The organism is Ruegeria sp. AH7, assembly GCF_056541325.1.
On the sequence record NZ_JBQFYF010000001.1, the window covers coordinates 392,647 to 446,967 of the forward strand.

60 protein-coding genes and 3 tRNA genes (2 of these 63 cut by a window edge) are annotated in these 54,321 nt (G+C 57.4%); 28 read left to right on the top strand and 35 right to left on the bottom strand.

Features of this window, described 5'->3' with window-relative positions:
- The 4 genes from ACR0JX_RS01985 to ACR0JX_RS02000 all read right to left on the bottom strand — a co-directional run.
- On the bottom strand, positions 1-171 hold the 5' end (the start) of the coding sequence (locus ACR0JX_RS01985) for a carbohydrate ABC transporter permease (protein WP_480540937.1). The gene continues 693 nt to the left of window position 1, outside the view; 171 of the gene's 864 nt are visible here — the first part of the coding sequence; its start codon is at positions 169-171; the stop codon falls past the left edge of the window.
- A complete protein-coding gene (locus tag ACR0JX_RS01990) occupies positions 171-1,244 on the bottom strand; it encodes an ABC transporter ATP-binding protein (RefSeq protein WP_480540939.1) in 1,074 nt (357 codons plus the stop codon). Before ACR0JX_RS01990 ends, ACR0JX_RS01985 begins: the two co-directional genes overlap by 1 nt.
- A gap of 1 nt (position 1,245) precedes the next feature.
- The gene (locus ACR0JX_RS01995) at positions 1,246-2,295 is read right to left on the bottom strand and encodes an ABC transporter ATP-binding protein (protein ID WP_480540941.1); all 1,050 of its coding nucleotides are present in this window, start codon (positions 2,293-2,295) and stop codon (positions 1,246-1,248) included.
- Between the two features lie 81 nt (positions 2,296-2,376).
- Complete coding sequence (locus ACR0JX_RS02000) at positions 2,377-4,116, bottom strand: ABC transporter substrate-binding protein (RefSeq protein ID WP_480540943.1); 1,740 nt, start codon at positions 4,114-4,116, stop codon at positions 2,377-2,379.
- A gap of 401 nt (positions 4,117-4,517) precedes the next feature.
- Between ACR0JX_RS02000 and ACR0JX_RS02005 the strand changes: the two genes are divergently transcribed.
- On the top strand, positions 4,518-5,300 hold the full coding sequence (locus ACR0JX_RS02005) for a DeoR/GlpR family DNA-binding transcription regulator (protein WP_480540945.1): 783 nt from the start codon (positions 4,518-4,520) through the stop codon (positions 5,298-5,300).
- 46 nt (positions 5,301-5,346) lie between these two features.
- On the opposite strand, the gene ACR0JX_RS02010 is transcribed toward ACR0JX_RS02005, so the two are convergent.
- The 6 genes from ACR0JX_RS02010 to ACR0JX_RS02035 all read right to left on the bottom strand — a co-directional run bounded on the left by ACR0JX_RS02010 (position 5,347) and on the right by ACR0JX_RS02035 (position 10,179).
- Positions 5,347-5,421 (bottom strand) — tRNA-Glu (locus ACR0JX_RS02010).
- Between the two features lie 25 nt (positions 5,422-5,446).
- Positions 5,447-5,521: transfer RNA gene (locus ACR0JX_RS02015), tRNA-Glu, on the bottom strand.
- A gap of 108 nt (positions 5,522-5,629) precedes the next feature.
- Positions 5,630-7,372: a single-stranded-DNA-specific exonuclease RecJ gene (gene recJ / locus ACR0JX_RS02020; protein ID WP_480540947.1), complete on the bottom strand. Its 1,743-nt coding sequence runs from the start codon at positions 7,370-7,372 to the stop codon at positions 5,630-5,632.
- Between the two features lie 92 nt (positions 7,373-7,464).
- Entirely contained in the window at positions 7,465-8,448 is a 984-nt protein-coding gene (glpX, locus tag ACR0JX_RS02025) for a class II fructose-bisphosphatase (RefSeq protein ID WP_480540949.1), read from the bottom strand.
- 71 nt (positions 8,449-8,519) lie between these two features.
- Positions 8,520-9,806, bottom strand: a complete 1,287-nt coding sequence (locus ACR0JX_RS02030; protein WP_480540951.1) for a homoserine dehydrogenase — start codon at positions 9,804-9,806, stop codon at positions 8,520-8,522.
- A gap of 118 nt (positions 9,807-9,924) precedes the next feature.
- On the bottom strand, positions 9,925-10,179 hold the full coding sequence (locus tag ACR0JX_RS02035) for a hypothetical protein (RefSeq protein WP_480540953.1): 255 nt from the start codon (positions 10,177-10,179) through the stop codon (positions 9,925-9,927).
- A 100-nt stretch (positions 10,180-10,279) separates the two neighbouring features.
- Between ACR0JX_RS02035 and ACR0JX_RS02040 the strand changes: the two genes are divergently transcribed.
- Positions 10,280-10,867: a TetR/AcrR family transcriptional regulator gene (locus ACR0JX_RS02040; protein ID WP_480540955.1), complete on the top strand. Its 588-nt coding sequence runs from the start codon at positions 10,280-10,282 to the stop codon at positions 10,865-10,867.
- A 23-nt stretch (positions 10,868-10,890) separates the two neighbouring features.
- On the opposite strand, the gene ACR0JX_RS02045 is transcribed toward ACR0JX_RS02040, so the two are convergent.
- Positions 10,891-11,802, bottom strand: coding sequence for a pirin family protein (locus ACR0JX_RS02045; protein WP_480540957.1), 912 nt, complete (start codon positions 11,800-11,802; stop codon positions 10,891-10,893).
- A 159-nt stretch (positions 11,803-11,961) separates the two neighbouring features.
- On the opposite strand from ACR0JX_RS02045, the gene ACR0JX_RS02050 reads away from it, so the two are divergent.
- On the top strand, positions 11,962-12,438 hold the full coding sequence (locus ACR0JX_RS02050) for a hypothetical protein (RefSeq protein WP_480540958.1): 477 nt from the start codon (positions 11,962-11,964) through the stop codon (positions 12,436-12,438).
- Here ACR0JX_RS02050 and ACR0JX_RS02055 read toward each other — a convergent pair.
- Genes ACR0JX_RS02055 through ACR0JX_RS02065 form a run of 3 tightly spaced genes read right to left on the bottom strand, consistent with a single transcriptional unit; the run spans position 12,435 to position 15,494 of the window.
- Positions 12,435-13,028, bottom strand: a complete 594-nt coding sequence (locus ACR0JX_RS02055; protein WP_170532461.1) for a hypothetical protein — start codon at positions 13,026-13,028, stop codon at positions 12,435-12,437. The genes ACR0JX_RS02050 and ACR0JX_RS02055 overlap by 4 nt on opposite strands.
- Positions 13,015-13,602: a TadE/TadG family type IV pilus assembly protein gene (locus tag ACR0JX_RS02060; RefSeq protein ID WP_480540960.1), complete on the bottom strand. Its 588-nt coding sequence runs from the start codon at positions 13,600-13,602 to the stop codon at positions 13,015-13,017. Before ACR0JX_RS02060 ends, ACR0JX_RS02055 begins: the two co-directional genes overlap by 14 nt.
- Positions 13,599-15,494: a Tad domain-containing protein gene (locus tag ACR0JX_RS02065; protein ID WP_480540962.1), complete on the bottom strand. Its 1,896-nt coding sequence runs from the start codon at positions 15,492-15,494 to the stop codon at positions 13,599-13,601. Before ACR0JX_RS02065 ends, ACR0JX_RS02060 begins: the two co-directional genes overlap by 4 nt.
- A gap of 327 nt (positions 15,495-15,821) precedes the next feature.
- Here ACR0JX_RS02065 and ACR0JX_RS02070 point away from each other — a divergent pair, with 327 nt between their 5' ends.
- The 10 genes from ACR0JX_RS02070 (at position 15,822) to ribD (ending at position 25,534) form a co-directional block, all read left to right on the top strand.
- A complete protein-coding gene (locus tag ACR0JX_RS02070; protein WP_170532467.1) occupies positions 15,822-17,252 on the top strand; it encodes a Glu/Leu/Phe/Val family dehydrogenase in 1,431 nt (476 codons plus the stop codon).
- A 121-nt stretch (positions 17,253-17,373) separates the two neighbouring features.
- The gene (locus ACR0JX_RS02075) at positions 17,374-17,670 is read left to right on the top strand and encodes a hypothetical protein (protein ID WP_170532469.1); all 297 of its coding nucleotides are present in this window, start codon (positions 17,374-17,376) and stop codon (positions 17,668-17,670) included.
- A 78-nt stretch (positions 17,671-17,748) separates the two neighbouring features.
- Complete coding sequence (gene dnaG, locus ACR0JX_RS02080; protein WP_480540964.1) at positions 17,749-19,698, top strand: DNA primase; 1,950 nt, start codon at positions 17,749-17,751, stop codon at positions 19,696-19,698.
- 114 nt (positions 19,699-19,812) lie between these two features.
- Positions 19,813-21,801 carry an RNA polymerase sigma factor RpoD gene (gene rpoD / locus ACR0JX_RS02085; RefSeq protein ID WP_170532473.1) on the top strand — a complete coding sequence of 663 codons (1,989 nt, stop codon included), beginning with the start codon at positions 19,813-19,815 and terminating at the stop codon, positions 21,799-21,801.
- A gap of 150 nt (positions 21,802-21,951) precedes the next feature.
- Positions 21,952-22,389, top strand: coding sequence for a thiol-disulfide oxidoreductase DCC family protein (locus ACR0JX_RS02090; RefSeq protein ID WP_480540966.1), 438 nt, complete (start codon positions 21,952-21,954; stop codon positions 22,387-22,389).
- Positions 22,390-22,394: 5 nt separating this feature from the next.
- A complete protein-coding gene (locus ACR0JX_RS02095) occupies positions 22,395-22,937 on the top strand; it encodes a DUF4166 domain-containing protein (protein ID WP_480540968.1) in 543 nt (180 codons plus the stop codon).
- A 77-nt stretch (positions 22,938-23,014) separates the two neighbouring features.
- A complete protein-coding gene (locus ACR0JX_RS02100; protein ID WP_480540969.1) occupies positions 23,015-23,413 on the top strand; it encodes a hypothetical protein in 399 nt (132 codons plus the stop codon).
- Positions 23,414-23,433: 20 nt separating this feature from the next.
- Positions 23,434-23,847 (top strand): secondary thiamine-phosphate synthase enzyme YjbQ, encoded by a 414-nt coding sequence (locus ACR0JX_RS02105; protein ID WP_480540971.1) that lies wholly within the window; start codon positions 23,434-23,436, stop codon positions 23,845-23,847.
- Positions 23,848-23,966: 119 nt separating this feature from the next.
- A complete protein-coding gene (gene nrdR / locus ACR0JX_RS02110; RefSeq protein WP_050602693.1) occupies positions 23,967-24,437 on the top strand; it encodes a transcriptional regulator NrdR in 471 nt (156 codons plus the stop codon).
- Complete coding sequence (gene ribD / locus ACR0JX_RS02115; protein ID WP_480540973.1) at positions 24,434-25,534, top strand: bifunctional diaminohydroxyphosphoribosylaminopyrimidine deaminase/5-amino-6-(5-phosphoribosylamino)uracil reductase RibD; 1,101 nt, start codon at positions 24,434-24,436, stop codon at positions 25,532-25,534. Before nrdR ends, ribD begins: the two co-directional genes overlap by 4 nt.
- A 1-nt stretch (position 25,535) precedes the next feature.
- Here the strand turns inward: ribD and ACR0JX_RS02120 are convergent, their stop codons facing one another.
- The 3 genes from ACR0JX_RS02120 to ACR0JX_RS02130 form a co-directional block, all read right to left on the bottom strand.
- Positions 25,536-27,536 carry a capsular polysaccharide biosynthesis protein gene (locus tag ACR0JX_RS02120; RefSeq protein ID WP_480540975.1) on the bottom strand — a complete coding sequence of 667 codons (2,001 nt, stop codon included), beginning with the start codon at positions 27,534-27,536 and terminating at the stop codon, positions 25,536-25,538.
- A gap of 3 nt (positions 27,537-27,539) precedes the next feature.
- On the bottom strand, positions 27,540-28,673 hold the full coding sequence (locus tag ACR0JX_RS02125; RefSeq protein ID WP_480540977.1) for a polysaccharide biosynthesis/export family protein: 1,134 nt from the start codon (positions 28,671-28,673) through the stop codon (positions 27,540-27,542).
- A gap of 82 nt (positions 28,674-28,755) precedes the next feature.
- Positions 28,756-30,054 carry a capsule biosynthesis protein gene (locus ACR0JX_RS02130; protein WP_480541740.1) on the bottom strand — a complete coding sequence of 433 codons (1,299 nt, stop codon included), beginning with the start codon at positions 30,052-30,054 and terminating at the stop codon, positions 28,756-28,758.
- A gap of 162 nt (positions 30,055-30,216) precedes the next feature.
- On the opposite strand from ACR0JX_RS02130, the gene ACR0JX_RS02135 reads away from it, so the two are divergent.
- The 6 genes from ACR0JX_RS02135 (at position 30,217) to ACR0JX_RS02160 (ending at position 34,871) form a co-directional block, all read left to right on the top strand.
- Complete coding sequence (locus ACR0JX_RS02135) at positions 30,217-30,804, top strand: riboflavin synthase (protein WP_480540979.1); 588 nt, start codon at positions 30,217-30,219, stop codon at positions 30,802-30,804.
- Positions 30,805-30,912: 108 nt separating this feature from the next.
- On the top strand, positions 30,913-32,034 hold the full coding sequence (gene ribB, locus ACR0JX_RS02140; protein ID WP_480540981.1) for a 3,4-dihydroxy-2-butanone-4-phosphate synthase: 1,122 nt from the start codon (positions 30,913-30,915) through the stop codon (positions 32,032-32,034).
- 2 nt (positions 32,035-32,036) lie between these two features.
- Positions 32,037-32,588, top strand: a complete 552-nt coding sequence (locus ACR0JX_RS02145; protein ID WP_480540983.1) for a 6,7-dimethyl-8-ribityllumazine synthase — start codon at positions 32,037-32,039, stop codon at positions 32,586-32,588.
- Positions 32,585-33,067, top strand: a complete 483-nt coding sequence (gene nusB, locus ACR0JX_RS02150) for a transcription antitermination factor NusB (RefSeq protein WP_480540985.1) — start codon at positions 32,585-32,587, stop codon at positions 33,065-33,067. The genes ACR0JX_RS02145 and nusB overlap by 4 nt, the downstream gene beginning before the upstream one ends.
- A 66-nt stretch (positions 33,068-33,133) precedes the next feature.
- Positions 33,134-33,439, top strand: coding sequence for a hypothetical protein (locus tag ACR0JX_RS02155; protein ID WP_480540987.1), 306 nt, complete (start codon positions 33,134-33,136; stop codon positions 33,437-33,439).
- 265 nt (positions 33,440-33,704) lie between these two features.
- Positions 33,705-34,871, top strand: a complete 1,167-nt coding sequence (locus tag ACR0JX_RS02160; protein ID WP_480540989.1) for an adenylate/guanylate cyclase domain-containing protein — start codon at positions 33,705-33,707, stop codon at positions 34,869-34,871.
- A 399-nt stretch (positions 34,872-35,270) separates the two neighbouring features.
- Here ACR0JX_RS02160 and ACR0JX_RS02165 read toward each other — a convergent pair whose 3' ends face one another.
- Together ACR0JX_RS02165 and ACR0JX_RS02170 are read right to left on the bottom strand one after the other, a co-directional pair.
- A complete protein-coding gene (locus tag ACR0JX_RS02165) occupies positions 35,271-35,696 on the bottom strand; it encodes an SRPBCC family protein (RefSeq protein WP_480540991.1) in 426 nt (141 codons plus the stop codon).
- Complete coding sequence (locus ACR0JX_RS02170; RefSeq protein WP_480540993.1) at positions 35,693-36,013, bottom strand: ArsR/SmtB family transcription factor; 321 nt, start codon at positions 36,011-36,013, stop codon at positions 35,693-35,695. The genes ACR0JX_RS02165 and ACR0JX_RS02170 overlap by 4 nt, the downstream gene beginning before the upstream one ends.
- A gap of 113 nt (positions 36,014-36,126) precedes the next feature.
- Between ACR0JX_RS02170 and ACR0JX_RS02175 the strand changes: the two genes are divergently transcribed.
- Positions 36,127-36,558 carry an MmcB family DNA repair protein gene (locus tag ACR0JX_RS02175; RefSeq protein WP_480540995.1) on the top strand — a complete coding sequence of 144 codons (432 nt, stop codon included), beginning with the start codon at positions 36,127-36,129 and terminating at the stop codon, positions 36,556-36,558.
- 6 nt (positions 36,559-36,564) lie between these two features.
- On the opposite strand, the gene ACR0JX_RS02180 is transcribed toward ACR0JX_RS02175, so the two are convergent.
- Positions 36,565-36,753 (bottom strand): DUF6324 family protein, encoded by a 189-nt coding sequence (locus tag ACR0JX_RS02180; protein ID WP_480540997.1) that lies wholly within the window; start codon positions 36,751-36,753, stop codon positions 36,565-36,567.
- 77 nt (positions 36,754-36,830) lie between these two features.
- Here ACR0JX_RS02180 and ACR0JX_RS02185 point away from each other — a divergent pair, with 77 nt between their 5' ends.
- Complete coding sequence (locus tag ACR0JX_RS02185) at positions 36,831-37,313, top strand: N-acetyltransferase family protein (RefSeq protein ID WP_480540999.1); 483 nt, start codon at positions 36,831-36,833, stop codon at positions 37,311-37,313.
- A 47-nt stretch (positions 37,314-37,360) separates the two neighbouring features.
- A tRNA-His gene (locus tag ACR0JX_RS02190) sits at positions 37,361-37,437 on the top strand.
- Between the two features lie 80 nt (positions 37,438-37,517).
- Here the strand turns inward: ACR0JX_RS02190 and ACR0JX_RS02195 are convergent.
- The 11 genes from ACR0JX_RS02195 to secG form a co-directional block, all read right to left on the bottom strand.
- Positions 37,518-38,324: an ABC transporter permease gene (locus tag ACR0JX_RS02195; RefSeq protein WP_480541001.1), complete on the bottom strand. Its 807-nt coding sequence runs from the start codon at positions 38,322-38,324 to the stop codon at positions 37,518-37,520.
- Complete coding sequence (locus tag ACR0JX_RS02200) at positions 38,321-39,208, bottom strand: ABC transporter permease subunit (protein ID WP_170532514.1); 888 nt, start codon at positions 39,206-39,208, stop codon at positions 38,321-38,323. The genes ACR0JX_RS02195 and ACR0JX_RS02200 overlap by 4 nt, the downstream gene beginning before the upstream one ends.
- 78 nt (positions 39,209-39,286) lie before the next feature.
- Positions 39,287-40,036, bottom strand: coding sequence for a transporter substrate-binding domain-containing protein (locus ACR0JX_RS02205; RefSeq protein WP_170532516.1), 750 nt, complete (start codon positions 40,034-40,036; stop codon positions 39,287-39,289).
- A 34-nt stretch (positions 40,037-40,070) separates the two neighbouring features.
- Entirely contained in the window at positions 40,071-40,847 is a 777-nt protein-coding gene (locus ACR0JX_RS02210) for an ABC transporter ATP-binding protein (protein ID WP_480541003.1), read from the bottom strand.
- A gap of 140 nt (positions 40,848-40,987) precedes the next feature.
- Positions 40,988-41,716, bottom strand: coding sequence for a phosphate/phosphite/phosphonate ABC transporter substrate-binding protein (locus ACR0JX_RS02215; RefSeq protein WP_480541742.1), 729 nt, complete (start codon positions 41,714-41,716; stop codon positions 40,988-40,990).
- A gap of 5 nt (positions 41,717-41,721) precedes the next feature.
- Positions 41,722-42,159: a tellurite resistance TerB family protein gene (locus ACR0JX_RS02220; protein ID WP_480541005.1), complete on the bottom strand. Its 438-nt coding sequence runs from the start codon at positions 42,157-42,159 to the stop codon at positions 41,722-41,724.
- A 20-nt stretch (positions 42,160-42,179) separates the two neighbouring features.
- Positions 42,180-42,629: a tellurite resistance TerB family protein gene (locus ACR0JX_RS02225; RefSeq protein ID WP_480541007.1), complete on the bottom strand. Its 450-nt coding sequence runs from the start codon at positions 42,627-42,629 to the stop codon at positions 42,180-42,182.
- A gap of 42 nt (positions 42,630-42,671) precedes the next feature.
- A complete protein-coding gene (locus ACR0JX_RS02230; protein ID WP_353007966.1) occupies positions 42,672-42,965 on the bottom strand; it encodes a DUF1330 domain-containing protein in 294 nt (97 codons plus the stop codon).
- Positions 42,966-43,039: 74 nt separating this feature from the next.
- A complete protein-coding gene (locus tag ACR0JX_RS02235; protein WP_480541009.1) occupies positions 43,040-43,813 on the bottom strand; it encodes an isocitrate lyase/PEP mutase family protein in 774 nt (257 codons plus the stop codon).
- 97 nt (positions 43,814-43,910) lie between these two features.
- Complete coding sequence (locus tag ACR0JX_RS02240; RefSeq protein ID WP_480541011.1) at positions 43,911-45,554, bottom strand: CTP synthase; 1,644 nt, start codon at positions 45,552-45,554, stop codon at positions 43,911-43,913.
- Positions 45,555-45,713: 159 nt separating this feature from the next.
- On the bottom strand, positions 45,714-46,079 hold the full coding sequence (gene secG / locus ACR0JX_RS02245) for a preprotein translocase subunit SecG (RefSeq protein WP_170533101.1): 366 nt from the start codon (positions 46,077-46,079) through the stop codon (positions 45,714-45,716).
- A gap of 151 nt (positions 46,080-46,230) precedes the next feature.
- On the opposite strand from secG, the gene nthA reads away from it, so the two are divergent.
- The 5 genes from nthA to ACR0JX_RS02270 all read left to right on the top strand — a co-directional run bounded on the left by nthA (position 46,231) and on the right by ACR0JX_RS02270 (position 49,601).
- Positions 46,231-46,845, top strand: coding sequence for a nitrile hydratase subunit alpha (nthA, locus tag ACR0JX_RS02250; RefSeq protein ID WP_480541013.1), 615 nt, complete (start codon positions 46,231-46,233; stop codon positions 46,843-46,845).
- On the top strand, positions 46,842-47,519 hold the full coding sequence (gene nthB, locus ACR0JX_RS02255) for a nitrile hydratase subunit beta (RefSeq protein WP_480541015.1): 678 nt from the start codon (positions 46,842-46,844) through the stop codon (positions 47,517-47,519). Before nthA ends, nthB begins: the two co-directional genes overlap by 4 nt.
- Positions 47,516-47,854: a nitrile hydratase accessory protein gene (locus ACR0JX_RS02260; protein WP_480541017.1), complete on the top strand. Its 339-nt coding sequence runs from the start codon at positions 47,516-47,518 to the stop codon at positions 47,852-47,854. The genes nthB and ACR0JX_RS02260 overlap by 4 nt, the downstream gene beginning before the upstream one ends.
- Positions 47,855-48,069: 215 nt before the next feature.
- Entirely contained in the window at positions 48,070-49,365 is a 1,296-nt protein-coding gene (locus ACR0JX_RS02265; protein ID WP_480541019.1) for an adenylosuccinate synthase, read from the top strand.
- A complete protein-coding gene (locus ACR0JX_RS02270) occupies positions 49,365-49,601 on the top strand; it encodes a DUF2842 domain-containing protein (protein WP_480541021.1) in 237 nt (78 codons plus the stop codon). The genes ACR0JX_RS02265 and ACR0JX_RS02270 overlap by 1 nt, the downstream gene beginning before the upstream one ends.
- Before the next feature lie 51 nt (positions 49,602-49,652).
- Here ACR0JX_RS02270 and ACR0JX_RS02275 read toward each other — a convergent pair whose 3' ends face one another.
- A complete protein-coding gene (locus ACR0JX_RS02275; RefSeq protein WP_480541023.1) occupies positions 49,653-51,176 on the bottom strand; it encodes a hypothetical protein in 1,524 nt (507 codons plus the stop codon).
- Positions 51,177-51,327: 151 nt separating this feature from the next.
- Between ACR0JX_RS02275 and ACR0JX_RS02280 the strand changes: the two genes are divergently transcribed.
- Positions 51,328-52,005, top strand: coding sequence for a thiamine diphosphokinase (locus ACR0JX_RS02280; RefSeq protein WP_480541025.1), 678 nt, complete (start codon positions 51,328-51,330; stop codon positions 52,003-52,005).
- On the opposite strand, the gene ACR0JX_RS02285 is transcribed toward ACR0JX_RS02280, so the two are convergent.
- The 3 genes in view from ACR0JX_RS02285 to ACR0JX_RS02295 are tightly spaced (at most 45 nt apart) and all read right to left on the bottom strand, a layout consistent with a single transcriptional unit that may run on beyond the window.
- A complete protein-coding gene (locus ACR0JX_RS02285) occupies positions 51,950-52,864 on the bottom strand; it encodes a DMT family transporter (RefSeq protein ID WP_480541027.1) in 915 nt (304 codons plus the stop codon). The two genes, ACR0JX_RS02280 and ACR0JX_RS02285, sit on opposite strands and share 56 nt — an antisense overlap.
- A 45-nt stretch (positions 52,865-52,909) precedes the next feature.
- Positions 52,910-53,326, bottom strand: coding sequence for a GFA family protein (locus tag ACR0JX_RS02290; RefSeq protein WP_480541029.1), 417 nt, complete (start codon positions 53,324-53,326; stop codon positions 52,910-52,912).
- A 21-nt stretch (positions 53,327-53,347) separates the two neighbouring features.
- Positions 53,348-54,321 carry the 3' portion of an L-serine ammonia-lyase gene (locus ACR0JX_RS02295; RefSeq protein ID WP_480541031.1) on the bottom strand. The gene runs 403 nt beyond the window's last position, so 974 of the gene's 1,377 nt are visible here — the last part of the coding sequence; its start codon lies off the right edge, out of view; its stop codon occupies positions 53,348-53,350.

Sequence of the window (54,321 nt, forward strand, 5' to 3'; positions counted from 1 at the left end):
TCGCAGGATCTGTTCGAACCAGCCGAGACCTTCCCAGAAGAACTGGTTGTTGCCGAAGGTTTCCTGCACCGAGTAGTTGACCACCGTCATCATCGGCACCAGCGCGTTGAACGCAACCAGTGCCAACACCGGCAGGACAAAGAACCAGGCTTTTTGGTTTTCTGTTCTCATCAGCTGCGCTCCTCGGTTGCGATCCAGCCGTCGCGGTAAACGCGGGATTGTTCTGGTTTGAATTGCAGGAAGACCTGTGAGCCCGGATTGGGTGCATTATGTTCGGTCACGGCTTTAAGGGCGGTGTTACCGACCATGGCGCTGACGACGTAGTGGCGACCGATGTCGGACACTTTGGTCACCTGCGCCGGGATGCCAGTGTCGCCAAAGCCCACATATTCGGGGCGGATACCCAGATCAGTGCGACCACCGTCGCCATGGGTAGGGCCTTCCAGCATCACCTCATGGCCCTCAAACACGGCCCGGTCGCCCTTGGTCTCGCAGGGCAGAACATTCATGCCGGGAGAGCCGATAAAGTGGCCAACGAAGGTGTGCTGAGGGCGCTCGAACAGCTCGACCGGCGTGCCAATCTGCACCACTTCACCCTCCTGCATCACCACAACTTCATCGGCGAAGGTCAGGGCTTCCGTCTGGTCGTGGGTCACGTAGATCATCGTCGCTTTGACGCGCTGGTGCAGCTCTTTGAGCTTCGAGCGCAGCTTCCATTTCAGATGCGGGTCAATGACGGTAAGCGGTTCGTCGAACATCACCGCGTTCACGTCATCACGGACCAGACCGCGCCCCATCGAAATCTTCTGCTTATTGTCCGGGCTGAGGCCGCTGGCGCGGGTGTTCAGCATATCCTTGACGTCCAGCATCTCGGCAATCTCATCGACGCGGCGCTTGATCGTCGCGGCATCGACGCCTCGGTTCTTCAGCGGAAAAGCCAGGTTTTCGCCCACGGTCATCGTGTCGTAGATCACCGGGAACTGGAACACCTGCGCGATGTTGCGCTGATCGGGTGGCAGGGCTGTAACATCCTGACCGTCAAACAGAATCTGCCCCTCAGACGGCGTCAGCAGCCCCGAGATGATATTGAGCAGAGTGGACTTGCCGCAGCCCGAGGGGCCCAGTAGCGCATAGGCTCCGCCATCACGCCAAGTCACGTCGATCTCTTTCAGCGCATAATCCTCGGGGCCTTTCGGCGATGGCATATAGCTGTGTCGCAGGTTGGAAAGCTTGATCTGTGCCATGTCAGGCCACCCTTTGGCCGTCTTGGCCGAAATACCGGCAATGGGCCGGGTTCATGTAGAAACTGTGATCTTCGCCAACTTCATAGGGATGCACACCTGCCGCGAGCGAAACCCAGTCATCCGAGCCATGCTGGAAATGCGCGCTGGAGTCGGAACCCGACAGTTCTGTCACGATCACGCGACCCGTCAGTTCCACATCAGCATCCGATGTGCGGAACGGTGTCACTCGATGTGGGCGCACGGCGACCATGTAGTCTCCGTCGGCCATGTCCGAGACCGTCCAGCCTCCGCCGCCTGCCAATTGTGCCTGCGCACCTGATACGGTGATGTGGGCAACATTGATCGGCGGGTCCGAGAAAACGCGGGCGGCCGCGATGTTTTCGGGATTGCGATAGATGTCTGCGGTCGGACCGAATTGCGTGACGCGACCGTCTTCCATCAAAGCCGTGTAACCGCCCAAAAGCAGGGCTTCCTCGGGTTCCGAGGTCGCGTAAACGACTACGGCACCGCGTCCTGCAAACAGGTCAGGAAGCTGTTCACGCAATTCCTCACGCAGCTTGTAGTCCAGATTTGCCAGCGGTTCATCCAGGAACACAGCCCGGCTCTCTTTCGCAATCGCACGCGCCAGGGCGGTCCGTTGTTGTTGGCCACCCGACAGCTCATGCGGGCGGCGGTGCAGCATCGGGCGCAGTTGTAAGAGGTCAGCAGCCTCTTCCACGCGGCCTTCGATTTCGGATTTCGCCATGCTAGCCACGCGCAAAGGCGAGGCGATGTTTTCAAAAACGGTCATATGCGGGTAGTTCACAAAGAACTGATGAACCAAGCTGATCTGCCGCTTTTGCGTGTTCAGCTTAGTGACGTCCTGCCCATCCATAAAGACCTTGCCCGAGGCAATTGGGTCCAGCCCCGCCATCATCTTGATCAGAGAGGTCTTGCCCGATCCGGTCGCCCCCAAAAGCACATTGAAATGGCCGGTGCGCAACGTCAGGGTGGTGGGCTTGATATGGATGTTGTTGCCAACCCGTTTGGTGGCGTCTTGTAGTTCGATCATGTCCGTGGATTCCGGTCCTTCAGTGCACGCACTGGTCTTGGGAAGGAGGTGCCGAAAACGGCACCCCCAGTTCTTTCGAGCTTACTGAGACTGCCAGCGCTGAACCAGTTCGTCATAGTTGACGGTCTGGCCTTGCGGCTTTTCGTTCTCAAGCTTGGCCTTGGGCGAGCCCGGCTTTTCCAGCCAGAAGGCAGCATCCTGCGGCTCGTTCAGGCGTGGACCACAACCGCCATAGACGTTGGCGGCCTCATCTGCGGCCTGCATGCGGGACATGGTGATGTCCATCTCTTCGGCCAGACGATCCATCGCCTCTTGCGGCGTAAACGCGCCCGAGTTCACGTCACCGATCTGCTGCCACCAGATTTGGGCCAGCTTCGGATAATCCGGAACGTTGATGCCGGTCGGCGACCATGCCACACGGTCAGGCGAGCGATAGAACTCGACCAGACCACCCAGCTTGGGTGCGCGTTCTGTGAACGACTCGTGATTGACCGAACTGTCGCGGATGAAGGTCAGACCCACATGGGACTTCTTCACGTCAACAGTCTTGGAGGTCACGAACTGAGCATAGAGCCACGCGGCCTGAGCACGATCCTCGGGGGTTGATTTCAGGAAGGTCCACGAACCCACGTCCTGATAGCCAACCTTCTGACCGTCTTCCCAATACGGGCCATGCGGGCTGGGCGCCATGCGCCACAGCGGCGTGCCTTCGTCGTCGACAGTGTTATTGCCTTCGGATTTCGGCTTCACCATGTCTGCGGTAAAGGCGGTGTACCAGAAGATCTGCTGGGCCACGTTGCCTTGGCTAAGTGCCGGCAGCGACTGGTAGAAGTCATAAGACGCCGCACCCGGAGGCGCGTAGGCCCGCAGCCATTCATCCCACTTGCGGATCGCATAGACCGCAGCCGGACCGTTGGCCGCACCACCGCGCGAGACGGAGGCCCCGACAGGGTTACAGGTGCCCGCTTCCATGCGGATGCCCCATTCATCAACGGGTACGCCATTCGGTTCACCCACGTCACCAGCACCGGCCATTGACAGCCAGGCGTCGGTCATACGCCAACCCAAGTCAGGCGCACGCTTGCCGTAATCCATGTGACCATAGATTGTCACACCATCGACTTCCTTGACGTCATTCGTGAAGAATTCGGCGATGTCCTCGTAAGCGGACCAGTTGACAGGAACACCCAGATCATAGCCGTATTTCTCTTTGAACGCGGCCTTGTTGGCTTCGTCATCGAACCAGTCCTTGCGGAACCAATAGAGGTTCGCGAACTGCTGGTCGGGCAGCTGATACAGCTTGCCATCCGGACCGGTGGTGAACTGAATGCCCATGAAGTCATCCAGATCCAGCGTCGGCGAGGTTGTCGCCGCCCAGTCGCCGCCCATCATGTCGGTCAGCGGGTAGGCCAGCTGCAGGCGCGAATGCGTGCCGATCAGGTCGCTGTCGTTGACATATCCGTCATACAGGTTCCGACCGGTTTGCATTTGGGTCTGAACGGCCTGCACCACTTCACCTTCACCCAGGATCTGGTGGTTGACCTTGATACCGGTGATTTCCTCGAACGCCTTGGTCAGAACCTCGGATTCATACGAGTGGGTGGGGATGCCTTCGGATAGGACGTTAATCTCCATGCCCGCATAAGGTTGTGCAGCTTCGATGAACCACTGCATCTCGGCCATCTGTTCGTCTTTCGACAAGGTCGATGGCTGGAATTCGTCGTCAATCCAACGTTGTGCTGCGGCTTCGTCGGCCCAAGCAGGACCGTGCCCCGCAATGACGGCAGCCGCCGCCACTGCGGAAAGTAGATGTCTCCGCATCTGTCTCCTCCCAAAGATTTTGGTTGCGTCCGGCGCAAACCGGATGAGGGGAAGCATCAGCGATTTCTTGCGTATGTGTCAAACTAAATTTTTAGTAATTGACCTTCGGGCATTCCGAGATGTGAAGATTGATGATGTTGAAACGGTTAAGGTTCGTCGATAATATATTGATTATAAAGTGTAAAAATTGGCGTTTGGCTTCCGGTGAGTTGGGAGTGGAGGCGCATTCCTACGATACTACCCAGCAAGGTCGGTGCACGCTATCAACCACGACCCTCGTTGATCCTGCTGTTGCCAAAACAACCAAGGCTTGAGCCTAGAATGCTCAAAAAAGCCAAAACGCTGGATTTACCAACCCTGATTTGTAGTTTGTGCGCCAGTTCGATTCTTCGGAGCGGAATGTGAAAAAACACGCACTCAACACCCATCGGGAACTTGAATTGCTTGAGGCGTTGAAGCGTCTTGGTGGCACTGCCCGAAACACTGAACTGGCCACAATGCTGGACGTCTCGGAAGAGACCGTGCGCCGTACGATCAAAGCCCTGTCAAAGGCTGGTACTGTCGAGCGGGTCCATGGCGGCGTATTTTTGGCCGGAGCGCAGGGCGATCCGGGTTTCTTTCGTCGTATTTCGCAGCACGCCGATGAAAAACGCGCGATTGCCCGACATGTTGCGACTGGGATCAAGGATCAAATGACTGTCTTCCTGGATGTCGGATCAACGACCGCCTTTGTCGCGGAAGAGTTGCGCCAGGCCCAGAACCTGACCATTGTCACCAATTCAATCGTCGTGGCGCTGACATTGGTTGGGGTCAACGGCAACCGGGTGCATCTGTTAGGCGGTGAGATGCAAAGCGATGAACGCGGCACGTTCGGGCATGTCGCGCACAAGCAGGTGCAGCGTTACGCATTCGATTTGGCGGTCCTCAGCACCGATGCGATCTCGGACAGTAAAGGGTTTTTATACCAAAGCGCTGCTGAGGCGGATTTAGCGTCCACAGTTGCCAATCATACCGATCACGTTGTGATGGCAGCGGATCAGCACAAATTCGATGCGTCCGCGCCTTATGTTGGGCCAGACCCACGGATGGTTCACGTATTGGTCACGGACAGCGCGCCGAAGCAGGCATTTGCTGACCAGATCGCGAAATGGGGGATCAAGCTACAGGTTGCATCGTCGGGATAGCCTGCGTGGCAAGGTGCCTAAACTAGGTCGAAGAAGTTTCACCGATTGGTAGCCCGTAGGGGAATCGAACCCCTCTTTCCAGGTTGAAAACCTGGCGTCCTAACCGATAGACGAACGGGCCATTTGGTATCTGGCGCAAGCACAAGTGGTAGCCCGTAGGGGAATCGAACCCCTCTTTCCAGGTTGAAAACCTGGCGTCCTAACCGATAGACGAACGGGCCACGCTGGCTTGTGGAGGGCCTTTTACGGTTTCACCCCGACCCCCGCAAGCCGAAAAATGCAGGGATGTGAAAGTTTTTGAACGGCTGAAAGGGCAGACAAAATCCTTATCAGTTGGCTTCGGCTGCGTCCTCCAGCCGAAGCTGCACATTTTGCCGTCCGCCCCAAGTGTTCACCTCGAGCCGACCGGCAAAGTGAAACCGTGCACCGCCATGATTTGACAGCCGTTCCCCAAGCGGTCCGTCGAAGGCGCCAAAGGCGATGGCATCCAGCCCGCCGCCCATTCCATCCGACAGGGATAGTTTCAGATGCGTCTCGCCTACACGCTTGGCAAAGCGCACCTGCAGATCAGGCAGAGCATAGCGTGGGGCAGGAGCGCTGGCCCCGAAAGGCCCTGCCTTTTCAATCTGTTCAATCAACTCCACCGTTGCTGCGCCGGGCATCAGGGCACCATCTAGCCTGACATCAGCTAGTCCACCTTGCCCTGCACCCTGCTTTTCAAGCAACTCCGAGAGGCGCGTCATTGCAGGCTCCAACTGATCCCGCATCACCGTCAGGCCTGCCGCCATCTTGTGCCCGCCGCCTTTGATCAATAGCCCTTCGGCTACCAGACGCTGGATGGAAGCCCCTAGATCAACGCCCGAGACTGACCGGCCTGAACCCTTGCCCTCGTCACCGTCAAATCCGATCACAATCGCTGGCCGGTTTGCCGCCTCTTTCAGCCGAGAGGCGACGATACCGACCACGCCGGGATGCCAGCCTTCGCCAGCCGCCCAGACCAAAGGCGCATCCAGACCACGATCCTCGGCCTGTTCCAAGGCGGCGGTACGCACGGCGTTTTCGATGTCGCGCCGCTCGGTGTTCAGTGCGTCCAACCGTTCGGCCAGTGCTTCGGCCTCGGACGTCGAGTCGGTGCTGAGCAGCCGGGCGCCCAGATCGGCCTGACCGATGCGCCCTCCGGCATTGACCCGAGGGCCCAGCAGAAACCCAAGATGATAGCTGTTTGGGGCGGCATCCATTCGGGCGACATCGGACAAGGCCACCAAGCCGGGCCGCTGCCGCCCGGCCATAACCTTCAGCCCCTGACGCACCAGCGCGCGGTTGGCCTCGATCAACGGGGCAACGTCGGCCACGGTGGCCAGCGCGACCAGATCGAGCAGAGAGATCAAATCCGGCCCCTTGAGGCCCGTCTCGCGCATTTGGCGCCCGGCCTCGACCAGCATCAAAAAGACTACCCCAGCCGCACAGAGATAGCCCAGATCACCGCTTTCATCCTGCCGGTTCGGGTTCACGACGGCGACGCAATCCGGCAGCGTTTCCGCGCCCAGATGGTGATCCAGCACGATCACATCCGCACCCTTGGCTGCTGCGATGGGTTCGTGGCTGAGGGTGCCGCAGTCGACGCAGATGATCAGGTCATGTGCTGCCGCCAGTTCCTGCATGGCAGGCACATTCGGTCCGTATCCTTCGTCGATCCGGTCCGGCACATATAGCGTCGCTTGCAATCCCATCTGACGCAGCCAGACCAAAAGCAAAGCCGCCGAACTGCCACCGTCTACGTCATAATCTGCGAAAACCGCGATCCGCTGTCGTTCGCGCACCGCGGTCAGAAAGCGCGCCGCCGCGATCTCCATGTCTTTCAGGCTACGTGGGTCGGGCAACAGTTCCTTGAGCTTTGGTTCCAGAAACCCTGCTGCTTCCATCGGAGGCACGCCGCGTCGTGCCAGAAGCTGGCAGACTGCGCGCGGCAAGTCGGCCTGCTGCACCAGCATTTCAGTCGCGCGCTCAACCTCGGGCGAGGGGCCGACCCATCGGCGACCTGTCAATGACTGCTCAACCCCTAGAAAGCTCATCCTGCCCCTCATATGCCAAGGCCGGATCCGCTTGGATCCGGCCTCTTAGGCTCTTTACAGTTACTCTTGTCGAATGTCGCGGCGCAAGCCGCTTAGGCGTCGGCGTGTGACCACATTGGTGTGCGGTATGACATGCGGCGCACTGATCCGGTTTTGGATCGCATCAGCAAGGTTGTTGTCTCAAGCCAGCCTGGCTCGCGCTTGATACGCGGCAGAAGCGATCCGCCGGTCACGCCAGTCGCGGCAAAGATCACATCCGCTGTCACCATCTCATCGCGGGTGTAGATGCGGTCTAGGTCAGAGATGCCTGCCTTGGCGGCGCGACCGCGTTCGTCGTCATTGCGGAACAACAAACGACCAAAGATCTGACCGCCCATACATTTCAGTGCAGCCGCGGCCAAGACACCTTCGGGTGCACCGCCTTGACCCATATACATGTCGATGCCTGTGGTTTCGCTTTCGGCGCAATGCATCACGCCGGCCACATCGCCATCAGTGATCAGGCGGATCGAAGCGCCGGTTTCACGGACTTCGGCAATCATCGCCTCATGGCGCGGACGTTCCAGAATACAGACTGTGATGTCAGCTGGCTCACAGCTTTTGGCTTTGGCCAGGGCTTCCACACGCTCACGCGGGGACATATCCAGCGAGACGACGCCTTCGTCATAGCCCGGACCAACGGCCAGCTTGTCCATATAGACGTCGGGTGCGTGCAGCATCGAGCCGCGCGGGCCCATGGCGATGACCGTCAGCGCGTTGGGCATGTCTTTGGCGGTCAGTGTGGTGCCTTCCAGCGGGTCCAGTGCGATATCAACGCCGGGGCCGTTTCCGGTGCCAACTTCTTCACCGATATACAGCATCGGAGCTTCATCACGCTCACCTTCACCGATGACGACGACGCCTGCGATGTCCAGTAGGTTCAGCTGTTCACGCATTGCATTGACGGCGGCCTGATCTGCGGCTTTCTCATCACCGCGCCCCACCAGCGAAGCCGAGGCAAGCGCTGCCTGTTCTGCGACACGCGCAAGCCCCAATGACAGCAGGCGGTCGTTAAAATCGGTTTTGGCAGCGTTCATGCGATGTATTCCTTTGGTCGGCAATGACGTTACGTCTGGCATAGCCTGCACGAGGCGCAGGCTGCAAGGGGTCAGACCTGTTCGATCCGCAGCGCGACGGGCTCGCCCGCAACAACATCGGTTGCCCGGAACCCATCCAGGGCCACGTCCAGTGTCGCCCGCGTTGTCTTGTGCGTTACAATCAGAACTGGTGCGGTGCTTTCACTGTGCCCATACTGGCGCATCCGATCGATCGAGACACCCGCGTCGCCCAGAATGGCGGCAATCTTGGCCAGCGCACCGGGTTTGTCCAGCAGGGCCAGGCGTAGGTAATAGGGCGCAGGCAGGCCGGTGACGGCGGGGGTTGCGGCTTCAAGCGAGCTTGCCGGTCGGCCAAAGGTCGAAATCTGAAGGCCGCGTGCCAGATCGCAGACATCGCCCATCACCGCGCTGGCAGTTGGGCCTTCACCGGCGCCGGGGCCGCGCAGGACAACCTGATCCACTGCGTCGCCTTCGATCACCACCATATTGGTGCCACCTTCCAGCTGCCCTAGCGGCGAGTCGCTGGGCACTAGGCAAGGCTGCATCCGCTGTTCAAGGCCGCGCGCGGTGCGTTGCGCCACACCCAGCAGTTTGATGCGGAAGCCCATGTCATGTGCCTGATCTATGTCATCCAGGCTGATCTGTTGAATACCTTCAATCTCGATCCCGTCGAAATTCGGTTTGGTGCCAAACGCAATTGACGACAGTAGCGCCAGTTTATGCGCCGCATCGATGCCACCTACATCCAGGTTCGGGTCGGCCTCAAGATATCCCAGTTCGGCACATTCATCGAACAGTGCGTTATAGCCCTGACGCTGAGACTGCATCCGGGTTAGGATATAGTTGCAGGTGCCGTTCATGACGCCCATAACGCGTGTAATCTCATTGCCCGCCAGACCCTCGGTCAGGGATTTGATAACGGGAATACCACCTGCAACAGCCGCTTCAAAACGGATCACACGGCCTGCAGTTTCGGCCTGTTCGGCAAGCGCCTGACCATGGATGGCCAGAAGGGCTTTGTTTGCGGTGACGACGTCTTTGCCACTGGCCAAAGCTGCCTCGACTGACGCTTTTGCGGGGCCGTTTTCGCCGCCCATCAGCTCGACATAGACATCGATATCATCGCGCTGGGCCAAGGCGACCGGATCGGTCTCCCATGCATAGTCGGACAGGTTCACACCACGGTCTTTGTTCGGGTCGCGTGCGGCCACTGTCACGATTTCGATCCGACGTCCCGTACGTGCCTCCAGCAGATCGGCATGACGACGGATGATCTTGACGACACCCACGCCAACTGTTCCCAAGCCCGCAATTCCAAGCCGCAGCGCCTGTGTCATTCCGTGGGTTCCTTTCCGCTCGATCTATTCTGAAACCGGACTGTCATCCGGTCAGCGCTGCCTTAGCGGGTTCGGGCCGAGGGTGCAATCCGTCACGGCGGCGCCACGGCCCCGGGTGTCAGTTGACTGGTGCGCTTTGAAGCGCTTCGGCCTTTTTCCTGAGCGCTTCGGCGCGCGCGTTCAGGTCTTCCTCGACCTCAGTGGCTTCGCTGGCCGGATCAATTGGCGCACCAAGTGAGTCCTGCAGCGGGATCAGGGGCGGATAAGCGGCCTTTTGCACCGAACGCGACTCAGAGCCGTCCAACTCAGGAATATCCGCGCAACCCATCAAGGTCAGCGTCAGGATCAGCAAGGGCAGGGCTTTGGTCGGCATGGGCTCTCACGCGGTGACAGTGTGATCCTGTGATGCACGTTTTAACGCATTGGTTCAAGCGGGCTTCTATCTGAACATTTGTTCAGATACGGTATCTGTCATGGCACGTACCCAGGGTTCTCACTCCGACATCACAGGCCCGCGTATTCGCAGCGCGGCGCTGAGGCTTTTTGCCCGCCACGGCTATGCGGCGGTGTCGATGCGGCAGATTGCAAAAGAGGTCGGTGTGCAGGCCGGGGCGCTGTACAACTATACGCCGGATAAGCAGAGCCTGCTGTTTCGTCTGATGCGCGAGCATATGCACGACCTGTTGCAGGCCTATGCCGCGTTGAATACGTCCTCTGATCCGCAAGAGGCATTGCGCGGCTTTGTCGGCTTCCATATCCGTTTCCATCTGGAACGCCCGGATGAGGTTTTCATCGCCTATATGGAGTTGCGCAACCTGACCCCTGAGAATTTTACAGAGATCGAGGATTTGCGCCGAAGCTATGAGAACGCGGTGGAAAAGATCCTGCGTGATGGGCAGCGGTCCGGGCTTTTTGCCATTGCGGACACCAAGATCGCCACACTCGCTGTTATCGCCATGCTGAACGGTGTGATGACGTGGTATCGCGCTGGAGGGCGCTTGTCGCTTGATGAGGTCGAGCAGGTCTATTGGGACATGGTGCGACGTGCGGTGACGGCCTGACAGGGATCAGGCCGCCCAAGTGATCAATGCGTCGGACGAATGAAGGTTCCGTTTCGCAGCTCCTTGAACGCCTGTTCCAGCTCGGCGCGCGTATTCATCACAATCGGCCCATGCCAAGCGACAGGCTCATCAATAGGCGCGCCTGAGATCAGCAGAAAACGTACACCTTCAGGCCCGGCCTGAACTGTGACTTCGTCACCTGTGCCAAAGCGCACCAGCGTACGATCCCCGGACATGTCGCGGATGTTTACTTCTTCCCCGGCGACCTCTTTCTCTAGCAACACGCCAGTTGGCTGTGAGGCATCGGCAAAGGCAGCTTGTCCTTGAAACACATAGGCAAAAGCGCGGCGATAGGTGTCTATGCGAAAGGTCTTTTTGACGCCGGCCGGTATCTGGATGTCCAGATACTGAGGGTCCGCCGCGATGCCATCCACCGGCCCGGTTTTGCCCCAGAACTCTCCGACAATCACCCGCACGATTGTGCCGTCATCATCGATGACCTCGGGGATATCCTTGCTTTGCACATCCTGATAGCGGGGCGCGGTCATTTTCTGGGCCGAGGGCAGGTTCCCCCAAAGCTGGAAACCGTGCATCTGGCCTGTGCTGTTTCCGTGTGGCATCTCCTGATGCAGAATACCGGACCCGGCAGTCATCCACTGCACATCGCCTGCGCCTAGCGTACCGCTATTGCCCAACGAGTCCGAATGCTCGACCGTTCCGGCCAGCACATAGGTGATGGTTTCGATCCCGCGATGGGGATGCCAGGGAAATCCGGCTTGGTAATCCTGTGGGCGTTCGTTGCGGAAGTCATCAAACAACAGAAACGGGTCCAGCTCGGACGGGTCCTGAAAGCCGAACGCGCGGTGTAGTTTCACGCCAGCGCCCTCCATTGTGGGCATGGCTTTGCGGGTTTCCAAGGTGGGTCTCAGGGACATGGGTGCCTCCTATTCCTTTTCCCAGCATGTAACCTCTGCTTGGTTGCGGTCAATTCGCACGGATTCACTGGCTTTGTGCGATTTTGTTTAGAGGTTTCAGCCCCTGTTGTTCAGCGAAGAAAGCGGATAAACGAAGGCCCGGGCTGACAGGAGACAAGAATGCAGGACGAAGTACTGGCCACAATTGAGGCTTCAGCGCCAAGACGTTGGATCGGGGTTCTTATGCTTGGCACAGTTGGCGTTTTGGTGCTGTATGTCGCGCTGTCCACGCCGCCTGAGCTGGTCTGGCAGGTGTTTTTGATCGTTGTCGGTGGGGCGGCGCTGTGGCTGGCCTATAGTGTGTGGCAGGCGACCCAGGACCGGATCGAGCTGACGCGCACGGAACTGCGCACCGGGGCAGGGTGTCTGATTGCGCTTGTCGAGGAGATTGAGGCTGTCGACCGGGGCGTGTTTGCCTTCAAACCCTCGAACGGGTTTCTGGTGCGTACGCGGGCAAAAAATTCGAACAGCTGGGCGCCAGGACTTTGGTGGCGCCTCGGACGCCGAGTCGGCGTAGGCGGCATGACCGCCGCCTCTGAGGCCAAGTTTATGTCAGAGATACTCTCGGCCCTGTTGCTTGAAAGGGATGAGGCTTAGCAGTCGTCTGGGTCGGCCACTGTGATATTGGTCAGCCCACGCGGCTGAGTGAACATGAATTTGTTAATCGCAAAGGAATGGTCTCCGTAGCCGATCTTGAACGGACGAGTGTACCAGTCTTTTGTTTCAACAAGGATCATCACCGCTCTGTCGGCCATGACAGGTATTCTGTCTTTGTATTCGTTCAGCAGTGTCGCATTGTCGAGTTTCTCAAAGCTCTCGCCGCGCGGGCAAGTCCAAAGCACAAAGTGGCGATCTTGGTCCTGATCATACCGTACGAATGAGATACGCATCGATACTGCCGAGCGGTCAGAGATCATGAACTTTTGAAGTTCGTACAGGTTTGTAATGTACTGCTTCGTGATCTGCTGATCTTCACGAGAGATAATATCCGCAACAGCAAATGCCGCCTTGAGATTGCTGGCGCTTTGCCGATAGCTGTCGAAATAGGTGTAAGATGTCCACATCGACCAGAACAGAAGCGGGAAAACCATGACCGCTTCAATACTGACGACGCCATCTTCCTTACGCCAAAAGCGACCAAGCCAACTGGCGGCGGTACGGGGCAGGGATAAGTTAAAACGGTTCATGGACAAACACCGTTGCTACATGCAGTTCATACTGGTCATCAATCGGATCAAACCGGGTCAAACGGCCCAAAGTCGTTCCAAAGAACAAAGGATCGATTTCAGCACAGGCCCGGATGATCATCAGCTGGTTTGAGGTCCCGGGATCAAAAAATGGCTCATCATCATCACCACCACGAATTTCTTCGGGCGTATCGACGCAATAGGGCTGCTGAAAGCTGCCGTTTAGAACCGTGCTGGCGGCGAATGGATTGATCGAGGTCATCTCGATTGCCAAATTGTCAAAGCACTTCGGGATCGCGCCGGCCTTATCACAAACGACCTGCTTCAACAGAGTATGAGTCCACTGCGCGCCGGGCGTTTGATCATAGACTTCGATCCGATTCATGCGGACATCTTGGATGGTTTCATCCAACGCACGCTCAAGGTTTGCGTGGTTGTAGGCCACGATGCCGATTTCGACGCCTGAATAGGTGGTGATCATGAAGATCGGGAACCAGAACACGAACTCGATCGTGGCCATACCATCTTCGTTACGGCGAAACCGGCGCAGTTTTTGGGTCAGGCGTCTGATCATTGCGTCAACCTCAGATTCCGGATGCTCGACGTAATCGAAGCAAAGACATCAGGCAAATCGTCTGGGCTGGCCTCGTAGTAGGTCGCGTCGGTTGTTTTGCAGTGTTGCATGATAGCGCGGCCAGCGGATGGCGCTTCCAGCGAGATCGTAAAGATCACGACACCCATCTGCTGTTTTGCATAGTCGCACATCGACCTTACGCGCGGGTCCTTGATGCTACGACCGGCTGACTCAACGGCATCATAGTAGAAGTCATACGCCCAGCTTGAACCGTAGCGGTCATAGAACTGCTGATAAAGCTCGTAGCGCGTGGTCCGCTCCCAAAGATCCGCCCATGTCAGGTGTTCAGAGGGTTCTACGTCCAGCTCCAGATAGGTTTTGACGCGTTTGGTATCCCGATCAACGTTGTAGCAGGTACCAGAAGAGAACGACAGGCAACGATATTGAATGTACCCGCGCACATAGTCACCTGTCGGGTCGCCAACCAATGCCTCGTCGACGCTGGCGACGTTTTCGTAGGTGACGGTGGCGTTGTTGACAATCGTGTTGCCATACCCGCTAGGTTGGAATTGGTCTCTGACCCAGTAGTTCCCGCCATCCGACGAGTCCCACTCGATCATGTCCACATCTGGCCAGATGTAGTCGGTACCAAACTCGATTGTGATTTCATCATTGGAATCAAGCTCGGCGTAAGACACATAGTCGTTGATGCGCTCATTCCACCAAACCCCAGACTTACCGTCGCGATACGGGTCATTGGTCCAATACTGAGTCGTATTCGCACCATCAGTCATCAGGATCATGACTTTCAGTGTGTCGCCGCTGTGCGGGTTGTCCGGGCGCGTGGCGAACTCGGCTGGTACGTCACCCGCGGCTGCCATCTGGGCGATCACAGGCTGCATACTGTCATCAAGCAACGCCATGCCCCACTTAACGCCCAGGTCAATCGACGTGTTGCCCGCCGCTTGGAACGACGCGATTTTGTCTTTCAGAAGATCGGCGTCCTTCTGAAACACCATTGCTTCGCGGTTCTCGTCAGACTCACAGATTTCGCTATAGACGAGGTTGTCGTTTACCGGACGCTGGTCGTAGTCGCCCCAAGCGGTGAAGTGAAGCGTGCGATCATAGACAAGGTTCAGATCAAATTCGCCGTCCTGGAACTGGCTGCTAGTAAAGTTGATGCAGTTGGCATGCGGGTTCACACCGGACGTGTTGATATAGTCCATCATCGAGTCGGGCAGGGCGACCTGTGTCGCGTAAGGGACGATCGAGATCGACATTTTGCCGTCTTCGGATTTGTCGACCATTTCTTGCACGAATTCCTGCGCGGCAAGCTTCAGTGTGGTCAGTCGGCTGTTGCTGTTCATCGAGCCCGAAACGTCAAGAACCATCGAGATCTCGACATTGCCCAAGGCTTCTTCTGCTGCGCTGAATACCGAGGTCGTGATGAAGTCTACATCCCACCACTGCATGAAGTGCATCGCCACGTCCATTTCCGCACGCGCCTGCACACGGCGGAAGCCTTCGATGGTCACGGCACTCGAACCACACAGATTGGCAGGTTCGATAACAATTTCGTCCTCGATCAGATATTGAGCAAGGTTCTCTTTCTCGAGATAATCTTTGATAACGACTGTCGGACAAAGATCTTGCCGAAGATCGGTGGCCGCAAGCACCGCACGGTCTAGGGAATATTGCAGTCGTGCGCGTTCATGATCAAAGCGCTGGATATCTACCGCGAAACCACCGACCGCAAAAACGACCATAATCAAGCCTAAGGTAAAGATGGTCATCGTGCCATCCTCGGACCGGACGAAACTGTGTGACGGCAAACGACACGCGTCTGCTCGCTTTGATTTTCCCAGAATCGACTTCGCTTTAAATATCTTCATACCGCGTTCCTCTACCGGTCAGGCACACTGATTCCAGTCGTTCCCAACTTTAATTTTTTAGACGTGGAACGTGGCGAGATTTGGGCACCTTCGTCACTATGATGCTATTATTGAATGAAAATCGGCCTCAGTTTTGGGGTGTCGTGAGGCTTTGTTTCGCCCGTGTGGACAATTTGGCCAAAAGTCTTAACGGGCCGACTCAGGGGCGGGCTCGGTAATCCTGCGTTCATAAAGTGGTGAAAAAAAGTGCACTTGAAGATTGCAGCCCGCTGCAAGTGGTGCGACAAAACGTCATGACGTTTGTCAGTTCCCGGTATGGAGGATTTTATGACCGGTATCAAAGAACCCAGCTTTCGTGAAAGTGTTGATCTGATGTTCAACAGGGCGGCGTCCCTGATGGATTTGCCCCCGGGGCTGGAAGAGAAGATACGGGTCTGTAACGCAACCTACACAGTTCGCTTTGGTGTGCGCCTACGGGGCGACATCCATACCTTCACCGGCTATCGCTCGGTCCATTCCGAGCATATGGAGCCGGTGAAAGGCGGAATTCGCTATGCTTTGGCGGTGAACCAGGACGAGGTCGAAGCGCTGGCGGCGCTGATGACGTATAAATGCGCGCTGGTCGAAACGCCGTTTGGTGGTTCGAAAGGTGGGCTTTGCATCGATCCGAGAAAATACGAAGAGCATGAGTTGGAACAGATCACCCGTCGTTTCGCCTATGAACTGGCTAAGCGTGACCTGATCAACCCATCCCAAAACGTACCCGCGCCTGACATGGGCACGGGCGAGCGTGAGATGGCTTGGATGGCCGACCAATATGCGCGGATGAATACGACTGACATCAACGCGCGGGCCTGTGTGACAGGCAAGCCCTTGAACGCTGGTGGGATCGCCGGGCGTGTCGAAGCCACTGGGCGCGGTATCCAATATGCGCTGCGCGAATTCTTCCGTCACCCCGAAGACGTAGCCAAGGCGGGGCTGACCGGTAAGCTGGACGGTAAGCGTGTTGTGGTACAGGGGCTGGGCAATGTGGGTTATCACGCCGCGAAATTCCTGAGCGAGGAAGACGGTTCGACCATCGTAGGCATCATCGAGTGGGACGGCGCGCTCTATAATCCCGATGGCATTGATGTCGAGGCGGTGCGCCAGTGGATCATCAAGCACGGCGGTGTGAAAGACTATCCTGATGCGACGCACTCGGCCGAGGGTGGTGACGTACTGGAAGCGGAATGTGACATCCTCGTCCCGGCGGCTTTGGAAGGCGTGATCAATCTTGAGAATGCTGAACGTATCAAGGCCCCGCTGATCATTGAGGCCGCGAATGGCCCCGTGACCGCTGGTGCAGATGAGATCCTGCGCAAAAAGGGTACGGTAATCATCCCCGATATGTATGCCAACGCCGGTGGTGTGACAGTGTCGTATTTTGAGTGGGTCAAGAACCTCAGCCATATTCGCTTTGGCCGGATGCAGCGGCGCCAGGAAGAAGCGCGGCATGAGCTGATCGTCAGTGAATTGGAGCGGCTGGACCGCTATCTTGGTGATGCCTGGACGATGTCTCCGGACTTCAAAACAAAATATCTCAAAGGGGCGGATGAACTGGAGCTGGTCCGGTCTGGCCTAGATGACACCATGCGGATTGCCTACCAGTCGATGCGCGAAGTCTGGCATAGCCGCGATGATGTCGAGGATCTGCGGACTGCGGCCTATATCGTTGCGATTGACCGCGTTGCGAACAGTTATAGGGCCAAAGGTCTTTGAATGTATTTGGATGGGGCGGGCTTCTCGCCCCATCCTGTCGGACCGGCCCGAAATGGGCAATGGCAGGTCCGGAGCAGGGCGGGTAAGCTACCGCCAGTTCAACGATTCCCCGGAGACTTCAATGTTGCGTATCGCCATCGCTGCCGCCGTTCTTGCCACACCTCTGGCTGCGGCAGAAACCAAGGAACAAAGCTGCCAGTATCAGGCGGACGTGGTGGCCGCGATCCAGCAAGCGCGCCTTGATCGGGTGAAAGAGCGAGACGTTCCACAGGCGGTTGCCGATAGCAGCCCCACCTGGCCCGAAAACTACAATGCAGCGGTCCCATTGATCACGCCGTGGGTATATGAACAGAAGATGCGCGATGTCCGCAAAAAGGACCTTGGTGCGGCTTGGCTGGAGCTGTGCCTGCAGCAATAATCCACAGCCGGATCATTTCGCTGTGGAAAAGCGCGCCATCCCCTTGGCGCGCGTTTTCATTTCTGGCAGGTTTGGTGAATGTCTTTGCCCCCCGGATTTCTGGATGAATTACGCACCCGGCTCAGCCTGTCTCAGGTCGTCGGGCGCAAGGTCATGTGGGATCAGCGCAAGTCCAATCAGGGCAAAGGGGATATGTGGGCGCCATGCCCGTTCCATCATGAAAAAACGGCCTCATTCCATGTGGATGATCAGAAGGGGTACTACTACTGCTTTGGTTGTCATGCCAAAGGTGACGCCATCACCTTTGTAAGGGAGACTGAAAACGTATCCTTCATCGAAGCGGTTGAAATACTGGCGCAAGAGGCCGGGATGCCCATGCCCGAGCGCGATCCAAAAGCGCAGGAAAAGCAGGATCGCCGCGCAGAACTGGCCGAGGTGATGGAACAGGCGGTGCAGTTCTTCCGTTTACAGCTGAAGACCGGAGCAGGTGGCGCGGCACGCGATTACTTGTCCGGTCGCGGGCTGGATCCGCAAGCGTTGGACCGGTGGGAGATTGGGTTTGCCCCTGACGGCTGGCAAGCGCTGTGGGATCACCTGCGGGGAAAGAACGTAGCCGAGGACTTGATCCTGGACTCCGGGCTCGCCAAGCCGTCGAACAAGGGCAAAAAACCCTATGATACATTCCGAAATCGTATCATGTACCCGATCCGCGATCCGCGAGGGCGGTGTATCGCTTTTGGCGGGCGGGCGATGGATCCGAATGACAATGCGAAGTATTTGAACTCACCCGAGACTGCGTTGTTCGACAAAGGTCGCAGCCTCTACAACCACGGCTCTGCGCGGCAGGCAGCGGGCAAGGGGCAGTCTTTGATTGTGGCCGAAGGCTACATGGATGTGATTGCGCTGGCTGAGGTCGGGTTCGGCGCGTCTGTGGCTCCGCTGGGAACCGCGATAACCGAATATCAATTGCAGCTTCTCTGGCGCATTTCCGACGAACCGATCATCGCGTTGGATGGGGATACGGCGGGCCTGCGTGCCGCGATGCGGGCAATTGATTTGGCCCTTCCTTTGTTGGAGGCCGGGAAATCCCTGCGCTTTGCGCTGATGCCCGAGGGCAAAGATCCCGACGATTTGCTGCGCGCCGAGGGGGCAGGGGCCGTGCAAAAGGTGCTGGACGGGGCCATCCCGATGGTCAAGCTGCTGTGGCAACGTGAGACCGAAGGCAAAGTGTTCGACAGTCCTGAGCGTAAGGCGGCACTGGACAAGGTGCTGCGCGACAAGATCAAGCTGATCCGCGACCCTTCGATCCGCTCTCACTACGGGCAGGAAATCAAGGACCTCCGCTGGCAATTGTTCCGCCCACAGCGTCAGACGCAAAGCCGGACCTGGCAACCGCGCGGCAAATGGCAACCGCCGAAACAGCCTGCGTCAGCGGGTGCAAGATCATCATTCCTTGCGTCCTCTGACAATGCCGATATACACCTGCGCGAAGCGGCGATACTAGCGATCGCTGTTCTAAATCCACAGGTCGTGGTTCAGTTTGAAACGCAGCTGGAAGACATGGAGTGCCATGACCCGGATCACGCGGCGCTGCGCCAGGCCATTCTGCGCCATGCAATCAACGACCCGGACAACCTGAAAGACCACATCGTCGAAACTTTGGGGCCCGAGCCCCTTGAAAACCTTCTGGGCCTTCGCCATGTCGCTGTGATCCCCTGTGTGTTCAAACCAGGCGACGTCGAAAAGGCCCAGATGACTCTGGCCGAGGAACTCGCAAAGATCAAAGCGCTCCGGGGGCGTGAGGAAGAGGTTGTAGAAGGTCAAGAAGAGATCGCAGCCACTCCAGACGAAACACTGACTTTCAGACTTGGTCAGGCAGCAGAAGAACTTAATCGCGCAACACGAAGTCAAAACGAGGACAAGGCCGTTTACGATGTTGCACACAACGGTGCTCGTTTGAAGAAAACCGAACGAGATGGTTTTGCTGATTCCCTAGCCAAGATCAATTTCGAGCGGAAACGTCGCTAAAGTGATGTTTTCATAAAGCACTGGAAAAGAAAAACAGGTAAACGGGTGGCCGAATCAGTTTCACGCGCTAATGATTCGGTTCCAACGAATCACCCATCCCTGCAGGAGCATTGAATGGCCGCCAAGGATACGAACGAAGACCGCAAATCCGACGAGCAGGAGCAGGAAATCTCGCTGGACATGAGCCAGGCCCAGGTCAAGAAGATGATCGCCGAGGCCCGCGAGAAAGGTTACATCACCTACGACCAGCTCAATCAGGTTCTGCCGCCTGATCAGGTCAGCTCGGAACAGATCGAAGACGTTATGTCGATGCTGTCCGAGATGGGCATTAATATCATCGAAGATGAAGAGGCCGAAGAAGAAGAGAACAAAGGCTCGACCGAATTAACCACCACGGAAAGCAACCGTGAGGTCGCGCTGGCCGGTGCCGCCACCGAAAAACTGGACCGAACCGACGACCCCGTACGCATGTACCTGCGCGAAATGGGCAGTGTCGAGTTGCTGAGCCGCGAGGGCGAGATTGCGATCGCCAAGCGGATCGAGGCAGGTCGAAACACGATGATCGCAGGGCTTTGCGAAAGCCCGCTGACCTTCCAGGCGATCACAATCTGGCATGACGAGCTTCTGTCCGAAGACATTTTGCTGCGCGATGTTATCGATCTGGAAACCACCTTTGGCAACCAGATGGACGAGGACGGCGATGTTGAGGAACCCGTCGTTGATACCTCTGCGGTACAGGCTTCCAAGCCAAAAGAAGATACGGGCCCGGAACTGGATGCGGATGGCAACCCCATCGCCAGTGACGATGACGATGACGAAGACGACCAGGCCAACATGTCGCTGGCCGCGATGGAAGCCGCGCTGAAGGATCAGGTTCTGACCACATTAGAGCGGATTTCTACCGATTTCGCTCAGCTGAGTGAGATGCAGGATAGCCGGATTTCGGCCACTCTGAACGAAGATGGCACGTTCAGTGAAAAGGACGAAGAGACCTATCAGAAGCTGCGCGCCGAGATTGTTGAGCTGGTGAATGGTCTTCACCTGCACAACAACCGGATCGAGGCGCTGATTGACCAGCTTTACGGCATCAACCGCCGCGTCATGTCGCTAGACAGCTCGATGGTGAAACTGGCCGACCAGGCCCGGATCAACCGTCGTGAGTTCATCGACGCCTATCGTGGGCGTGAACTGGATCCGAATTGGCTGACCGATATGGCCGAAAAGCCGGGTCGGGGTTGGCAGATGTTCATCGAACGCTCGACTGACAAGGTTGAAGAACTGCGCAACGATATGGCTCAGGTCGGTCAGTATGTCGGTCTCGATATCTCTGAATTCCGCCGCATCGTGCAGCAGGTTCAGAAAGGCGAGAAAGAGGCGCGGCAGGCCAAGAAGGAAATGGTCGAAGCCAACCTGCGTTTGGTCATCTCGATTGCCAAAAAGTACACGAACCGCGGCCTGCAATTCCTTGATCTTATTCAAGAAGGCAACATCGGCCTGATGAAGGCGGTGGACAAGTTCGAATACCGCCGAGGCTACAAGTTCTCGACCTATGCGACCTGGTGGATCCGTCAGGCGATCACTCGCTCGATCGCAGACCAGGCCCGGACCATCCGTATTCCGGTGCACATGATCGAGACGATCAACAAGCTGGTTCGGACCGGTCGCCAGATGCTGCACGAGATCGGTCGCGAACCGACGCCCGAAGAATTGGCCGAAAAGCTGCAGATGCCGCTGGAGAAGGTCCGCAAGGTGATGAAAATCGCCAAGGAGCCGATCAGCCTAGAAACACCCATCGGCGACGAGGAAGACAGCCAACTGGGCGATTTCATCGAAGACAAGAATGCCGTGCTGCCGCTGGACAGCGCCATTCAGGAAAACCTCAAGGAAACGACCACTCGGGTTCTGGCCTCGCTCACTCCGCGTGAAGAGCGCGTTCTGCGGATGCGCTTTGGCATCGGGATGAACACGGACCACACACTGGAAGAGGTGGGCCAGCAGTTCAGCGTAACGCGCGAACGTATCCGTCAGATTGAGGCGAAGGCGCTGCGGAAACTGAAACATCCCAGCCGGTCCCGAAAACTGCGATCATTCCTGGATCAATAAGGTCAAAGGCGCCGGGCACACGGCGCCTTTTTTCTTTATCCGTCAGATGCGTCCGAGCGGAAACGTCCGGTTTTCTTTCATGTCGCATTGCCCACCACCAGGATGCATGACACCGTTACCTTGCGCGGTTCGACTGAGAGAAACCATCCTATGCAAGGCTCTGAAATTTCAAATGAATGGGATGCTGGAAACCTGATCATCTTCGATGGGGAATGCGTTTTGTGTTCCAGTTTCTTTCGGTTCATGCTGCGGCATGACCGGGCGCATGTGTTTCAGTTTGCGACGGCGCAATCACCTTTGGGGCAAAGGCTGTACCGACAGCTTGATCTGCCGACACAGGATTTCGAGACCAATCTGGTGATCGTGAACCAGAAGGTACATCAGCGCCTGGATGCGTTTGCTGCGGCAATGGCGCAGTTGCCTGGCCCTTGGAGCGCCCTGTCGTTCTGCCGTTACTTGCCGCGCTTCGTCAAAGACCCGCTCTATCACGCCATCGCGCGCGATCGCTATGCGATCTTTGGACGGACGGACAGTTGCATGGTTCCGGATGCAGAGGTTCGGTCACGTTTTGCGGCGCAGGGGTTCTGACGCGAATGGACCCGTTTCTTCAGGCTTTGCCGCCGCAATCAGACCTGCCGCAAGCAGTGCAGACCTTGCACAGCTACCCGGGCGTTCATGAGGGGCGCTGCGATGTCCAGCGGGGACAGGGGCGTTTAGTGAGCATTTTGCTGAACGTTGCCGGGTTTCCTCGAACCGGGCGTGACGTGCCGGTTCGAGTGGCGGTGGTACGTGATGGCCAACATTGGCTTTGGATTCGCGATTTTGCGGGCCATGTCACGCGCTCTCGCTTGTGCTATGACCCCAAGATGGGTTGCGTGCGAGAGAGGCTCGGGCTTGTGTCCATCTGGCTGAAACCCGTGATTGTAGAGGACAAGTTACAGATCGACATCCAACGTTTGACTCTGTTGGGGCTGCCTATACCGACCATTCTTTTGCCGCGCTCGTCGACGTTCGAGATGCAGGATGATCGGGGAAGGTACGTCTTTGATGTGTCCGCTGAGGCCCCATTTCTTGGGCTGCTAATCCGATATCACGGCTGGCTGACGCCTGTTCACGACGCAGATGAAATCGACTAAATTGATCGTGAACCCAGCAGCTATTGGTCCACCGGGGCCTATCTTAAGCCCATAGGCAACAACGAAAAGATAAAACGATGAAACAGACGATCTTGTTTGCACTGTCGGTGGCTGCAACCCTTGGCTTGGCGGCTGAGACAAGTGCGGCGCCGAACGGGTATCGGACCGAGCCGATCAACAGCACCGATTTCGAAGTCATACCGCGCGCTCAACAATTCACAGATGGCTATTGGTGCGCGGCGGCAGATTTTGCGCGTCGAAAGCTGGGCTTGGGCTGGCAAGACCGCATTTATGTTCTGCGTGGCTATGGCCCCAGCGTCACCACCGGACGCAGAACAGCGGTACAGTTTACAATCAAAGAGCCATCAGAGACCCCAGTACAACCCAGCTTTGTCTTATCAAGCTTTGCCATAGGCTCCAGCATGTCCGTCCAAGGGGCAAATGCGAAATGCGATATCCGCCCGTTCTTTAGATAATAAGGTCTAAGCCAGTTTCGATGCAGACTGAATTCACGATGCAAACTCAAGGGGCAGGCCTCTATGAATTCACCGACAACGTGCATCGCTGGCTTGGCCCATCTTTGAGGGATGGCGTTCTGACGCTGTTCGTGCGCCATACTTCATGTTCACTGCTGATACAGGAAAACGCCGACCCGGAGGTTCAGACCGATCTGAAGGCTTTCTTTGAAAGGCTGGTGCCGCCATCGGATCATCCGGCGATGTCGTATCTGCGCCATACCTATGAAGGGCCGGATGATATGCCCGCGCATATCAAATCCACGCTTATGCCCGTCTCACTGTCGATCCCTGTCTCGGCGGGTCGCATGTCTCTTGGGACATGGCAGGGGATTTATCTCTTCGAACACCGCTCTGCACCACATCGTCGCTCGATCGCAGCGCATCTTGGGTAACCCTTTATCTAGGGGTTGAAAATTCCGACTACCCAAATCCTAGCGGCTGCCCTATAGTTGTGGATAAGTAAGCCGAAGTGCTTACAAAAGAGGCCGAACAAGGGACGAGGAGACGGCGGATGCGCTGCCCGTTTTGCGGAAATATCGACACTCAGGTGAAAGATTCACGCCCGGCAGAGGATCACGTCGCGATCCGTCGACGCCGGTTTTGCCCGGCCTGCGGGGGCCGGTTTACCACCTACGAACGCGTGCAACTGCGCGATCTGGTTGTGATCAAGACCAACGGAAAACGCGAAGATTTCGACCGCGACAAGCTGGAGCGTTCGATCCGTATCTCGATGCAGAAACGGCCCGTTGATCCCGAACGGATCGATCAGATGATCTCGGGCATCGTGCGCCGGCTGGAAAGCATGGGCGACACCGATATTCCGTCCAACAAAATCGGCGAGATCGTCATGGAAGCTCTGGCGCGGATCGACACCGTTGCCTATGTTCGCTTTGCAAGCGTGTACAAGAATTTCCAGGCGGCCGATGATTTCGAGGAGTTTGTCCACGAGTTGCGCCCGCCGCAACCTCCGACGGACGAGTGAGCGAAACAGATAAGCGATTTATGGCGCTGGCCCTGTCATTGGGGCAGCGTGGTCAAGGGTCGTGTTGGCCCAACCCGGCTGTCGGGTGCGTTATCGTGCGCGAAGGGCGCATTGTTGGGCGGGGCTGGACCCAACCGGGCGGGCGTCCCCACGCCGAACCTGTTGCATTGGCGCAGGCCGGATCGGCCGCCAAAGGCGCCACGGCCTATGTAACGCTGGAACCTTGTTCCCATCATGGCAAAACCCCCCCCTGCGCGACCGCTTTGATCGAGGCCGGGGTGTCGCGCGTCGTGGCCGCGCTTGAGGACAGCGACCCGCGTGTGTCAGGGCAGGGTTTCGCGATGCTGCGTGAGGCCGGGATCGAGGTCGATACAGGTGTTTTGGCCGATCAGGCCGCGCAGGAGCTGGCCGGTTTTTTTCTGAAAACGGAACAGAGCCGTCCCTTTGTCACCCTGAAACTGGCCAGCAGTTTCGATGGGCGGATTGCAACGCAAACCGGCCATAGCCAGTGGATCACAGGCCCAACCGCCCGCCGCGCTGTGCACGCAATGCGCGCGCGCCATGATGCGGTGATGGTTGGCGCAGGAACGGCGCGTGCGGATGACCCCTCGCTGACAGTGCGGGATTTGGGCGTCTTACATCAGCCCGCACGGATTGTCGTATCGCGCCATCTGGATTTACCTCTGATGGGCCAATTGGCACGCACGGCTAAGGATATTCCCGTCTGGATATGCCATGGTCCGAGCCCCGATCCGGATCGCGCTCGCACGTGGGAAGGGCTGGGCGCCCGTCTGATCCCTTGCGCGCTGCGGGATCACCATATCGATGCAACCGATCTGTTGCTGCAATTGGGTCAGGCCGGTCTAACGCGGGTGTTCTGCGAAGGCGGTGCGGCCCTTGCCGCATCACTGCTTGAGGCGGACATGGTGGATGAACTGGTCGGTTTCACCGCTGGTCTGACCATTGGCGCCGAAGGGCTTGCTGCGGTCGGCCGATTGGGTCTTGAGACACTTGAGGCCGCACCACGGTTTGAACTGATCGAAACACGCACGATTGGTCCGGATATCCTGCACCGCTGGCGACGATCCACACAGTGACTTAGCGCCATAAGCGCGCATGCGTGGCAAAAACACCCTGCAGTTTTGACAGAAGGCGGTTCAGCGGTCCTGTTGCTGCTGGTACGCCATCCGCCAGACGCTCAACCGCGACTTCGACGGGGCAGGGTTGCCCTGTCAGCGGGTCCATATAGCGCGGATAGTCTATCAGCGTTGCGTGAACCAAGCCCATCAGCGATGGCCGTGCGCCCCTACGCGCCGGGACCGTACCAAGATCATGAGTCAGACCCCATCCGGCATAAAAAGGTGCACCCAATGTCGTGACCTTGACGCCACGGAGCAGGGCCTCGAACCCCAGCAGCGAGGTCATGGTCCAGACCTCTTGCACATGCGGCAGCAGCGAGGCCGGATCGCAATCATCCAGAACCAGATCGGCCAGACCTTCAGCCTCAATCTTGCCCTCTCGCAGCCCCGCCTGAACGTCCGGGTGGGGTTTATAAACTAAAACGGCGTCCGGGTTCGCCTCCCTCGCGGCGCGCAGCAGTTCAAGATTGGTGCGAATGTTGCTGGTGCCCAACAGGATTGAGGCGTCATCCTCCACCTGCCCAGGCACCAGAATGCGACGCCCCTCGGGCAAGGTCGGAGCTGGTTGTCCGATGTTGTATTTGCTGAGACCACCCGAGAGCAACTGCGCCACCAAATGCTCTGCTCGCAGTTCCTGATCTGGACGCAATGTCTCGCGTTCGGAAATCAGTTCTTCCAAACGGCTCGGGCGCGTGGGGTCATAGTAAATTCCCAGATCATCGGTCACCAGCGACAGGGGAGGGATCAGCTCTGCACCCAACCCGCGTGAACGCAGAAATCCGTCTTCGACACGAATGACCCCTTCGGCATCTCGCGATTGACTGGCCCAGACCATATGCGGCTGATCGGGGGCCGTCGGCATAGTGGTTTTGAATTGAACCTTGCGATGTCTGCCAAACATTTGCTGCAGATGTTTGCGCTTCCACAGCCGCATACCCGAAGCTGTCCAGCCAAGCCGATCCTGACGCCAGGCGCGGGTCGTGGCCTCCAGCGTGTCGAGAACGGTTTCCAGCTCACACAACCCATCCCGATAGGGATCGTACCATGAGGGATACAGCAGCATGGCTGCTGCAAATAGTTGCGCGCGCGTTAGGTTCCGGGATCGGCGCGGGATCGGCACTTCATCTTGGGTCAAACCCCAACCGGCATAAAAGGGTTGCCCAAAAACCCGGGGTTTATGACCCGCCAGAATTGCTTCGAATCCCAGTTGCGAGGAGAGCGTGTAGACGGCGACCGCACCGTCTAACAGAGGCCAAGGGCTAGTCGGATCGCGCAAGAATGAGATGCGGTCAGAGAGATCCTGATCACTGAAGTACCCCGGGCGGTAGCCCGCTTGGGTCTCAGGATGTGCTTTGATCAGGATGCGCGCGCCCGGATTTTCCTCCTGCGCGATCACCAGCATTTCGCGGAACCTGGCATAGTCGCCCCCGCTGGCCGTAACGGCGGCGTCACCCTGTGTTTGATCAACGACCAGAACATATCCAGGATCAGGCGGTGTGATGTCAGTGTCAAAAGCCGAGTACTTGCTGAGCTGTAGGTCTTTGATCCGCGCAATAGCACCGCGTGCGCGGTTCAATAGCGCTGTATCGTCCAGCGGGTGGGTCGCCAGTAGCGTTTCAAGGTCCGATGGGGTGGACGGGTCGAAATGCAGGCCGGTTTGATCCAGTAGCAACCCCAAAGGTGCCTCGCCCGCGCGCCCGGGATGGAGAGAACGTAGAAACGCGTCTTCGACCCTCAGGATCGGGGTGCCGTATTTTTCAGCTATGCTCAGGCCGCGATGGGCGGTTGGGCTGTCGCCCCAGACCCCAACGGTATCGCCCTGTTTGGGCAGGCCCAGGCGAATGTCATAGTCGGCAAGCGACAGGATGCGCCGTATGCGACGGTTGGTCAGAAACCCCCCATTATACACAAACAGCCGGGTGCGATTTGCCCCGGCTGCGGTGTCCGTTTCTGGATACACGGGTTAGTTCCCGGTCAGTGTAGCAACGTTTGCGACCGGGGTCAGACCACCCGCGATAAGCGAGATTGACTTGCTCCACTGCGCATAGGGGGCTTCGGTTACATAGATCGTGTCATCATCGCGGATGACAAAGTCGCGGGCAATGAACAGACCGTTGGGCGCGGTCAGATTCAGCAAGTAGATCATGCGCTGATCCCCTTGCAAACCCGCACGACCTGTTACGCTGCGGGCGATGTCCTGACCTTCTTTCCGAAGGATGAAAATCCCTGTCGGATCCGAGGAGAGACCTTGCAAACCACCCACCTGCGCCAGCGCTTCCAGCGCCGATAGATCCTGACTGTCAAACGCAATCCGCGATTGTCCGCCCGTCGCACCCAGCGCGATGTAAGAGCGGCTGTCAGCCTCAACCAGGATGCGGTCACCACCGCGCAGGGCGACATCGAGATTGGGGTTTTTGAACAGGTCTTCGTACCAAACAGTACCTTTCTGGTCTCCTCGGATCAGAGTCACCAGTGCGATGTCCGATCCAACAGCTACCCCCCCCGCCTGGGACAACATACCCAGCAAGGTGCGAGTCGGACGTTCGATCGGGTAAATACCGGGCGCGCCGATTGTGCCAGTCAGCGAAACCGTCGAACCGTCACCGGCAACGCGCCGCACTTCGACTTGTGGATCAGGGGTCTGTTCTTTCAGCTCGTTTGTAATCAGCACACGCAGTTGTTCTGGCGTATTGCCTGCCGCGCGCAAGCGCCCGGCATAAGGGACGAAAATGAACCCGTCACTGTCGACCTGAACCTCTTCCAAGGCGGTGGCGGCACCGGTTTCGCCCGACAGCAAGCCATCATCCACGTTTTCCCAAACCGTCAGGCCCAGAACGTCACCGGGGCGCACGGTATCTGCCGCAACACTCGATGCGCTGCGGAAGGATGAGGAAAACCCAAATTGCGGGATGCTGGACGTGGCTTTGGTGACGCGGTCATCCACTTCGACCACGAAGGCGTTACCACCATTTTCGACCGATCCGGCCAAAATCTCTGATTTATTCGGTCCGGATTTGGGAAGTTGGCACGCGGCAAGAAGGCCGCAAAGAGCCAAAAGGGTAACTCCCCGTCGTGCTCGGGTAGAAAAGCGCTGCACTGCCTCAGATCCTCAAACTTCTTTTTTGTTGGGGGCAAACTACCCCGATTGGGCAGCAACATCCAGCAGAGGATGCCTTATTTCACTCGACAAGTCGCAACTGTGGCGTGCGTGCCTCGTTGTTTTTCAACACCGCCTGATAAGGATCATGGGCACGCAGGACCATATCTGCCACGCGTCGCAGCAATTGCCGGCGTCCCCTTCGCGAATAAAATCCGCCGGGAACTTGGCTGGTTTCAAGAAGGAACTGACGGTAGATGCGATAGGCTTTTGCATCCGGCATTTCGGGTTCGGCAAAAAACTCATCAATCGGCTGCTGAGAGACAAATTCGGGCTTATCGTACACTGATCTGCCGAAAATCCGCAGCGGAATGCCCCGCCACAGTACCTGCTGACCTGCGGTTGAATTGATGGTGACGGCCGAGTTCGCCTCATCCAGCAACTTAGCAAGTTTGCCACCGGGCACATAGTGAACGCGCCCTTCGATCCCATATTCGCGGCAAAGGTCGCGAACCCGACGGCGTAGCGGTTCGCGGTGGTTTTCTAGCGGGTGTTCCTTGATCACCAAGCGGTGATGGCCCGGTGCGCCCTTGGCGAAACCTTCGACCATCTGTTCCAGAAACGCGCTCATGCTGTTGTAGTCGGAATGCGATTGGACCGAGCTGTCGTGACCCAGTTGAAGCAGTACCAGATGATAAGGGAACGCGCCGCGGCGTACCCGTAATGTGGACCAGCCGCGCTGGAGCCGGTGAAACGGCATCAGGGCCAAGCGCTTGAAATACAGTTTGAATTCCTTGGCGACCGAAAGATCGCGATGCGGGCGGAAGTTGCGGTAGCGGCGGTTCATGAACAGAACGAACCAATGGTATAACGCGCCATAAAAGATGTGCTGGCGCATATCTCCCCAATGTGACGGTGGAGGCGGTGATGCCGCATCAGACTGCTCGAGCGCCTGATGCATATCCGTGACATCCAGTGACATCAGTTGGGAGTTTCCGTTGGACCCCCAACGCTCATAAGTCACCCACCAGGGCCGCAGATACCCTTCCTCGAAGACATGGATCGTTATGCCGCGGGATCGCGCGATTTCAACAGCACGGGCATGAACCGGGCGTGTGTCACCGTACAGAACGATATCGGTTACGTCCTTGCGGATGATCAGATCGATAAGCGTTTCGGGCCAAAGCTCTGGCTTGTCGCGAAACGGAATATAGGTGGATGTGTCAGACCAGAACGCCCGATCTCCGGCATTGAACCCGACCCGCCAGACCTGCGCGCCGGCCTCTTGCAGCATACGCCCCAGCGCGCTGAAGAATGGGCCATGTGGCCCCTGTAGGAACAGAAAGACGCGATCGCTTGATGGGGTGGCGGAGTGGGTCATCCTCGTCATATTATCCAATCTTCTGGGCGAAACTATGCCTGATTGTCTCAGTTTTTTACTCATTTATGCCTTAATTTCGCTGCCGGTCCTTGCCCGCGTGCGATGAAGGTCGTACCTCAGCCAGAGAAGTCGGGATCAGGTTAGGGATCGAGGGTTAACAGAATGTTTACGGGGATCGTCACGGATATCGGCACAGTTACCGAGTTAGAGCAGCAAGGTGATCTGCGCGCGCGCATTCAGACAGCCTATGAGACCGATGGCATTGATATCGGTGCTTCGATTGCCAGCGACGGTGTCTGCCTGACAGTGATTGCGCTGGGCGATGACTGGTATGACGTGCAAGTCAGTGCCGAGACGGTGTCGAAAACAAATCTGGACAGTTGGACACCCGGCAAACGTGTCAATCTGGAACGCGCCCTGAAGGTTGGCGACGAATTGGGCGGGCATATCGTTTCGGGTCATGTGGATGGTGTCGCCGAAGTCGTTGCAGTTCAGGATGAGGGTGATAGCACGCGCGTGACACTGCGTGCGCCAAAGGACTTGGCCCGTTTCATTGCCCCCAAAGGGTCGGTTGCGCTGAACGGCACATCCTTGACGGTGAACGATGTCAAAGGGTGCGATTTTGGCATCAACTTTATCCCCCATACCAAAGAAGTGACCACCTGGGGTGATGTCGCCGTTGGGGATCAGGTCAACCTTGAGATCGACACGCTGGCCCGCTATGTTGCGCGCTTGGCCGAGATGTCCTGAGGCAAATATACGTCGCGTCCTGACCCGCGCACGCCGTTTGCGCTCTGGCCTTTGGGCGCGGTGTGGTCTATCCCGCGTTGCAGAAATGCTCTTGTGAAAGGCTGCCCCATGAGCTTTGAAACCCCGGGCCCGGTCGAGGCCCAGCTGCGCGACGCGATCAGCCCGATTGAAGAGATCATCGAAGAGGCGCGCAAAGGCCGGATGTATATTCTGGTCGATCACGAGGATCGCGAAAACGAAGGCGATTTGGTGATTGCCGCTGAATTCGCCGATGCCGACGCGATCAACTTTATGGCCACCCATGGGCGCGGGCTGGTCTGTCTGCCGATGACGGCTGAACGGATCGACAATCTGGGCCTGCCGATGATGGCGGTAAACAATTCATCGCGTCACGAAACCGCTTTCACCGTCTCGATTGAAGCGCGCGAGGGGGTTTCGACAGGTATCTCTGCCGCAGACAGGGCGCTGACCGTGGCCACCGCGATCAACGAACAGAATACGATGGCCCATATTGCCACCCCCGGCCACATCTTCCCGCTGCGGGCCAAGCGCGGCGGGGTGCTGGTGCGCGCGGGCCATACCGAGGCTGCCGTGGATATCTCGCGTCTAGCGGGGCTGAACCCATCGGGTGTGATCTGTGAGATCATGAAGGCTGATGGAACCATGGCGCGTCTGCCGGATCTGGTCGAATTCGCGCAAGAGCATGACATGAAGATCGGCACCATCAGTGATCTGATCGCGTATCGGTCGCGCAATGATAATCTGGTGGTCGAAACCTCACGCGAGACCGTCACGTCGGAATATGGTGGCGAATGGGAAATGCGCCTGTTCACCGATCAGCTTCATGGCATAGAGCATGTCGTAATGATCAAGGGTAACATCACCACGCCAGAGCCCGTTCTGACCCGTACTCACGCCCTGCATGAAGCACCGGATATTCTGGGCCTCGGACCCAAATCTTCGCGCGAATTGCCGCGCGCGATGGAGAAGATCGCGGAAGAGGGTCGGGGGGTCGTCTGCCTGTTCCGCCAGCCGCGCAATTCGCTCTATGCGGTCGAAGATGAAGGCCCGCGCACCATCAAGCAAACGGGTCTCGGTTCTCAGATCCTGTCCAAGCTGGGCGTTCAGGAATTGGTTCTACTGACGGACTCACCTGAAACCGTGTATTTGGGGCTCGACGCGTTTGGCTTGTCCATCGTCGGCACCCGCTCGATCCTGAAGGAAGACTGATCATGGCTGCTCAAGACGAACATGGCATCCTGCCGACACCCAAATTTGACAAGCCGGTGAAACTGCTGATCGTGGCGGCCCCGTTCTATCGCGCCATTGCCGACAATCTGATCGCAGGTGCTAAGGCTGAAATCGAAGCGGCAGGTGGCACTTTCGAAGTTGTCGAGGTTCCCGGCGCGCTGGAAATACCAACCGCCATCGCCATGGCTGATCGCCAGTGCAATTTCGATGGTTATGTTGCACTGGGTTGTGTCATTCGGGGCGAGACCACGCATTATGAAACCGTCTGCAACGACTCCAGCCGCGCCATTCAGTTGATGGGTCTTCAAGGCCTGCTGATCGGCAACGGTATCCTGACGGTTGAAAACAACGAACAGGCCGAAGTCCGCGCCAACCCCGAAAAGATGAACAAAGGCGGCGGAGCGGCTGCTGCGGCCTTGCATCTGATCGCACTCGGCCGTAAGTGGGGCTCTTCCAAAAAGGGCGTGGGCTTCAAGCCGCCGTCCGAGTCCATCCTTGTGGCGGGCGACAGCAACGGATCCACGACAGTATGACCCACACAGATGCGCCGAAACCGGCCAACCAGAAACGCCTGATGAAATCCGCCGCCCGGCTTTATGCCGTGCAGGCGCTGTTCCAGATGGAGCAATCGGGGCAGACGACCGAAACGGTCGTGAATGAGTTTCTGGATCACCGGTTTGGCGCTGTCTATGAAGGGGACGAGATGCTGGATGGCGATATCAGCGTCTTCCGCTCGCTGGTGGACAATGCGGTGAACTATCAGGCTCCGATTGACCAGATGACCGACCGTGCGCTGGTCGCCAAATGGCCGATCTCGCGCATCGATCCGACCCTGCGGGCGCTGTTCCGCGCCGCCGGGGCCGAGCTGACCCAAAGCGACACGCCGCCCAAGGTGGTTATCACCGAATTCGTCGATGTCGCGCGCGCCTTCTTCCCCGAAGGCAAAGAGCCGAAATTCGTCAACGCCGTGCTGGACCACATGGCACGCGAGGCCCAGCCCGAGGCGTTCTGACGCCTTTACCGCAGCCTTACAGGCGCTAGACTCTCGTCAATAGCGCAAGGAGGAAGGAGGTCTGCCATGCCTAAATTGATCCGTCTCTACATCACGCAAGTTGTCTGGGGATTTGTCATCTCGGCGGTGTTTGTCGGGGTGTTGCTGGTCTTCAACGTAGCCAATCTGCGCAGCCTGATGATCGGCTCGGATGTCGGCCTGATCGCGTTGCTGATGATCTGGTTCATGAATGGGATCGTCTTTGCCGGGGTTCAGTTTGGCTACAAGATCATGAGCATGGCCGAAAAACCCAAAGGTCCGCGCAGGGGCACACCGGTCTTACAAGACTTGAAACCCGTTGCGATCAAGCAAGAGGCGCCTGTTTCACGCTAATTTTGATGCGAGGCTGTATCACCCCGAGCCTCTCATAGGCTTTCTGGCATATCGCGAGATGGTTGCACCTAAATTGACAGTTGCTGCTTCAAAGCAGATGCAGCCACTGTCACGTCTGTATGCGGTTCATCTTAGCCTATCGCGGATATTCAGAATGGCGTATCTGGGGCTTTGGTCTGAACATACTCCTTCAATATCGCGCTTTGAATAATCTGCGAAAAGTAAGGAGCTTTGATCATCTTGCCCAAGCGACTAATTTGAGGACATGGCCTCAGTAGCACAGCTAACCGACTGGATGATTACCGAAGGACGCCGCTCTGGCGACCCCGTGAAAGTAGTTTCTCATTTCTGCTCATCTTTGATCGAGGAAGGCGTTCCGCTCTGGCGAGTCAATATCGGTCAGCGTTTCGCCAATCCGTTACTCATTGCATGGGGGATTGTTTGGACCCCTGACGGGACCGACAGCTACGACGTGACTCATGAAACGATGTTGACAGAAGGGTATGTCGGCAGCTCATTTGAATACATTCTCGTGCACAGAAAACCGCTTCACAAAAGCCTGCGACAACTTGATCCAAAGACTGAGCATTCATCGTATCTTGAATTCGCTGAGTTGGGTGGCACAGACTACTATGCCACCCTGATGTACTATGGCGATGGGTCTCTGCATGGCTGTACATTTGTTACGCAGGACCCCGATGGTTTTTCACCGCGCCATCTGGAATTGATTGAGGCAGCTCTGCCTGCTCTGTCTTCCGCTTTGGAACCTGTCACAATGCGCAAGTCAGCCAAGGGACTGCTACGAACTTATCTTGGTGATGGACCCTCTGATGCGGTGTGGAATGGACGGATCAAGCGGGGTGAACGTACGACAGTTGATGCAGTCGTCATGTTTTCTGATTTGCGGGGTTTCACGGCCCTTTCAGAAGCCGCACCCGAGGTAGATGTCTTTGACGCGCTGAGCGGTTACTTCGATTTGGTTGTGCAATCTGTAGAAGAGAACGGCGGCGATGTTCTAAAGTTTATGGGTGACGGGATTCTCTCGATCTTCACCATCGCATCTCCGACTGATCACGCCGACCGGTGCCGAAAGGCTGCGCATGCCGCGCAAAGTGTATTGGCCGGTTTGACGACGCTCAACCATCGGCGCGATGAGGCGCAAAAGCCGTCTTTGGATGTTGGGATTGGGATCAATGTTGGGCAAGTCAGCTATGGCAATATCGGCAGTCCTGGAAGACTTGATTTTACGGTTCTCGGGGGCGCAGTGAACGTCGCCAGTCGCATAGAGGGTCTAACCAAATCCATCGGCCATAGAGTGCTGGTAACATCAGCGATTGCTAGCGCGTCGCCTGATCTGTTTTTGCCTTGTGGGTTTCACGAAGTTCGCGGCCTTGCTGAACCAATCGAATTGTTTTCTCTCATCGAAGGATAGCTTTGAACCAGTTTGCATGAATGTTCCTAGGAGCCAGGGAATGGGCGCTTAGGTTCAACTGGAAGGCCTGTCTACTGCGCCAGCATTGCGTTTGGAAGAGTTGGATTATCAGGCGGACTTATTTGATCTGCATGACATCCAGGCGCACAGAGACCGACGTTGGTGATACTTTGAACCAATTTGGGGAAGCGGCGGGACCACCAGTCAACCGTGCGGTTTGATTCCCGAGGACCTGTATGTACAGGTGGGCGCCAGGTAATCAGGCCAGGACCTGAACAGAGCCAGCCCCCTCGGAATTGCTTAAGGCCACCAGAATGCTACCAGTCACAAGAAGGGCAGAACCCGCCAAGCGCTTAGTTAGGGCGTCGGGCGGGTTCGTACAAGGGGTTTGTCGACAGATCAGGCGTCGACCGGCTCGTGCAGGGCGGTGCGCATCTTGCCGAAATGGTCGTCCCAGCCATTGTCCAGCGCCAGGATCAGGCCAAAGGCCTCGGCGGTTTGGGGCAGGCCTTCATGTAGCAGGCTTAGCCGTGTGCCGCCCGCAACGGGTGTTAACGTCCATTTGACTACGCTGACAGCATCACCCATAGGTTTGACGGTGAACGTGTATTCCAGATATTCTGGCGCGCGCGCTTCCCGGACTTCACCCCAGATCAGCAGATCGCCACTGGTGGTTCCGAACATCTCCAGCTTCTGGCCTTTGGCCAGTTTTCGTTCGGGTTTGTGAAACCATTCGGCAAGCCGCTCGGGTTCGGTCAGATAGGCCCAGACTGTGTCCGGTTCGGCCCGCAGGAAAATAGATTTTTGCAACACAGAATTACTCATTTGTCTTTCCTTTCAATCACTTCTTTAAGAGAGCTAAGGCGATCATTCCAGAACTGGTCAAAATAGCTGAACCAATCCAAAACAGGCGCCATGCCCTGTGGTTCTATTCGGTTGATGCGTTCCCGACCGCGGGCTTCCACTGTGATCAGCCCGCCATCGGACAGAACGGTCAGATGCTTCTTGACGGCGGCCCGGGTCATGTCGAACCGGTCGGTCAGCTGACCGATTGTCATGTCTTCAGACGCCAGCAATTTTACAATGTCTCGACGGGTTGGATCGGCCAGCGCACGAAACGCGTTTTGAGTTGAGTTCTCCATGGTAGCCTCATAAATAGTACCTTCCGGTATCATATTAATTGAATACCAAAAGGTATCATGTCAAGCCTGGATCTGTGCTTTACATTTGTTCACTGATTGTTCACATTTTTCTCATGACCTTGGATTTACAACCCGGACAGAAACTCGCACGTGGTGTCGCGCGGCACCTTACCGCACATGGGTTTGTTTCTGTTGAAGAATTCGTGCCAGCCCGTGGTTTGCGGGTCGATGTTATGGGGCTGGGCCCCAAAGGTGAGCTCTGGGTGATCGAATGCAAATCCAGCCGCGCGGATTATCAGTCAGACGCGAAATGGCAGGGATATCTGGAGTGGTGTGATCGATTCTTTTGGGCCGTCGATACCGATTTCCCGACCGAGTTACTGCCGCAGGAAACCGGCCTGATCATTGCCGACGCCTATGATGCCGAGATCATTCGAATGGCGCCCGAGGACAAACTGGCCCCGGCACGGCGTAAGAAGATGATCCAGAAATTTGCAACCGATGCGGCACGGCGTCTGCACACACTGCGTGATCCGCGACTTTAGAAAAGCTCAGTCACTGACGGCACGGGCGGCTTGCGCTGCGGCGCGAATTTCTTCGGCGATTTCCTCAGCCTCTTCCGGGTCGAAATCCATCGGAACCTCGAGGCCATCAGCCTCGATGAACAGACGCACCATACCCTGATCGGTTGGTCCGATCTGAAGGTTGGCCTGAATGTCGCGTTCGGTGTTGATACCCATACTCGCCTCCGGGACTGAGCGTTTGTGCTAGCGCGCAAAGGGTTGAGAATCAAGCCGCCTTTGCGGTCAGATAGGGTATGGAAGATGTGGTTCTCAGATCGTTTCAGGCCGATGATGCGCCCTGGCTTGTCGAACGGCACGGCACGCTTTATGCACGTGATGAAGGGTTCGATGACAGTTTTGCTCCGTTGGTGGCAAGCATCCTTCGAGAGTTCATTGCGGACCATGATCCATCCTGCGAACGCGGTTGGATCGCTGAGCGCGCAGGTGAAAGGCTGGGCAGTATCTTCTGTGTCAGGCTGGACGCACAGACCGCGAAACTGAGGCTGTTCCTGCTGGTGCCCGATGCGCGCGGGCTGGGGTTGGGCAAGCGACTTCTGGAGACCTGTATGGGCTTTGCCAAGCAGGCCGGATACCAGCAAATGCAGCTATGGACCCACGAAAGCCACCGCGCGGCCTGTGCGCTGTATCGGGCCAATGGATGGCAGCTTATGGGTAGCAAACAGGTGCATTCTTTTGGGGTCGATCTTGTCGAACAAAGCTGGAAAATTCAGCTTTAATCCTCTTGCAATCCCCGGACGCGTTCGGTACATCGCCCTTCACGAGTGCCGCCTTAGCTCAGTTGGTTAGAGCGCTGGATTGTGGATCCAGAGGTCCCCTGTTCAAGCCAGGGAGGCGGTACCAAATCCTCAATATAGCAAGCGAATAGATGCGCAATTGTGGCGTGATCAAACCTGTTTGATCTGCTGAACTCGCGCGCGGGATCAGCGCGCGAGGTTCAGTCTGAATTTCATCTTGCTTTGTCTTGCGACGGGCAGATGACGGTTCAGGCGCTTGTTCACCAGTCCAAAAACCCACACGATGACAAGGGTCAACAAGATGAAATAAAAGGCCAAAATTGGGTAGGGCACAAACGGGTTGAAGGTTTTGTCAGCAAAGTAGCTGGCATAGTACAAGGCGTCTCCGCGCTGCTGCCAAGCCGGAAAGGCCGAGAAAAAGACCAGTGTTGTGGACTGGAATACAAAGATCGCTTCGTTTGTGTAGGAGGGCCAGGCCAACCGCAACATGGTCGGCCAGACGATGCGGCGGAACCGCGCCCAGCCCGACATGCCATAGGCATCTGCAGCCTCAAGATCGCCCTTGGGGATCGAGCGTAGCGCTCCATAGAAGATCTCACCCGAATAGGCGGAGGTGTTCAGGAACAGTACGATCAGCGCCCCCAGCCAGGCCGAGGTGAACGCGTCGAACATCGGATAGGGTTTCTTGAGCGACAGGAAGAAGAAATAGGCAAAGAAGAATTGGATGAAGAGCGGTGAGCCCCTGAACAGAAAGATGAACCACTCGGACGGTTTGCGCAGCCATTTGTTGGGCGATGCTTTTCCAACCGCCAGTGCGGTGGCCAGAAAGAACCCCGTGACCATTGCCATGATGCCGAAATAGATATTCCAGATCATGCCTGAACCGATCAGGGTGAAGTGCTCGCACAGGGTAAAGTCAGTTTTGGGTAGAAGCCGTTCGCCATAGCCCAGAGACCGCAGGCCGTAATCTTGAATAGTTTGCAAGCAGCTCATGCCGTGGTCTCCTTGCGCAGAAGCTCTCCGCCCGAAGTGGCCTGACCATGCGACAAGCGGCGCATCAGTTTCTCCAGCCCGATCTCGGACACACGGGTCATGCCAAGATAAAAGACCAGCAGGGCCAGAAAGTACCACATGCGCCAGTCGCCATGAGGGTAGTCGGTGAAGCGCGATGTCTTGGTGCCACCCAGTTCGCGGGCCCAATAGACGATGTCTTCGACTCCCAGTAAGAACAGCAGCGGCGTGGCCTTGATCAGAACCATCCAAAGGTTTGACAGGCCGGGCAGGGCGTAAACCCACATTTGCGGCACAAGGATGCGCCAAAAGGTCTGGCTGCGGGTCATGCCATAGGCCTCGGCCGTTTCCAGCTGCGCATGTGGCACGGCGCGCATTCCACCGAACAGGACATTGGCAGCGAAAGCGCCGAACACGATAGAGAATGTAATCACTGCAAGGAAAAAGCCGTAGGTCTCGTGCACCCATTCTGGCGAAGTCCCAAGCGGCAGCTTGGCGGCCTGACACACCAGAAAATCGTTGCCCTGACGGATCGGATCGGTCCAGTCCGGGCAGAGGATCTTGTGGCGGATCCATTCAAACCCCTGATCCAGAGCGATGACGAAGAACAGGAAAAAGGCAATGTCGGGCACGCCGCGTACAATCGCGATATAAGCCTTGCCCAGCCAACTGAGAGGCAGAAAGTGCGACCGTGCGGCCATCGCGCCTGCAAAGCCAAAGCCGAGCGCGACGGGCGCAGTCACGGCCAGCAGGGCCAGAACCTTGATGAAAGATAGGTAGAACGACCAGTGGACGCCATTGGTCAGATAGCACGAGAACCAGCGGAACGTGCCCAGCGTGTCAGGATCAGCGCAGTAGGAGAACATAAGGCGTCTTTCGAACGTCTGGTCCGGCAAGGCCGGAACGGGCCCGGCGCAAGGACGCCGGGCCGGGACAGGTCAGTATCAGTTGGTGACGACCGAACCGTCAGCGCCGTATGTGGCGGTGCCTTCACCGAACCACTTGATCAGCATCTCGTTAAGCGTGCCGTCAGCTTTCATCGACGTGATGGCTTCGTCGAACTTGCCGCGCAATTCACCGTCGCTTTCACGCAGGCCCATGCCGACGCCACCGCCCAGCGGAACCGGATCGCCGACAAAGACCAGCTCACCGCCCGATTCTTCGACCAGCGGCACCAGATAGTCGCGGTCGGCCAGAACAGCATCGGCTTCGCCGTTGCGGACGGCTGCGATGGTTTCTTCCGGGGTCGCGAATTCAACCAGAGTCGCGCCGGTTTCGGCGACGTGGCCCGCCTGAATGGTAGCGGTTTGCGCAGCAACAACACCACCGGTGACATCGGCTGCGTCAGAGGTCGCGACATAGGCCGACGCGGTTGGCGGATAATAGTCCTGTGTGAAATCGATGACTTCATCACGTTCGTCGGTGATCGACATGCCCGCGATGATGGTGTCGTAGTTACCCGATACCAGGTTCGGGATGATCGAATCCCAGTCGTTCTTAACCCACTCGCATTCCAGCCCGGCGCGTTTGCACAGCTCGTCACCTACGTCCCGCTCGAACCCGTCGATCTCACCGGCATCGTTGATGAAGTTATACGGAGGGTAGGCGCCCTCGGTGCCCATGCGCACGGTGTCGGCCATGGCCATCCCGGCGGTCAAAGCCAGCGCTGCAGTGGTCAGAATTAGGTTTTTCATTGGTTACTCCCCAGTTTGGTTCTGTTCTTTGAAATTATGCCGCTTTGGTAGCGGACAGAAAACCCTGAAGTCGCTTAGACTCAGGGGCGGTAAAGATGTCTTCGGGCGTGCCTTCTTCTTCGATCAGTCCTTGATGCAGGAATACGACATGGCTTGAGATATCGGCGGCCATCTGCATGTCATGGGTCACGATGATCATGGTCCGGCCTTCTGCGGCCAGGTCCTTGATCACTTTGATCACTTCCTGTTCCAGCTCGGGATCCAGGGCCGAGGTCGGCTCGTCAAACAATAGCGCTTCGGGCTCCATGCACAATCCACGCGCTATGGCGGCGCGCTGTTGCTGACCACCAGACAGTTGCGCGGGGTAGACGTCGCATTTGTCGCCAATGCCAACCTTATCAAGATACCTGCGGGCGCTGTCTTCCACTTCGGCCTTGTCACGGCCCAAAACGGTGACCGGAGCCTCCATTACATTCTGCAAGATGGTCATATGTGCCCAAAGGTTGAATTGTTGGAACACCATAGACAGGTTAGTCCGAATGCGCAGAACCTGCTTGGGGTCCGCGGGGTGGCGGCCATGACCTTTGCCAGCCCATTGTACGGGTTCGCCTTTGAATAGGATCTCGCCTTGCTGGCTGTCTTCCAGCAGGTTGCAGCAACGCAGCAGGGTTGATTTTCCCGATCCGGATGATCCTATGAGCGACACCACATCCCCGCGCCTTGCAGTGATGTCGACACCCTTGAGCACCTCGAGATTGCCGAAGCTTTTGTGAAGGTTCTTGATCTCGATGACGGCTGATGGGTCTGACACGAAGGATCCCGTTGTTGCTGGTATTGATGCGCTAATAGGACGGAAAATCCGGCACAATGCAATGCGCAAATCACAGAATCAGGGATCGAATCTGCCGAATTGACCAGAGGTTATTGTCAAAATGAGTAGAGACTGTGCAATCAGGCTCCAGGTGGAGGGGGCGTGGGAACGGCCAGATATTCTTCGGCGGGAATGTTGATCAACCCACGGATGTGAAGGAGGCGCTTGTCTTCTTCAGAAAGTGCGGCGATGGCCGTAAGAACGGCATCTGCAATCTGGTCCGGGTCCTGGGTTTGCGAAGTGATATAGGGCAGAGCAGGGGTTGGCGATGTGCGGGCAACGTCGCGCAGATACTGGCCCAGATCCGTATGCTCCTTCAACAGCACCCATGTCAGCGCATCCAAAGCGGCAATATCTGCGTCGTGGTCGGCAACGGCCTGGGCGGACAGGGCGTGACCGCCGGTTTGGATAAGTTCGGCGGGTTTCAAACCCAAATTGTCCAGATGTGTGATCGGCGCAGCCCAACCGGATTGTGACAGCGCCTCGTTGTAAGCGAACCGTCCCATCACCAGGTCGGCAAGGTCACGCGGATCGTCGCATCGCGCCACAAATACCGAGCAATAGTGACCAGCCGGACACCCCGGTATTCGATAGTCTGGCGTTCCGACCAGTTGAACGTGGCCATGAAGGCGGGTGCGGTAGGGCATGCCGCAGGTCTGGGCGAAAACAAGATCGGGGTCTTGCCAGATCTTCCAAACATCTCGATGTCGATCCAGTTGCGCCGGGCCAAATCCAAGATGGGTGCGGATCAGTGACCAGAATCGATTATTGGCGGCCTCCAGGGCAGGCATGTCATACATGCCCAGCATCGCTGTCACGATTGTGCAGCCTTTTGCCGGGCCAGCGCCGAATCCACATCGCTAACGCCCAGCAAGCTAACCACAAGGCGCAGCAGGGAATCTTCTTCACCTGTCCGCTGCCCATCCGCCAAGGCGACCGACCACATGGCCTGCACGACGGCCAGCCGATCCTCGTAGGCAACGGCCTCCTTAATGGCGCGGGTAAAGCGGACGGTATCGGGGGCCTCGGCCTCAAGATCTTCGGCACGTGCGCGCAGTCCGGCTGCTTCGAACGGAGACAGACCATAGCGTTGGGTCGATATCTTATCGATACGCGCCATCTCGGAGTCGGCATAGTCATTGTCGGATCGTGCGATGCGCACTAGCAGGGCGGTCAGCGCCAGGCGTGCGTCACCATCAGGAAGCGGGTCGGGAGCGGGCTGTGTCAGCCGGGACAGAAAATCACTAAACATGACACAGATATAGACGCGGGCTAGCTGGCTTCCAAGCGGCTTTGCACCCGTTCACGCGCAGCCTTGCTGTCATTGAAGCTAAGGCCCATCGCAGCGCGCGCCTCTTCAACGATCTTAATCTCACCCTCATCCGAGTCGCCATCGGCCAGAACGACCTCCCACAACGCATCCAGCGCGGCAAGGCGTTCCTGAAGATCGGTGGTTTCGCGGATCAGTTTGCCAAACGTGTCGGTTTCGGGTGCAGCGGCATGCAGTTTCTCGCAGGTGGCGCGCACTTTAGCGGCTTCAATCGCGTTATGCTCATACAAACGCGCCAAAATCCGGTCGATCAGGCTGATTTCTTCCAGCTTATAGTCCCGATCCGCCTGTGCCACACGCACCATCAACGCGCCCAATGCCAGTTCAGCATCAGGATCGGGCAAATGATTGGTTTGGGGCGGTCGGAACGCCTGAAGGAACTTCTTCAACATAAGGGCAGATTACCCCATATTTTGTGGCGCGCCAAGCGGCGACTACCCGTCATAGCCCTGAATGATCACAAGATCGCCGTTGGATACTGGATCACGCAGGCTTTTGGCGTATTGATAGCCCTCACTTTCATAGCAGGCGAGCGCGTCTTCGTAGCTGGGAAATTCGATTACCACAGTGCGGGCGCGTGCGGCGCCTTCCTTAAGCTCGCGCGTGCCACCGCGCACCAGAAAGCGAGCGCCAAAGGCGGCGAATGCCTCACCGTTGGCTGCGATATAGTCTTTGTACCTCTCCATGTCGTCTACATCGACATGGGCAACCCAATAGCCTTTGCTCATCAATACCTCCTGCCCAGTTTCCTGGGCAAGGTGCTTAGAATTGACGAAAATAGCAATCCCGATCCGCTAGGGTATCAGCCGTAGTTGATTGCTGCGCGCGCCTGTTCTGTCAGCCAGGCAATCATCTGCCGGTAGGGCACAGGCCCATAGCTGACCCGCGCCACCCCAAGTTCTGCAAGGCGCGGGGTGTCCGGCGTGCCGGGCAGGGCGATGATGTTGACGGGCAGGTCGGTTGCTGCGCAAAGTTGACCGATCATCGCCTCATCCTTAAGGCCAGGAGCAAAGAAGCCGCTTGCCCCTGCGGATTGATACGCGGCGGCTCGTGCAATCGCATCGTCTAGCATGGCTGCGTCATGAGTGTCAGCCGGGGCTTTCAGGAAGATATCGGTGCGGGCGTTGATATAGGCCGGAATACCAGCCCCGTCGCAGGCTTTGCGCACCGCTTCGACCCGAGAGGTTTGATCCGCAATAGGGTAAAGACCATCTCCGCCAATGATCTGATCCTCGAAGTTGAATCCGACAACACCGCAGTCCAGCGCGCGGACAACGTTGTCGGAAATTGCTTCCGGATCAACGGCATAGCCAGATTCGAAATCCAGCGTCACGGGCAGATCAACCGCTTTGACGATGCGTCTGACATTGTCCAAGGCGGCTTCCATGGGGAAATCCTGCCCGTCGGAATAGCCCCGCGCCATCGCGACCGGAGCACTGCCGGTAGCTATCGCCTTCGCTCCGGCGTCGCGCACCGCACCGGCACTGCCAGCGTCCCAGATGTTGAACAGGATGACGGGATCACCCTTTTTGTGCAGGCTGGTAAAGGTTTCGGCGCGTTGGGATTGGGTGGTCATGGGGGTTCTCCTGTCGAAGCTTATTCAACAGTTAACCCCATGGCAGGCAATCGCTAAGCGCTTAATTGTGTCGGTACATCACTTGGCTGCGACCGGATCAGACCAGGCGCGAGGTGTCCTTGGCCGCGCGGACAAAGTCGCGAAACAGCGGATGTGGATCGAAGGGCTTGGATTTTAGTTCAGGGTGATACTGAACCCCAATGAACCAGGGGTGATCCGACCATTCAACAATTTCTGGCAGACGTCCATCCGGCGACATGCCCGAGAAGTTCAGCCCCGCACTTTCAAGCTGTTTGCGATATTTGATGTCCACTTCATAGCGGTGGCGGTGGCGCTCCTCGATCTGAGTGCCGCCATAAACCTCGGCAACTTTCGAGCCTTCGGCCAGAACCGCATTGTAGGCACCCAAACGCATGGTGCCGCCTTTGTCGTCGCCGACTTTGCGCTCCACCTTGTGGTTTCCCTGAACCCATTCTTTCAGGTGATAAACCACCGGCTCAAAACGCTTTTTGCCAGACTCATGGTCAAATTCCTCGGAACCGGCCTCTTTGATGCCTGCTGCATTCCGCGCGGCTTCGATCACCGCCATCTGCATGCCGAGGCAGATACCCAGATAAGGTACTTTGTGCTCGCGCGCATATTGCGCCGCCTTGATCTTGCCTTCGGTGCCACGTTCACCAAACCCGCCGGGCACGAGGATTGCGTGGAAGCCTTCCAGATGGGGCGCAGCATCTTCGGTGTCAAAAATCTCGGCATCCACCCACTCGACCTTGACCTTGACCCGGTTGGCCATGCCGCCATGAGTCAGCGCCTCGGCAATCGACTTATAGGCGTCTTCCAACTGCGTGTATTTGCCCACGATGGCGACTTTCACCTCGCCTTCGGCATTGTGAATACGGTCGCTGACGTCTTCCCATTTCGCCAGATCGGGCTTCGGGGCAGGGCTGATCTGAAACGCGTCCAGAACTGCCTGATCCAGACCTTCACGGTGATAGGCCAGCGGGGCGTCGTAGATTGTGGACAGGTCTTGGGCCGCTATCACGCTATCGGGGCGGACGTTACAGAATAGAGCCAGTTTCTCGCGTTCCTTGGTCGGGATCGGCCCTTCGGACCGGCAAACCAGAATGTCAGGTGCCAGACCGATCGAGCGCAGCTCTTTCACCGAGTGCTGGGTTGGTTTGGTTTTCAATTCACCCGAGGCCTTGATGTAGGGCAGCAATGTCAGGTGCATGAAAATACACTGGCCGCGCGGCTTATCCTGGCTGAACTGACGGATGGCTTCAAAGAACGGCAGGCCTTCGATGTCACCCACGGTGCCGCCGATTTCGCACAGCATGAAATCAACCTCATCCTCACCAATGGCGATGAAATCCTTGATCTCGTTGGTGACGTGGGGGATCACCTGAATGGTTTTGCCGAGGTAGTCGCCGCGGCGCTCTTTCTCCAGCACGTTGGAATAAATCCGCCCCGAGCTGACCGAGTCGGTCTTGCGGGCAGCCACGCCGGTGAAGCGCTCATAGTGTCCAAGGTCCAGATCGGTTTCGGCCCCGTCATCTGTGACAAAAACTTCGCCATGCTCGAACGGCGACATCGTGCCCGGATCGACGTTCAGATAGGGGTCCAGCTTACGCAGACGCACCGAATATCCCCGAGCCTGCAACAAAGCACCCAAAGCCGCCGAAGCCAGCCCTTTGCCCAAGGATGAAACCACACCACCAGTGATGAAAATAAATCGCGCCATGTTTTTCGGCTGCTCCCGTGAGACGTCATTATCAGCTGCCCGGCGGTTTGAAAAAACCGCAGCACCACGGGACTTCACGTATAAAGGATTCGCGCCCATAGCGCAAGAGAACCGCAAGATGCTGTTGCAGTTCTCTTTCAGATTTCTAGGTTTTGTGTATCAGTCGGCTTGCGGGATCAACGGTGCGTTGTCGCCCTGCGCCGGAGGCAGCAGGTCATCCGCCGACGGAACGGCCGGTGTGCTTTCTTCGGTCGCGGCCGGTGCCGGAACACCCAAACGGTCAATCACCGAGCTGCCTGAAGACTTCTGCGCTGCTAGAATCGTCAGCGTGATCGAGGTCACGATAAAGCACGCGGCCAGAATCCAGGTCAGTTTACCCAGCGCCGTTGCCGCTGCGCGCCCGGTCATAGCGCCACCACCGCCGCCGCCCATACCAAGGCCACCGCCTTCGGACCGCTGCATCAGCACAACGGCGATCAGGCCCAAAGCCAGAAGAAGATGGATGATGAGAACGACGTTTTCCATGGTGGTCCCGAACAGCGTAGCGTGTATCGCGTGGTACTTATGCAAGTTTGTCAGCGGGGGCAAGTCAGGAGTTCGCATCACCCTGCGTGATGTCTCATATCACAGCAAAGGGACTGGACAGAACGCCAATACGTGACGCAGGCTGCGGCCTATGCCTCATGACGATCCTGACCACCCGCATGCCTTGCTCCCGCCTGAACCCGCATTGCGCGTCAAAGCGCTGGAAACGATTCTGACCCGTAAGGGGCTGATAGATCCAGCTGCGCTGGATGAGATCATTGATACATATCAGAACAAAATCGGGCCTCAGAACGGTGCGCATGTTGTGGCGAAAGCCTGGAGTGACCCGGCATTCAAGGCGGCACTTCTTGCGGATGCAACGTCGGTCGTTGCGGATCTCGGTTACTACGGGCGGCAGGGCGAACATATTGTCGTGGTCGAAAATACGCCCGAGCGGCACAACATGGTCGTGTGCACCTTATGCAGTTGTTATCCATGGCCGTTGCTTGGCATTCCGCCGGGTTGGTACAAATCCGACGCCTATCGTGCTCGCGCCGTACGCGAACCCCGTAAAGTGTTAGCTGAGTTCGGTGTTGCCTTACCTAAAGACACCGCAGTGCGGGTCTGGGATTCAACCGCCGAGATTCGCTATCTCGTGCTGCCCATGCAGCCCGAAGGTTCGGATGGTTTGGAGGAACAGGAACTGGCGGCGCTGGTCACACGCGACAGCATGATCGGCACAGGATTGCCCAAGGTGCCATCATGACCCGCGTACACGATATGGGCGGGCGCTTCGGCGACGGCCCTGTACAGCCTGAAGGTGAAGACGCGCCGGTATTTGCTGAAGACTGGCACGCACGGGCCTTGGCGGTCACTTTGGCGGCAGGGTTTCTGGGGCAGTGGAACATAGATATCTCGCGCCACGCGCGTGAGCGGCTCTCGCCCAAGGACTACGCGCGGTTTTCTTACTATGAGAAATGGATATCCGGTCTGGCCGATCTGCTGGTTGAACAAGGCGTGCTATCCTTGGACGATCTGAAAAGCGCGAGCGAAGACCAACCGCATTCTCTTGCCTCGAAATGCCTGCGGGCGGACGCCGTCGCAGAGGCGCTCGCCAAGGGCGGGCCCGCGGACCGCCCTTCGACCATCGCCCCCCGCTTTGCGCTGGGGCAGGATGTTGTCACTGCGCATCCATTTGCGAATCGTCTGGTTGAAGGCGGCCATACCCGTCTGCCTGCCTACGCTACTGGAGCTCGGGGACGAATCCTGCGCCTGCACGGGGCCCATGTCCTGCCCGATTCAAATGCGCATGGGTTGGGTGAGGCACCAGAACCGCTTTATGCCGTTCTGTTTCCCGCATCAGAACTGTGGGCCAATCCAGAGCATCCCGAGGATGAGGTGGTGCTGGACCTCTGGCAAAGCTATCTGGAGCCCACATGAGCACATGTCTGGACGTCACGGCTCCCGAACCGGTCTTTGCGGAACCGTGGCACGCACAGGTCTTTGCGGTGACCGTGGCGCTGAATGAAGTCGGTTGGTTCGATTGGCCCGACTGGGCGGGGCGCTTTTCGGATACACTGAAACGCAACGGTCTGAGCCGCGAATTGGATGGTGGGGATGACTATTTTCACGCCTGGCTTGAAACACTTGAAGCTTTGCTGGCCGAACGCGGTGCTGCCACGCCAGATGTGGTGCAAACCCTTCAGCAGGAGTGGGAACAGGCCTTTCTGACCACACCCCATGGGCAGCCGGTGCATTTGCGACAAGGCGGGTAGGGGGCGCTGCCCCCGCCGCCCGTTCCGGGCGACTCCCCCGGGATACTTCTGGCCAGATGAAGCAGGGGACCCGATCTTCATCTGGCTACAAATATCCCCGCCGGAGGCATCGCGCGGCAGCGCGATTTCCGTCTGCGGCGAAATACCAGTTTCCCTGCCGCCAGAGCCCCGCTATACGAGCCGAGTTTGATTACTCAGCACGAAAAGGACCGGATATGGCCAACGTGGTTGTTGTCGGCGCCCAGTGGGGTGACGAAGGAAAAGGCAAGATTGTCGACTGGCTCAGTGAACGAGCGGACGTCATCGCGCGTTTTCAGGGCGGGCACAATGCCGGGCATACTCTGGTCATTGATGGTGAAGTCTACAAACTGCATGCTCTGCCTTCGGGTGTCGTGCGTGGCGGCAAGCTGAGCGTCATTGGCAATGGCGTCGTGCTGGACCCCTGGCACCTGCTCAAGGAAATCGGGACGATCCGGGCACAAGGTGTTGAGATCACGCCAGAAACGCTGATGATCGCCGAGAATACGCCTCTGATCCTGCCGATCCACGGTGAATTGGACCGCGCGCGCGAGGAAGCGGCGAGCAAGGGCACCAAGATCGGGACCACCGGTCGAGGCATCGGTCCGGCGTATGAAGACAAGGTCGGACGGCGTTCTGTACGCGTCGCTGATTTGGCGGATGAAGCGACGCTAGAGGCTCGGGTAGATCGCGCGTTGCAGCATCATGATCCGCTGCGCAAAGGCTTGGGCATCGAACCTGTCGACCGTGATGCGCTGATTTCGCAACTGAAGGAGATCGCGCAGGAGATTCTGCCGTTTGCGGCACCAGTCTGGAAGGTGCTGAACGAAAAGCGCAAAGCGGGTAAGCGCATCCTGTTCGAAGGCGCCCAAGGCGCCTTGCTGGATATTGACTTCGGGACCTATCCGTTTGTGACCTCATCGAATGTGATCGCAGGGCAGGCGGCCACGGGTGTGGGCATCGGGCCGGGTTCGATTGATTTTGTGCTTGGGATTGTCAAAGCCTACACCACCCGTGTTGGCGAAGGCCCGTTCCCGACCGAGCTCGAAGATTCAGATGGGCAACGCTTGGGTGAACGTGGTCATGAATTCGGAACGACCACAGGCCGCAAGCGCCGTTGCGGTTGGTTCGACGCCTGTTTGGTGCGTCAGACCTGCGCTACCAGTGGGGTCAATGGTATCTCGCTGACCAAACTGGATGTTCTTGACGGGTTCGAGACGCTGAAGATTTGCACCGGCTATGAGTTGGACGGTGAGCACTTGGATTATCTGCCAACTGCGGCCGATCAGCAGGCCCGCTGCAAACCGATCTACGAAGAAGTGCCGGGATGGAGCGAATCCACCGAAGGTGCGCGCAGCTGGGCGGATTTGCCCGCCAATGCCATCAAATATGTGCGTCGCGTTGAAGAACTGATCGAATGCCCTGTGGCCCTTTTGTCCACAAGCCCGGAGCGGGATGACACCATTCTGGTGACCGACCCGTTTGCAGATTGATGGGCGGCGACAAAAATACCGGCCTCAGCTACAAGGCCCGCCGCCGCTGGTCTCTGGTGATCTTGCTGGTCGGGTTGCCGCTTTATATCGTCGCGGTGGTGACAGTTGTGAACTGGCTGGATCGCCCGTCTATTCTGGTCGAACTGCTGGTTTACATCGTCCTGGGCATTGTCTGGGCCTTGCCCTTCAAATTTGTCTTTCGCGGGGTTGGTAAAGAAGACACGCAAGATGACTAAACAAAAAAGGGCCGAGATATCTCTCGGCCCTTTGCTTCTATGGTTGGTTGATTATCCTGCGGCGCGTTCATTGTCGGGGCGGAACCCGATCAGGTTCGAGGCGGCAAACCGACCGCCGCCGGCTTTCTGGATTTTACCATCGCGCAGCAGCTGACCGAAAGAGCGCAGGCTTTCTTCGCGATTGAACTCATCCTGTTTCAACGAACGGACCTTGTTCATCAGTTGTGGGCGCGAGAACTGTTCCTGACCCTCGATGAAGGACAGATAAGATGCAGCAGCTTCGAGCAGGTCCAGCAGAGACTGTGCGCCTTGTTCCTGTGCGAACTGGGCGAACCCGCTTTCCTCTGCCGCGCTATCCTCTTGATCAGTTTTGACTCGGCGGGGGGCAATCGGGCCTGAAATCGCGTCGCTATGATCGACGCGCTGTTCAGCAACAAGCTTCAAAGGCGCCGCCGCATCGGATTCGGGTCGCATGCTGGTGACCTGAATTTCGGGGCGGCGTGGGCTGACAGCCGAGGCCAGATCACCGCGATAGGGTTGATCCGCCGAGGCGGTGTCGGTCTTGCCATCAACCTCGGCAGCCGCAACAGCATTGCGCAGATGCGAATAGGTTTCGCGCGTGTCGCTGGCCGAAGGATCACCCATCTGCTGGTCGGCTTTTTCCATCAGGCGAAGTACGTCCTGGTCCAAGGTGTTTGCATCTTTGGGCGTTTCATCAGTGCCGCCAGCCATCTCGGCTTCGACACTTGAGATATCATCCAGAAGGTTCTTTTCATCCTCGGCGGACAGAACACCCAGCGCAATCGTCTCGTCTGCTTGCTCCGTCGCACCCTCATCTTTCATGATGTTCAGGATGCCATCGGAGACTGTGTCGTCCTGGACGGTGGTTTCGGGTTCGGTTGGCAAAGCGTCATCGGGCAGAATATCTGCTTCTGCCTCATCTTCGAAGAACTCAGCAACCGCGGAAAGATTATCTTCTTTCGTCTCAGGTTGTGCTTTTTCTGTCGCTGGATTCAGATCTTCCGCCTTCAGCGCACCGGCTTCAAACGCAGCTGCGACTGCATCGACAGGGGCCGGTTCTGCGCCAAGCAGAGAGGTATCTTCATCTTCCGCGTCGGTGATCGGAGCCGTGTTCGAATGCGTGACCACCGCGCGAATGCGCTGCAGCTTGGCTGAGATGCTGTCAGCCGCAAGCGGCTCGGCTTTAGCCGCGGGAGGTTCAACCGAAGAGGGGGTGGCAACGGTCGTAGGGGATGGCGGGCGGTGCGAGGACATGGCTGCATCCTTTGTGGCAGTCTCGGGCGCGGTGTCCGGCGCGGTTTTTGTCGCACGCAGCAGCAAACCGGATTCGTCTTGCCGGGCCTCTACGTGTTGGGCTTTGTCGCCCTGGGCAATGCGCGACAGCATTTCAGCATCCAGTCGAGGGGGTTCAGAACCGAAGTACCGATCATCTGCTGCGATTTCGCGGAAGTAGTCTGCGATGGCTTTGAGTGTTTCAAACGAGTTGTCGAACCCTTCTAATGTGCAGGAAAAGGCCCCGTAAGAAACAGTTAACACCTTCTTATTCTGTACCATCAGACACACGTCCTCTACAAACTAACAAAGCCAACTTACCCAGAATCGAGCGCACACATTGGCCTACAGCTCTACATGAACCTATCAATTTGTGGTCTCAATGTGTCCAAACCCAGAAAAAATGATCAATCTGAGAAAAAATGAGCCAATTGTGCGTTCAAACGGCCCAATTGGGCTGGTCGGAGGGGGAAAAATTGGGGTTTCCGACCTGAATTTGGTGCTGAATCGTGTCAATTCAGTGGTTGCGGCGGATGGCGGTGCATCGATTCTGATTGATTCGGGTGTTGTTCCCGAGGCGGTGATCGGTGATTTCGATTCACTCGATGCCGCGACGCGCAGGTGCATAGCTGAGGATCGTCTGTTTCAGATCGATGAACAAGACAGCACGGATTTTGACAAGGCTCTGCGCAGTATCGACGCCCCGCTTGTGATCGGGGCTGGTTTTCTGGGCGGTCGACTGGATCATCAACTGGCGGTGCTCAATACTCTGGTCACGCGTTTAAACCCTGTCTGCATCTTATTGGGCGCGCACGAGGTGGTGTTTCACGCACCACCATCGATTGTTCTGGACCTGGCACCGGGCGAAATCGTCTCTCTGTTTCCGCTGCGGCGTGTGACGGGGCGAAGTCACGGGCTTGAATGGTCCATCGACAAATTGGTTTTCGAACCGGATGGACAAGTCGGAACCTCGAACAGGGCAGTGTCGCAGGTTCAGCTACATCTGGATGGGCCGGGGCTGCTGGTCATGGTGCCGCGCGCCGCATTGGATCAGGTCATGCAGGCGTTTCTGTCGGGGCAGACCGGGCGGTGGCCCTCTCTCGTAGAATGACATACAGCCCGGCGGCCATGGTGATCAGGATGCCAAGCGCTGCGATCCCGTTGGGCAGATCGTGAAAGATCAGCCAGCCAAAAAGGGTTGCCACCGGGATCTCCAAATATTGCATTGGGGCGAGCGTCGCTGATGGCGCATAGCGCAGGGACCATGTCATCAACAGATGGGCGACGGTTCCCAGAATACCGATGGCCAGCAGAAGCCAGTGCGCGTTGCCGGTTGGCATGATCAAGGACAGCTCCCAGATTCCAGATTGGTTTCCCCACAGAATGAGGGGGAGCAGAAAGATCGTGGCCATCACTCCGGACACCGCCTGCAAGGATACCGGATCGGTTTCCTTGGCGATCTGTCGGGTGACCAACATGAACAGCGCAAAAACCACGGCAACGATCAGTGGTAGCAGGGCAGGCAATCCTACTTCGGCAAAGCTGGGCTGGATCACCAGCAAAGTGCCGGCAAATCCAACAACACATGCGATCAGGCGCCGATGGCCGACCTCTTCATTCAATACATACTTCCCAAGCAGCAACATGATAAAGGGCATCACGAACGCTATGGCGACCGCATCTGCCAGTGGCAGGAATTGCAGCGCGCTGAACATCGCTGTGATGCCGATGATATGAAGACCGGTGCGGATCACGGTCAAACGCAGAACGCGCCCTCGCATGCGCCAGGGTCGGCCCGTTGCGGCCACTAGCGGGATCAGGATCACGGCCTGTATCGCAAAACGGACTAGCACCAGCAGCCCTAGCGGGGTGGATTCGCCCAGCAGCTTGGCGATTGAATCGCCAAGCGGTGCGAGTACGCAGAAACCAAGCATCAGAACGATGCCGAAAACGGGACGATCCTGTGTCATGGGGGCGACGCTAACCGTTTCGGATCACGGTGGAAAGTGCTGTTCTCAGGCGTCGGGCAGAGGTTGAACTTTTGTGTAATCCGGTCCGATGCAGGTGGGCAGATCATCACCAAGCTTGAGCCAGCTAAGCTTTTCTTCATGCGCAACATGCAAAGTCGGTTGCAACGCCTCGGGGTTATCCAGGCTTGCAACATATAGATGCAGCACGTCTGACATCTTGCTCGATCGGAATGAGATCGGTGTGCCGCAATGGGGGCAAAAGCTGCGCTCGACTCCGGGAGAAGAGTTAAAGCGTTTGGGCTCTTCACCAGTCCAGCGCCATTGCTCGTCGCGGACCCCGAAATATGTGGTCATCGGCGCAGCGCATTGACGGCGGCAGCTGTCGCAATGGCAAGTGACGCAGGACAGAACCGGAGGATCGACGTGGTAGCTAATTTTGCCACACAGGCACTGTCCGCGCATAGTGTCCCCTCCGATACTCCGTCAGCAGTTTGGCACGTTGACGGCCAGACCGCCAAGCGATGTTTCCTTATACTTTTCGTGCATATCCTGGCCGGTCTGGCGCATCGTTTCGATCACCGAGTCGAGAGGCACAAAATGCTGCCCATCACCGCGCAGGGCTAGAGAGGCGGCCGAAACCGCTTTGATCGCCCCCAACCCGTTCCGTTCGATACACGGCACCTGCACGAGGCCTGCTACGGGATCACAGGTCATGCCCAGATGATGTTCCAACGCGATCTCGGCCGCGTTTTCTACCTGTTCGGGTGTGCCACCCATCACTGCGCATAGCCCGGCAGCGGCCATGGCGGAGGCGCTGCCGACCTCGGCCTGACAGCCCGCTTCCGCGCCCGAGATCGAGGCGTTGAACTTGACCAATCCACCGATCGCGGCGGCTGTCAGAAGGAAATCCTGGATATGGCTTTCCGATGCCCCCGGCACGTGGTCAAGATAGTAGCGAATGACCGCAGGCAGCACGCCTGCTGCACCGTTGGTGGGTGCGGTGACGACCTGACCACCGGCGGCGTTTTCTTCGTTCACCGCCATGGCGTAGACGCTCATCCAGTCATTGATCGTGTGCGGCGCGGTCAGGTTCATGCCACGCTCGGCCATCAGCGCATCATAGATGCCTTTGGCACGTCTTCGTACCTTTAGGCCGCCGGGAAGAATGCCATCGGTCGTCAGGCCGCGCTCGATGCAGTCGTTCATGACCTGCCACAACCGGGCGGATCCCTTGGCAAAGCTGTCTGGACATCCGCGCGCGACTTCGTTGTCGCGCTTCATCTGTGCGATGGTTTTCCCACTGGTCTTCGACATCTCCAGCATTTCAGCGGCGGATTTGAAGGGGAAGGGAACGGGCGGGGCACCCTCATCCGTGGCCTTGCCTTCGGCCAGTTCCTCCTCGGTTAGAACAAAGCCACCGCCGATGGAATAAAACACCTGCCGCAAGATCACGTCGC

What these genes read in the sequence shown, in the direction of transcription:
- ACR0JX_RS01990 (WP_480540939.1), bottom strand. Translation starts at nt 1,244, where the DNA reads ATGGCACAGATCAAGCTTTCCAACCTGCGACACAGCTATATGCCATCG.
- ACR0JX_RS01995 (WP_480540941.1), bottom strand. Translation starts at nt 2,295, where the DNA reads ATGATCGAACTACAAGACGCCACCAAACGGGTTGGCAACAACATCCAT.
- ACR0JX_RS02000 (WP_480540943.1), bottom strand. Translation starts at nt 4,116, where the DNA reads ATGCGGAGACATCTACTTTCCGCAGTGGCGGCGGCTGCCGTCATTGCG.
- recJ (WP_480540947.1), bottom strand. Translation starts at nt 7,372, where the DNA reads ATGAGCTTTCTAGGGGTTGAGCAGTCATTGACAGGTCGCCGATGGGTC.
- glpX (WP_480540949.1), bottom strand. Translation starts at nt 8,448, where the DNA reads ATGAACGCTGCCAAAACCGATTTTAACGACCGCCTGCTGTCATTGGGG.
- ACR0JX_RS02030 (WP_480540951.1), bottom strand. Translation starts at nt 9,806, where the DNA reads ATGACACAGGCGCTGCGGCTTGGAATTGCGGGCTTGGGAACAGTTGGC.
- ACR0JX_RS02035 (WP_480540953.1), bottom strand. Translation starts at nt 10,179, where the DNA reads ATGCCGACCAAAGCCCTGCCCTTGCTGATCCTGACGCTGACCTTGATG.
- ACR0JX_RS02040 (WP_480540955.1), top strand. Translation starts at nt 10,280, where the DNA reads ATGGCACGTACCCAGGGTTCTCACTCCGACATCACAGGCCCGCGTATT.
- ACR0JX_RS02045 (WP_480540957.1), bottom strand. Translation starts at nt 11,802, where the DNA reads ATGTCCCTGAGACCCACCTTGGAAACCCGCAAAGCCATGCCCACAATG.
- ACR0JX_RS02050 (WP_480540958.1), top strand. Translation starts at nt 11,962, where the DNA reads ATGCAGGACGAAGTACTGGCCACAATTGAGGCTTCAGCGCCAAGACGT.
- ACR0JX_RS02055 (WP_170532461.1), bottom strand. Translation starts at nt 13,028, where the DNA reads ATGAACCGTTTTAACTTATCCCTGCCCCGTACCGCCGCCAGTTGGCTT.
- ACR0JX_RS02060 (WP_480540960.1), bottom strand. Translation starts at nt 13,602, where the DNA reads ATGATCAGACGCCTGACCCAAAAACTGCGCCGGTTTCGCCGTAACGAA.
- ACR0JX_RS02065 (WP_480540962.1), bottom strand. Translation starts at nt 15,494, where the DNA reads ATGAAGATATTTAAAGCGAAGTCGATTCTGGGAAAATCAAAGCGAGCA.
- ACR0JX_RS02070 (WP_170532467.1), top strand. Translation starts at nt 15,822, where the DNA reads ATGACCGGTATCAAAGAACCCAGCTTTCGTGAAAGTGTTGATCTGATG.
- ACR0JX_RS02075 (WP_170532469.1), top strand. Translation starts at nt 17,374, where the DNA reads ATGTTGCGTATCGCCATCGCTGCCGCCGTTCTTGCCACACCTCTGGCT.
- dnaG (WP_480540964.1), top strand. Translation starts at nt 17,749, where the DNA reads ATGTCTTTGCCCCCCGGATTTCTGGATGAATTACGCACCCGGCTCAGC.
- rpoD (WP_170532473.1), top strand. Translation starts at nt 19,813, where the DNA reads ATGGCCGCCAAGGATACGAACGAAGACCGCAAATCCGACGAGCAGGAG.
- ACR0JX_RS02090 (WP_480540966.1), top strand. Translation starts at nt 21,952, where the DNA reads ATGCAAGGCTCTGAAATTTCAAATGAATGGGATGCTGGAAACCTGATC.
- ACR0JX_RS02095 (WP_480540968.1), top strand. Translation starts at nt 22,395, where the DNA reads ATGGACCCGTTTCTTCAGGCTTTGCCGCCGCAATCAGACCTGCCGCAA.
- ACR0JX_RS02100 (WP_480540969.1), top strand. Translation starts at nt 23,015, where the DNA reads ATGAAACAGACGATCTTGTTTGCACTGTCGGTGGCTGCAACCCTTGGC.
- ACR0JX_RS02105 (WP_480540971.1), top strand. Translation starts at nt 23,434, where the DNA reads ATGCAGACTGAATTCACGATGCAAACTCAAGGGGCAGGCCTCTATGAA.
- nrdR (WP_050602693.1), top strand. Translation starts at nt 23,967, where the DNA reads ATGCGCTGCCCGTTTTGCGGAAATATCGACACTCAGGTGAAAGATTCA.
- ACR0JX_RS02130 (WP_480541740.1), bottom strand. Translation starts at nt 30,054, where the DNA reads ATGACCCACTCCGCCACCCCATCAAGCGATCGCGTCTTTCTGTTCCTA.
- ACR0JX_RS02135 (WP_480540979.1), top strand. Translation starts at nt 30,217, where the DNA reads ATGTTTACGGGGATCGTCACGGATATCGGCACAGTTACCGAGTTAGAG.
- ribB (WP_480540981.1), top strand. Translation starts at nt 30,913, where the DNA reads ATGAGCTTTGAAACCCCGGGCCCGGTCGAGGCCCAGCTGCGCGACGCG.
- ACR0JX_RS02145 (WP_480540983.1), top strand. Translation starts at nt 32,037, where the DNA reads ATGGCTGCTCAAGACGAACATGGCATCCTGCCGACACCCAAATTTGAC.
- nusB (WP_480540985.1), top strand. Translation starts at nt 32,585, where the DNA reads ATGACCCACACAGATGCGCCGAAACCGGCCAACCAGAAACGCCTGATG.
- ACR0JX_RS02155 (WP_480540987.1), top strand. Translation starts at nt 33,134, where the DNA reads ATGCCTAAATTGATCCGTCTCTACATCACGCAAGTTGTCTGGGGATTT.
- ACR0JX_RS02160 (WP_480540989.1), top strand. Translation starts at nt 33,705, where the DNA reads ATGGCCTCAGTAGCACAGCTAACCGACTGGATGATTACCGAAGGACGC.
- ACR0JX_RS02165 (WP_480540991.1), bottom strand. Translation starts at nt 35,696, where the DNA reads ATGAGTAATTCTGTGTTGCAAAAATCTATTTTCCTGCGGGCCGAACCG.
- ACR0JX_RS02170 (WP_480540993.1), bottom strand. Translation starts at nt 36,013, where the DNA reads ATGGAGAACTCAACTCAAAACGCGTTTCGTGCGCTGGCCGATCCAACC.
- ACR0JX_RS02175 (WP_480540995.1), top strand. Translation starts at nt 36,127, where the DNA reads ATGACCTTGGATTTACAACCCGGACAGAAACTCGCACGTGGTGTCGCG.
- ACR0JX_RS02180 (WP_480540997.1), bottom strand. Translation starts at nt 36,753, where the DNA reads ATGGGTATCAACACCGAACGCGACATTCAGGCCAACCTTCAGATCGGA.
- ACR0JX_RS02185 (WP_480540999.1), top strand. Translation starts at nt 36,831, where the DNA reads ATGGAAGATGTGGTTCTCAGATCGTTTCAGGCCGATGATGCGCCCTGG.
- ACR0JX_RS02195 (WP_480541001.1), bottom strand. Translation starts at nt 38,324, where the DNA reads ATGAGCTGCTTGCAAACTATTCAAGATTACGGCCTGCGGTCTCTGGGC.
- ACR0JX_RS02200 (WP_170532514.1), bottom strand. Translation starts at nt 39,208, where the DNA reads ATGTTCTCCTACTGCGCTGATCCTGACACGCTGGGCACGTTCCGCTGG.
- ACR0JX_RS02205 (WP_170532516.1), bottom strand. Translation starts at nt 40,036, where the DNA reads ATGAAAAACCTAATTCTGACCACTGCAGCGCTGGCTTTGACCGCCGGG.
- ACR0JX_RS02215 (WP_480541742.1), bottom strand. Translation starts at nt 41,716, where the DNA reads ATGCTGGGCATGTATGACATGCCTGCCCTGGAGGCCGCCAATAATCGA.
- ACR0JX_RS02220 (WP_480541005.1), bottom strand. Translation starts at nt 42,159, where the DNA reads ATGTTTAGTGATTTTCTGTCCCGGCTGACACAGCCCGCTCCCGACCCG.
- ACR0JX_RS02225 (WP_480541007.1), bottom strand. Translation starts at nt 42,629, where the DNA reads ATGTTGAAGAAGTTCCTTCAGGCGTTCCGACCGCCCCAAACCAATCAT.
- ACR0JX_RS02230 (WP_353007966.1), bottom strand. Translation starts at nt 42,965, where the DNA reads ATGAGCAAAGGCTATTGGGTTGCCCATGTCGATGTAGACGACATGGAG.
- ACR0JX_RS02235 (WP_480541009.1), bottom strand. Translation starts at nt 43,813, where the DNA reads ATGACCACCCAATCCCAACGCGCCGAAACCTTTACCAGCCTGCACAAA.
- ACR0JX_RS02240 (WP_480541011.1), bottom strand. Translation starts at nt 45,554, where the DNA reads ATGGCGCGATTTATTTTCATCACTGGTGGTGTGGTTTCATCCTTGGGC.
- secG (WP_170533101.1), bottom strand. Translation starts at nt 46,079, where the DNA reads ATGGAAAACGTCGTTCTCATCATCCATCTTCTTCTGGCTTTGGGCCTG.
- nthA (WP_480541013.1), top strand. Translation starts at nt 46,231, where the DNA reads ATGCCTCATGACGATCCTGACCACCCGCATGCCTTGCTCCCGCCTGAA.
- nthB (WP_480541015.1), top strand. Translation starts at nt 46,842, where the DNA reads ATGACCCGCGTACACGATATGGGCGGGCGCTTCGGCGACGGCCCTGTA.
- ACR0JX_RS02260 (WP_480541017.1), top strand. Translation starts at nt 47,516, where the DNA reads ATGAGCACATGTCTGGACGTCACGGCTCCCGAACCGGTCTTTGCGGAA.
- ACR0JX_RS02265 (WP_480541019.1), top strand. Translation starts at nt 48,070, where the DNA reads ATGGCCAACGTGGTTGTTGTCGGCGCCCAGTGGGGTGACGAAGGAAAA.
- ACR0JX_RS02270 (WP_480541021.1), top strand. Translation starts at nt 49,365, where the DNA reads ATGGGCGGCGACAAAAATACCGGCCTCAGCTACAAGGCCCGCCGCCGC.
- ACR0JX_RS02275 (WP_480541023.1), bottom strand. Translation starts at nt 51,176, where the DNA reads ATGGTACAGAATAAGAAGGTGTTAACTGTTTCTTACGGGGCCTTTTCC.
- ACR0JX_RS02285 (WP_480541027.1), bottom strand. Translation starts at nt 52,864, where the DNA reads ATGACACAGGATCGTCCCGTTTTCGGCATCGTTCTGATGCTTGGTTTC.
- ACR0JX_RS02290 (WP_480541029.1), bottom strand. Translation starts at nt 53,326, where the DNA reads ATGCGCGGACAGTGCCTGTGTGGCAAAATTAGCTACCACGTCGATCCT.